The organism is Pantoea sp. E956-1 (genome assembly GCF_982223955.1).
This window is the reverse complement of sequence record NZ_CEUYZP010000008.1, coordinates 57,672-114,583: the sequence shown is the minus strand read 5'-3', so window position 1 is coordinate 114,583 and position 56,912 is coordinate 57,672. Positions and strand designations below refer to the sequence as shown.

General features: G+C 55.3%; 54 protein-coding genes (3 of these 54 running past the window's edge). 23 read left to right on the top strand and 31 right to left on the bottom strand.

Going from position 1 to position 56,912, the window contains the following annotated elements:
• Both secA and mutT read left to right on the top strand, forming a co-directional pair.
• Window positions 1-2,144 carry the 3' portion of a preprotein translocase subunit SecA gene (secA, locus tag AC0T7J_RS18315; protein WP_473795683.1) on the top strand. Its footprint begins 565 nt before the window's first position, so 2,144 of the gene's 2,709 nt are visible here — the last part of the coding sequence; its start codon lies off the left edge, out of view; it ends in the stop codon at window positions 2,142-2,144.
• A gap of 154 nt (window positions 2,145-2,298) precedes the next feature.
• Entirely contained in the window at window positions 2,299-2,694 is a 396-nt protein-coding gene (gene mutT, locus AC0T7J_RS18310) for an 8-oxo-dGTP diphosphatase MutT (protein ID WP_473795682.1), read from the top strand.
• Window positions 2,695-2,729: 35 nt separating this feature from the next.
• On the opposite strand, the gene yacG is transcribed toward mutT, so the two are convergent.
• From yacG to coaE, 3 genes are read right to left on the bottom strand one after another with little or no spacing between them, the layout of a single operon-like run.
• Window positions 2,730-2,927 carry a DNA gyrase inhibitor YacG gene (yacG, locus tag AC0T7J_RS18305; RefSeq protein WP_010253903.1) on the bottom strand — a complete coding sequence of 66 codons (198 nt, stop codon included), beginning with the start codon at window positions 2,925-2,927 and terminating at the stop codon, window positions 2,730-2,732.
• Between the two features lie 9 nt (window positions 2,928-2,936).
• Window positions 2,937-3,680, bottom strand: a complete 744-nt coding sequence (zapD, locus tag AC0T7J_RS18300) for a cell division protein ZapD (protein WP_010671830.1) — start codon at window positions 3,678-3,680, stop codon at window positions 2,937-2,939.
• A gap of 4 nt (window positions 3,681-3,684) precedes the next feature.
• Window positions 3,685-4,293, bottom strand: a complete 609-nt coding sequence (coaE, locus tag AC0T7J_RS18295) for a dephospho-CoA kinase (protein ID WP_473795681.1) — start codon at window positions 4,291-4,293, stop codon at window positions 3,685-3,687.
• Between the two features lie 234 nt (window positions 4,294-4,527).
• Between coaE and AC0T7J_RS18290 the strand changes: the two genes are divergently transcribed.
• The gene (locus AC0T7J_RS18290) at window positions 4,528-5,568 is read left to right on the top strand and encodes a GMP reductase (RefSeq protein ID WP_039386510.1); all 1,041 of its coding nucleotides are present in this window, start codon (window positions 4,528-4,530) and stop codon (window positions 5,566-5,568) included.
• A 25-nt stretch (window positions 5,569-5,593) separates the two neighbouring features.
• Here AC0T7J_RS18290 and hofC read toward each other — a convergent pair whose 3' ends face one another.
• The 4 genes from hofC to nadC all read right to left on the bottom strand — a co-directional run bounded on the left by hofC (window position 5,594) and on the right by nadC (window position 9,684).
• A complete protein-coding gene (gene hofC / locus AC0T7J_RS18285; RefSeq protein WP_473795680.1) occupies window positions 5,594-6,793 on the bottom strand; it encodes a protein transport protein HofC in 1,200 nt (399 codons plus the stop codon).
• Window positions 6,786-8,171: a type II secretion system protein GspE gene (gene gspE / locus AC0T7J_RS18280; RefSeq protein WP_473795679.1), complete on the bottom strand. Its 1,386-nt coding sequence runs from the start codon at window positions 8,169-8,171 to the stop codon at window positions 6,786-6,788. Before gspE ends, hofC begins: the two co-directional genes overlap by 8 nt.
• On the bottom strand, window positions 8,158-8,613 hold the full coding sequence (ppdD, locus tag AC0T7J_RS18275) for a prepilin peptidase-dependent pilin (RefSeq protein WP_010253922.1): 456 nt from the start codon (window positions 8,611-8,613) through the stop codon (window positions 8,158-8,160). Before ppdD ends, gspE begins: the two co-directional genes overlap by 14 nt.
• A 174-nt stretch (window positions 8,614-8,787) precedes the next feature.
• Complete coding sequence (nadC, locus tag AC0T7J_RS18270; RefSeq protein WP_473795678.1) at window positions 8,788-9,684, bottom strand: carboxylating nicotinate-nucleotide diphosphorylase; 897 nt, start codon at window positions 9,682-9,684, stop codon at window positions 8,788-8,790.
• 196 nt (window positions 9,685-9,880) lie between these two features.
• Between nadC and ampD the strand changes: the two genes are divergently transcribed.
• Together ampD and ampE are read left to right on the top strand one after the other, a co-directional pair.
• The gene (gene ampD / locus AC0T7J_RS18265; protein WP_473795677.1) at window positions 9,881-10,432 is read left to right on the top strand and encodes a 1,6-anhydro-N-acetylmuramyl-L-alanine amidase AmpD; all 552 of its coding nucleotides are present in this window, start codon (window positions 9,881-9,883) and stop codon (window positions 10,430-10,432) included.
• A gap of 16 nt (window positions 10,433-10,448) precedes the next feature.
• The gene (gene ampE / locus AC0T7J_RS18260; protein WP_473795676.1) at window positions 10,449-11,303 is read left to right on the top strand and encodes a beta-lactamase regulator AmpE; all 855 of its coding nucleotides are present in this window, start codon (window positions 10,449-10,451) and stop codon (window positions 11,301-11,303) included.
• Here the strand turns inward: ampE and AC0T7J_RS18255 are convergent.
• The 3 genes from AC0T7J_RS18255 to aroP all read right to left on the bottom strand — a co-directional run bounded on the left by AC0T7J_RS18255 (window position 11,285) and on the right by aroP (window position 15,207).
• Entirely contained in the window at window positions 11,285-12,244 is a 960-nt protein-coding gene (locus tag AC0T7J_RS18255; RefSeq protein WP_473795675.1) for a glycoside hydrolase family 43 protein, read from the bottom strand. The two genes, ampE and AC0T7J_RS18255, sit on opposite strands and share 19 nt — an antisense overlap.
• A complete protein-coding gene (locus AC0T7J_RS18250; protein WP_473795674.1) occupies window positions 12,241-13,653 on the bottom strand; it encodes a glycoside-pentoside-hexuronide (GPH):cation symporter in 1,413 nt (470 codons plus the stop codon). Before AC0T7J_RS18250 ends, AC0T7J_RS18255 begins: the two co-directional genes overlap by 4 nt.
• Before the next feature lie 198 nt (window positions 13,654-13,851).
• Window positions 13,852-15,207 carry an aromatic amino acid transporter AroP gene (gene aroP / locus AC0T7J_RS18245; RefSeq protein ID WP_473795673.1) on the bottom strand — a complete coding sequence of 452 codons (1,356 nt, stop codon included), beginning with the start codon at window positions 15,205-15,207 and terminating at the stop codon, window positions 13,852-13,854.
• 515 nt (window positions 15,208-15,722) lie between these two features.
• Between aroP and pdhR the strand changes: the two genes are divergently transcribed.
• The 6 genes from pdhR (at window position 15,723) to AC0T7J_RS18215 (ending at window position 23,579) form a co-directional block, all read left to right on the top strand.
• Window positions 15,723-16,487: a pyruvate dehydrogenase complex transcriptional repressor PdhR gene (pdhR, locus tag AC0T7J_RS18240; RefSeq protein WP_033731582.1), complete on the top strand. Its 765-nt coding sequence runs from the start codon at window positions 15,723-15,725 to the stop codon at window positions 16,485-16,487.
• Between the two features lie 103 nt (window positions 16,488-16,590).
• Window positions 16,591-19,257: a pyruvate dehydrogenase (acetyl-transferring), homodimeric type gene (gene aceE, locus AC0T7J_RS18235; protein WP_010253944.1), complete on the top strand. Its 2,667-nt coding sequence runs from the start codon at window positions 16,591-16,593 to the stop codon at window positions 19,255-19,257.
• A 14-nt stretch (window positions 19,258-19,271) separates the two neighbouring features.
• The gene (gene aceF / locus AC0T7J_RS18230; protein ID WP_473795672.1) at window positions 19,272-21,173 is read left to right on the top strand and encodes a pyruvate dehydrogenase complex dihydrolipoyllysine-residue acetyltransferase; all 1,902 of its coding nucleotides are present in this window, start codon (window positions 19,272-19,274) and stop codon (window positions 21,171-21,173) included.
• Between the two features lie 160 nt (window positions 21,174-21,333).
• Window positions 21,334-22,758: a dihydrolipoyl dehydrogenase gene (gene lpdA, locus AC0T7J_RS18225; RefSeq protein ID WP_010253950.1), complete on the top strand. Its 1,425-nt coding sequence runs from the start codon at window positions 21,334-21,336 to the stop codon at window positions 22,756-22,758.
• A gap of 216 nt (window positions 22,759-22,974) precedes the next feature.
• Window positions 22,975-23,127, top strand: coding sequence for a type II toxin-antitoxin system HicA family toxin (locus AC0T7J_RS18220; RefSeq protein ID WP_473795761.1), 153 nt, complete (start codon window positions 22,975-22,977; stop codon window positions 23,125-23,127).
• A gap of 26 nt (window positions 23,128-23,153) precedes the next feature.
• Window positions 23,154-23,579: a type II toxin-antitoxin system HicB family antitoxin gene (locus AC0T7J_RS18215; RefSeq protein WP_473795671.1), complete on the top strand. Its 426-nt coding sequence runs from the start codon at window positions 23,154-23,156 to the stop codon at window positions 23,577-23,579.
• Window positions 23,580-24,105: 526 nt separating this feature from the next.
• Here AC0T7J_RS18215 and AC0T7J_RS18210 read toward each other — a convergent pair.
• The gene (locus tag AC0T7J_RS18210; protein ID WP_473795670.1) at window positions 24,106-25,005 is read right to left on the bottom strand and encodes a LysR family transcriptional regulator; all 900 of its coding nucleotides are present in this window, start codon (window positions 25,003-25,005) and stop codon (window positions 24,106-24,108) included.
• 105 nt (window positions 25,006-25,110) lie between these two features.
• Between AC0T7J_RS18210 and AC0T7J_RS18205 the strand changes: the two genes are divergently transcribed.
• From AC0T7J_RS18205 to yacL, 4 genes are all read left to right on the top strand, one after another.
• The gene (locus AC0T7J_RS18205; RefSeq protein ID WP_039391324.1) at window positions 25,111-25,620 is read left to right on the top strand and encodes a phenolic acid decarboxylase; all 510 of its coding nucleotides are present in this window, start codon (window positions 25,111-25,113) and stop codon (window positions 25,618-25,620) included.
• Window positions 25,621-25,706: 86 nt separating this feature from the next.
• Window positions 25,707-26,564, top strand: a complete 858-nt coding sequence (locus AC0T7J_RS18200; protein WP_064703404.1) for an MBL fold metallo-hydrolase — start codon at window positions 25,707-25,709, stop codon at window positions 26,562-26,564.
• Window positions 26,565-26,989: 425 nt separating this feature from the next.
• A complete protein-coding gene (gene acnB, locus AC0T7J_RS18195; protein ID WP_115064838.1) occupies window positions 26,990-29,587 on the top strand; it encodes a bifunctional aconitate hydratase 2/2-methylisocitrate dehydratase in 2,598 nt (865 codons plus the stop codon).
• A 191-nt stretch (window positions 29,588-29,778) separates the two neighbouring features.
• Complete coding sequence (gene yacL / locus AC0T7J_RS18190) at window positions 29,779-30,156, top strand: protein YacL (RefSeq protein ID WP_083070547.1); 378 nt, start codon at window positions 29,779-29,781, stop codon at window positions 30,154-30,156.
• Window positions 30,157-30,217: 61 nt separating this feature from the next.
• Here the strand turns inward: yacL and AC0T7J_RS18185 are convergent, their stop codons facing one another.
• From AC0T7J_RS18185 to AC0T7J_RS18165, 5 genes are all read right to left on the bottom strand, one after another.
• Window positions 30,218-30,889, bottom strand: coding sequence for an SDR family NAD(P)-dependent oxidoreductase (locus tag AC0T7J_RS18185; protein ID WP_473795759.1), 672 nt, complete (start codon window positions 30,887-30,889; stop codon window positions 30,218-30,220).
• 8 nt (window positions 30,890-30,897) lie between these two features.
• Window positions 30,898-32,094 (bottom strand): sialidase family protein, encoded by a 1,197-nt coding sequence (locus AC0T7J_RS18180; protein WP_473795669.1) that lies wholly within the window; start codon window positions 32,092-32,094, stop codon window positions 30,898-30,900.
• 1 nt (window position 32,095) lies between these two features.
• Entirely contained in the window at window positions 32,096-33,511 is a 1,416-nt protein-coding gene (locus tag AC0T7J_RS18175; protein ID WP_473795668.1) for a sodium:solute symporter family protein, read from the bottom strand.
• A gap of 79 nt (window positions 33,512-33,590) precedes the next feature.
• Window positions 33,591-34,475: a dihydrodipicolinate synthase family protein gene (locus tag AC0T7J_RS18170; protein WP_473795667.1), complete on the bottom strand. Its 885-nt coding sequence runs from the start codon at window positions 34,473-34,475 to the stop codon at window positions 33,591-33,593.
• A gap of 11 nt (window positions 34,476-34,486) precedes the next feature.
• Window positions 34,487-35,635, bottom strand: a complete 1,149-nt coding sequence (locus AC0T7J_RS18165; RefSeq protein ID WP_473795666.1) for an iron-containing alcohol dehydrogenase — start codon at window positions 35,633-35,635, stop codon at window positions 34,487-34,489.
• 187 nt (window positions 35,636-35,822) lie between these two features.
• On the opposite strand from AC0T7J_RS18165, the gene dtnK reads away from it, so the two are divergent.
• From dtnK to AC0T7J_RS18150, 3 genes are read left to right on the top strand one after another with little or no spacing between them, the layout of a single operon-like run.
• Window positions 35,823-37,082 carry a D-threonate kinase gene (gene dtnK, locus AC0T7J_RS18160; RefSeq protein ID WP_473795665.1) on the top strand — a complete coding sequence of 420 codons (1,260 nt, stop codon included), beginning with the start codon at window positions 35,823-35,825 and terminating at the stop codon, window positions 37,080-37,082.
• Window positions 37,075-38,055, top strand: coding sequence for a D-threonate 4-phosphate dehydrogenase (locus tag AC0T7J_RS18155; protein ID WP_473795664.1), 981 nt, complete (start codon window positions 37,075-37,077; stop codon window positions 38,053-38,055). The genes dtnK and AC0T7J_RS18155 overlap by 8 nt, the downstream gene beginning before the upstream one ends.
• Before the next feature lie 6 nt (window positions 38,056-38,061).
• On the top strand, window positions 38,062-38,826 hold the full coding sequence (locus tag AC0T7J_RS18150) for a DeoR/GlpR family DNA-binding transcription regulator (protein ID WP_473795663.1): 765 nt from the start codon (window positions 38,062-38,064) through the stop codon (window positions 38,824-38,826).
• An 89-nt stretch (window positions 38,827-38,915) separates the two neighbouring features.
• Here the strand turns inward: AC0T7J_RS18150 and AC0T7J_RS18145 are convergent, their stop codons facing one another.
• The 4 genes from AC0T7J_RS18145 to AC0T7J_RS18130 all read right to left on the bottom strand — a co-directional run bounded on the left by AC0T7J_RS18145 (window position 38,916) and on the right by AC0T7J_RS18130 (window position 42,536).
• Window positions 38,916-40,208: a glycoside hydrolase family 28 protein gene (locus AC0T7J_RS18145; protein WP_473795662.1), complete on the bottom strand. Its 1,293-nt coding sequence runs from the start codon at window positions 40,206-40,208 to the stop codon at window positions 38,916-38,918.
• A gap of 176 nt (window positions 40,209-40,384) precedes the next feature.
• Entirely contained in the window at window positions 40,385-41,194 is an 810-nt protein-coding gene (gene speD / locus AC0T7J_RS18140; RefSeq protein WP_473795661.1) for an adenosylmethionine decarboxylase, read from the bottom strand.
• A gap of 28 nt (window positions 41,195-41,222) precedes the next feature.
• Window positions 41,223-42,086, bottom strand: a complete 864-nt coding sequence (speE, locus tag AC0T7J_RS18135) for a polyamine aminopropyltransferase (RefSeq protein WP_346444093.1) — start codon at window positions 42,084-42,086, stop codon at window positions 41,223-41,225.
• A gap of 102 nt (window positions 42,087-42,188) precedes the next feature.
• On the bottom strand, window positions 42,189-42,536 hold the full coding sequence (locus AC0T7J_RS18130; protein ID WP_003854673.1) for a YacC family pilotin-like protein: 348 nt from the start codon (window positions 42,534-42,536) through the stop codon (window positions 42,189-42,191).
• A 182-nt stretch (window positions 42,537-42,718) separates the two neighbouring features.
• Between AC0T7J_RS18130 and cueO the strand changes: the two genes are divergently transcribed.
• Window positions 42,719-44,305: a multicopper oxidase CueO gene (gene cueO, locus AC0T7J_RS18125; protein ID WP_473795660.1), complete on the top strand. Its 1,587-nt coding sequence runs from the start codon at window positions 42,719-42,721 to the stop codon at window positions 44,303-44,305.
• Here cueO and AC0T7J_RS18120 read toward each other — a convergent pair whose 3' ends face one another.
• Window positions 44,306-45,589, bottom strand: a complete 1,284-nt coding sequence (locus tag AC0T7J_RS18120; protein ID WP_022625436.1) for a cystathionine gamma-synthase family protein — start codon at window positions 45,587-45,589, stop codon at window positions 44,306-44,308. It lies immediately after the preceding gene.
• A 235-nt stretch (window positions 45,590-45,824) separates the two neighbouring features.
• Between AC0T7J_RS18120 and hpt the strand changes: the two genes are divergently transcribed.
• Complete coding sequence (gene hpt, locus AC0T7J_RS18115; protein WP_086905220.1) at window positions 45,825-46,361, top strand: hypoxanthine phosphoribosyltransferase; 537 nt, start codon at window positions 45,825-45,827, stop codon at window positions 46,359-46,361.
• 80 nt (window positions 46,362-46,441) lie between these two features.
• On the opposite strand, the gene can is transcribed toward hpt, so the two are convergent.
• Entirely contained in the window at window positions 46,442-47,098 is a 657-nt protein-coding gene (gene can, locus AC0T7J_RS18110) for a carbonate dehydratase (protein WP_208002414.1), read from the bottom strand.
• 108 nt (window positions 47,099-47,206) lie between these two features.
• On the opposite strand from can, the gene AC0T7J_RS18105 reads away from it, so the two are divergent.
• The 3 genes from AC0T7J_RS18105 (at window position 47,207) to AC0T7J_RS18095 (ending at window position 50,339) form a co-directional block, all read left to right on the top strand.
• Window positions 47,207-48,136: an ABC transporter ATP-binding protein gene (locus AC0T7J_RS18105; protein WP_010254017.1), complete on the top strand. Its 930-nt coding sequence runs from the start codon at window positions 47,207-47,209 to the stop codon at window positions 48,134-48,136.
• Window positions 48,133-48,903 (top strand): ABC transporter permease, encoded by a 771-nt coding sequence (locus AC0T7J_RS18100; RefSeq protein ID WP_473795659.1) that lies wholly within the window; start codon window positions 48,133-48,135, stop codon window positions 48,901-48,903. The genes AC0T7J_RS18105 and AC0T7J_RS18100 overlap by 4 nt, the downstream gene beginning before the upstream one ends.
• 422 nt (window positions 48,904-49,325) lie before the next feature.
• Entirely contained in the window at window positions 49,326-50,339 is a 1,014-nt protein-coding gene (locus tag AC0T7J_RS18095) for an acyltransferase family protein (RefSeq protein ID WP_473795658.1), read from the top strand.
• A 64-nt stretch (window positions 50,340-50,403) separates the two neighbouring features.
• Here AC0T7J_RS18095 and panD read toward each other — a convergent pair whose 3' ends face one another.
• Entirely contained in the window at window positions 50,404-50,784 is a 381-nt protein-coding gene (panD, locus tag AC0T7J_RS18090; protein ID WP_010254022.1) for an aspartate 1-decarboxylase, read from the bottom strand.
• 46 nt (window positions 50,785-50,830) lie between these two features.
• Window positions 50,831-51,685, bottom strand: coding sequence for a pantoate--beta-alanine ligase (gene panC / locus AC0T7J_RS18085; RefSeq protein ID WP_473795657.1), 855 nt, complete (start codon window positions 51,683-51,685; stop codon window positions 50,831-50,833).
• Between the two features lie 15 nt (window positions 51,686-51,700).
• Window positions 51,701-52,495, bottom strand: a complete 795-nt coding sequence (gene panB, locus AC0T7J_RS18080; RefSeq protein WP_473795656.1) for a 3-methyl-2-oxobutanoate hydroxymethyltransferase — start codon at window positions 52,493-52,495, stop codon at window positions 51,701-51,703.
• 83 nt (window positions 52,496-52,578) lie between these two features.
• Window positions 52,579-53,064, bottom strand: coding sequence for a 2-amino-4-hydroxy-6-hydroxymethyldihydropteridine diphosphokinase (gene folK, locus AC0T7J_RS18075; RefSeq protein ID WP_473795655.1), 486 nt, complete (start codon window positions 53,062-53,064; stop codon window positions 52,579-52,581).
• The gene (pcnB, locus tag AC0T7J_RS18070) at window positions 53,061-54,479 is read right to left on the bottom strand and encodes a polynucleotide adenylyltransferase PcnB (protein ID WP_473795757.1); all 1,419 of its coding nucleotides are present in this window, start codon (window positions 54,477-54,479) and stop codon (window positions 53,061-53,063) included. Before pcnB ends, folK begins: the two co-directional genes overlap by 4 nt.
• An 86-nt stretch (window positions 54,480-54,565) precedes the next feature.
• On the bottom strand, window positions 54,566-55,444 hold the full coding sequence (gene gluQRS / locus AC0T7J_RS18065) for a tRNA glutamyl-Q(34) synthetase GluQRS (RefSeq protein ID WP_473795654.1): 879 nt from the start codon (window positions 55,442-55,444) through the stop codon (window positions 54,566-54,568).
• Between the two features lie 73 nt (window positions 55,445-55,517).
• Window positions 55,518-55,973, bottom strand: a complete 456-nt coding sequence (dksA, locus tag AC0T7J_RS18060) for an RNA polymerase-binding protein DksA (protein WP_473795653.1) — start codon at window positions 55,971-55,973, stop codon at window positions 55,518-55,520.
• A 247-nt stretch (window positions 55,974-56,220) separates the two neighbouring features.
• On the bottom strand, window positions 56,221-56,912 hold the 3' portion of the coding sequence (sfsA, locus tag AC0T7J_RS18055) for a DNA/RNA nuclease SfsA (RefSeq protein WP_473795652.1). Its footprint extends 13 nt past the window's final position; the window shows 692 of its 705 coding nt (coding positions 14-705); its start codon lies beyond the right edge, outside the window; the stop codon is at window positions 56,221-56,223.
• Window positions 56,903-56,912, bottom strand: the final stretch of a protein-coding gene (thpR, locus tag AC0T7J_RS18050) for an RNA 2',3'-cyclic phosphodiesterase (RefSeq protein ID WP_473795651.1). The gene runs 548 nt beyond the window's last position; only the last 10 of its 558 coding nucleotides appear in the window; its start codon lies beyond the right edge, outside the window; its stop codon occupies window positions 56,903-56,905. The genes sfsA and thpR overlap by 23 nt, the downstream gene beginning before the upstream one ends.

Genomic DNA, 56,912 nt, shown 5'->3' with positions numbered 1-56,912 from the left:
ACAACATGGCTTTCAGCCCGGAAGAGCGTGTACAGCGTAAACTGCACTATGCGCTGGTGGATGAGGTCGACTCCATCCTGATCGATGAAGCGCGTACGCCGCTGATCATCTCTGGTCCGGCAGAAGACAGTTCTGAGCTTTACACCAAAGTGAACAAGATCATCCCTCATCTGGTTCGCCAGGATAAAGAAGATACCGAAACCCATCAGGGTGAAGGCGACTTCTGGGTCGATGAAAAAGCGCGTCAGGCTCACATGTCTGAGCGCGGTCTGGTCAAAGTGGAAGAGCTGCTGGTCAGCCAGGGCATCATGGAAGCGGGCGAGTCACTCTACTCTCCGACCAACATCATGCTGATGCACCATGTCACTGCTGCACTGCGTGCGCACGCACTCTTCACCCGCGATGTGGATTACATCGTGAAAGATGGCGAAGTGGTGATTGTTGATGAGCACACCGGCCGTACCATGCAGGGTCGTCGCTGGTCTGATGGTCTGCATCAGGCGATTGAAGCGAAAGAAGGCGTTGAGATCCAGAACGAGAACCAGACGCTGGCCTCTATCACCTTCCAGAACTACTTCCGTATTTACGAGAAGCTGGCCGGTATGACCGGTACCGCTGATACCGAAGCATTTGAATTCAGCTCCATTTATAAGCTCGACACCATTGTCGTGCCGACCAACCGTCCGATGGTGCGTAAAGATCTGGCTGACCTGGTCTACATGACCGAGAAAGAGAAGATCGATGCCATTATCGAAGATATCCGTGAGCGTACCGCCAATGGTCAGCCGGTGCTGGTGGGGACCATCTCGATTGAGAAATCAGAAGTGGTCTCTAACGAACTGACTCGCGCCGGTATCAAACATAACGTCCTGAACGCTAAATTCCACGCCCGCGAAGCGGATATCGTGGCGCAGGCCGGTCAGCCAGGTGCGGTCACTATCGCCACCAACATGGCCGGACGTGGGACGGATATTATGCTGGGCGGCAGCTGGCACGCTGAAGTGGCCGAACTGGAAGAGCCAACTGAAGCGCAAATCGAAGAGATTAAAGCGGCATGGCAGATTCGTCATGATGCGGTACTGGCGTCAGGTGGCTTGCACATCGTCGGGACTGAGCGTCACGAATCGCGTCGTATTGACAACCAGCTGCGTGGTCGTGCAGGTCGTCAGGGTGACGCCGGTTCTTCTCGCTTCTACCTCTCAATGGAAGATGCGCTGATGCGTATTTTTGCCTCAGACCGCGTCTCGAATATGATGCGTAAACTGGGCATGAAGCCAGGCGAAGCGATTGAGCATCCGTGGGTCACCAAAGCGATTGCCAATGCCCAGCGCAAAGTTGAAAGCCGTAACTTCGATATTCGTAAGCAGCTGCTGGAATATGATGATGTGGCTAATGACCAGCGTCGCGCCATCTACAGTCAGCGTAATGAGCTGCTGGATGTGTCTGACGTTAGCGAAACTATCAACAGCATTCGCCACGACGTCTACAAAGTCACCATCGATACTTACATTCCACCGCAGTCGCTGGAGGAGATGTGGGATGTGCCAGGCCTGGAAGAGCGTCTGCGTACTGACTTCGATCTGAACCTGCCGATTGCAGAGTGGCTGGATAAAGAGCCTGACCTGCATGAAGAAGTGCTGCGTGAGCGCATCATGACCCATGCCATGGAAAGTTACGCTGAGAAAGAAGAGATCGTTGGCGCAGAGATGATGCGCAACTTCGAAAAAGGCGTAATGCTTCAGACGCTGGATTCGCTGTGGAAAGAGCATCTGGCCGCGATGGACTATCTGCGTCAGGGCATCCATCTGCGCGGCTATGCGCAGAAAGATCCGAAGCAGGAGTACAAGCGTGAATCCTTCGCCATGTTCGCCGCTATGCTTGAATCACTGAAATATGAAGTGATCAGTACGCTGAGCAAAGTCCAGGTGCGCATGCCAGAAGAAGTTGAAGCGATGGAGCAACAACGTCGCGAAGAAGCTGAACGTCTGGCACAGCAACAGCAGCTGAGCCATGTTGAAGAGGATCTGCTGGCAGCAGCAGAGCCTGTGGCGGAGCAGAGTGGCGAACGCAAAGTCGGCCGTAACGATCCCTGCCCATGCGGTTCCGGTAAAAAGTACAAGCAGTGTCATGGCCGTATCGCCTGAGACTGAATGCTAATAAAAAAGGAGCCGCTGGCTCCTTTTTTTATGGCCTCTGCCACCCAGGCAACAGCGACTCCGTTGAGCTAAAGCGGTTAACATCCGCTACGGCATGCTCTAAAATCAGGCTTCATTCACCCATTACTACCGGATAGTCTCCATGAAGCACCTGCAGGTTGCAGTTGGCATCATTCGCAATGCCAGTAAACAAATTTTTCTTGCCCAGCGCGCGGCGACCTCTTACATGGCGAACAAGTGGGAGTTTCCTGGCGGTAAAATTGAAGCGGGCGAAAGCGCCGAACAGGGACTGATAAGGGAACTTCAGGAAGAGACCGGGATTGAGGTCACCCAGGCACGCCCGATTGGTCATGCAGACCATAGCTATGACGATCTGCGCGTGACGCTGCATTTCTTTCTGGTTGAAGGGTGGAAAGGCGAGCCGTGGGGCAAAGAGGGCCAGCCGCAGCGTTGGGTTGATCAGCATGCGCTGGTGGCTGAGGAGTTTCCGCCCGCAAATCATCAGCTGATTGCGCGTCTGATCACCGGCGAACTCTGAGCGGATGGGGCGGCGCGCCCCATCCGGTTCGGCTATCAGCGATCCTCTTCACTCCAGTTGTCACTGTCGTTCATATCGTCGCGGCTGGGAATACGTTTCTCTTCTGCGGCCCACTCACCTAAATCAATGAGCTGGCAGCGCTTACTGCAAAAGGGGCGCCACGGGCTGAGCTCATCCCAGATCACATCTTTGCCGCACTGCGGACAGGCAACGGTCATCACTTCTTGCTGCATTTTTTACCTCTAACAACAGGCCAGTTGAAAATTAAGGCGGGCCGGAACTTCACCGCGCTCACTATCAAGCGGCATAAAACGAATGGCGTAGCGGCTTTTATGTCCGGACACCTGTGGATAGAGCGCATCCTCCAGCGACAACTGCAGTCGCAGCAGATCGGCGCCTTCGGCATTATCCTGATAAAAACCATTAAGGCTGGTCTGCACATGAAACGCGCCGGACTGGCGGATTAGATCCAGTATCATCGCTAGCGCATGATGCAGTGGCTCCAGCGTCTGCATCCAGGCTTCGACCTGCGCATCGCGTGCTTCCTGCGGCAGATGGAGCCAGATGTGGAGGCCCGGCAAATCAAAGCTGCAGCATCCACCAGGGATGCTCAGGCGCTGCCGCACCAGGGCAATCAGACGATCCTCGCGGAGTTGCTGGCCCATACGTGGGGCATTCATCAACTGCGTCGACTGAATTTTGAGTTTATCGCGCAGGGCATTAACCAGCGTCATATCAACACCTGGCACATCAGCCCATGCACGTAACTTTTGCTGCTGACGCTCCAGCTCTTTTAACAATTCAGTACGCATATCGCCCCGCTCAAAAATGTCGAGCAACTCGCTAATCAGGCGAAAAAAGGTCAGCGCATTAACGGTTTTATCCAGTGGGACAATTTCATCTAACTGATTGATCAAAAACTCAACCCGTAACCAGGTTCGCATTTTTTCATTCAGTGGGTGTTCAAACAGAACGGGTGTGCTCATGGTATTAATCCTGTTTCGTTGCCGCCAGCCTGAGATAGCGCTGATGGAGTTCGGCAACCTGCGGCAAGGCGTCGTCGGGCTCGCCACTGTTATCAATAATGTCATCGGCACAGGCGAGGCGCTGCTGGCGCGTCGCCTGTGCGGCAAGAATGCGTTTCGCCTGGGCGACGGAAAGATGATCACGCTGCCGGGTGCGCGCTAACTGCGTTGCCTCATCAACATCCACCACCAGTACCCGATCAGCCTGGTGCTGTAACTGATTTTCCACCAGTAGCGGCACCACCCAGAGCACATAAGGTGTGGTGGCTTCGGCGATCAACTGACGCGTCCGGGCATTAATCAGTGGATGCAGCAGCGCGTTTAACCAGCTTTTCTCTTCCGGCTGCTGAAAAATAATGTCGCGAAGTCGGCTACGATCAAGCTTCCCCTGATCAGTCACTATCGACGTGCCATAGCGCGCCTGAATGGCCTGCAAAGCGGGTGTGCCGGGTTCGACAACTTCACGTGCTATCAGGTCAGCATCAATAATTTCCACACCAGACGCTGCGAATGCCTGGGCAATCGTACTTTTACCACTGCCGATCCCCCCTGTAAGCGCGACGATATAGGGCATGTTTCTCACCTGACTTCTCTGTTCGACAGGGCTTCAGGGTAATGATCTGAATAAAAAACGCAAAAATGCGCGTCAGATCACACCGATAAAGCACAATGAAATTTAACGGATTGTAGCGTAAATAAAGTGAAAATCGCAGTCTTGTCGCGCAGCGAGAGGCGCGTATCATAACGTCACTGGAGCTGTGCTTACTTCGTGAACGACGATTCATTGCCACTTACCAGGACACTGTTTATGCGTATTGAAGAAGATTTAAAACTGGGCTTTAAAGATGTCTTAATCCGCCCCAAACGCTCCACGCTGCAAAGCCGCTCACAGGTTGAGCTGGAACGCAGCTTTACCTTCAGACATTCGGGCCTGAGCTGGAGCGGCGTACCGATTATCGCCGCCAACATGGATACCGTCGGCACATTTTCAATGGCTGAGGCGCTGGCCAGCTTCAATATCCTTACAGCCGTCCATAAGCATTACAGCGTAGATGAGTGGCGCGCGTTTATTCAGCGTGTTCCCGCGACGGTATTGCAACATGTGATGGTTTCAACCGGCACCTCGGAGGCCGATCTCAACAAACTGGTCGCGATTATGGCGCTGTCAGACGATCTGCAGTTTATCTGCATCGATGTGGCCAACGGCTACTCTCAGCATTTTGTTGATTTTCTGCAGCGTGCCCGTGAAACCTTCCCGGCTAAAACTATCTGTGCCGGTAACGTGGTAACGGGCGAAATGGTGGAAGAGCTGATTCTCTCTGGCGCAGATATCGTCAAAGTCGGTATTGGTCCGGGTTCGGTCTGTACAACCCGGGTGAAAACCGGCGTGGGTTATCCGCAGCTTTCCGCTGTAATTGAATGTGCCGATGCGGCGCATGGCTTAAGCGGACAGATTGTCAGTGATGGCGGCTGTTCAGTGCCTGGCGATATTGCGAAAGCGTTTGGCGGCGGTGCCGACTTCGTAATGCTGGGTGGCATGCTGGCGGCACATGATGAGTGTGAAGGGCAGGTGGTCGAAGAGAATGGCGAAAGCTTTATGCTGTTTTACGGCATGAGTTCCGAATCGGCGATGAAGCGTCACGTTGGCGGTGTCGCGCAATATCGCGCAGCAGAAGGTAAAACGGTGAAGCTGCCATTACGTGGCCCGGTAGCGGACACCGCGCGCGATATTCTGGGGGGACTGCGTTCCGCCTGCACTTACGTGGGCGCGGAACGGCTGAAAGAGCTGACCAAGCGCACCACCTTTATCCGGGTTAATGAGCAGGAAAACCGGGTTTTCAACCGATAGTTATCCGGGGCGCAGCCTGCGCCCCTTAATGCATCGCATCACCCAGCCCGAACACCGGCAGATACATCGCAATCACCAGCGTGCCGACAATGCCGCCAATCACCACCATCATCATCGGTTCCAGCGAAGCAGCCAGTGTGTCAGCGCGCTCACGGGTTTCTGCCTCATGCCATTCCGCCAGGCGAGCCAGCATCAAATCCAGCGCGCCCGCCTCTTCGCCGACGCGAACCAGCTGACCGCATAATGGTGTGAACAGCGGATGATGCATCAGCGCCTGATGCAGAGGATTCCCCTGAGCAATGTGCTGCTGCAGTCCGGCCATTGCTTCCCGCCAGAGCAATGATGAGAGCGTGACTTCAACGGCAGCCAGTCCCTGTAGCAAAGTTAACCCGGCGCGCTGTGTCAGATTCAGAATGGTGTAGATCTGCGTCAACTGCGTACCGCGCCACAACCCGGATAGCAGTGGGATGCGCAGGAAAATCGCCTGCTCACGGCGTTGCCAGCCCGCAGAGCGTCGTCGTAACTGGTGCCAGGCCACCAGCATCAGCGATACGCCGATGGCTAACACTGCTCCCCACTCCTGAAGCGCGGCAGATAACTGCATTACCGCTGCCGTAAAGGCGGGCAGAGGGGCATCAAAGGAGTCATAGACGGCAACGAACTCTGGCAGAACGAACAGCAGCATGCCGCAGGTGACCGCAATCGCCACCAGCAGAATGAACAGAGGATAACGCAGCGCCTTCGCCACCTGATGCCATAACTGCTGCTGCCGAATCTGTTGCCGGGCCAGCTCACTGCAACAGGTATCCAGCTGACCGGTCAGTTCGCCCACTTCCATCAGGGCCGGATAGAGCGCCGGAAAAATCTGCGGCCATTCACGTAAAGCCTGAGAAAAAGGGGCACCGCTGAGTACCCGATGATGCAGGGCGAGCATCAGAGCACGCCAGCCTGCATGCGGATGGCCCTCAGCCAGCAAAGCCAGACTCTCTGCCAGCGGCAGTCCCGCTTTGAGCAGGGTGGCCAGCTGACGAATCAGATCGGTTTTGTGCTGCCACTTCCATTCACTCTGACGCCACACTTTTTCTCGCTTCCAGCTCACCGGCAGAAGATCGCGCTGCGCCAGCATCAGCAGCAGGTTATCACTGTCGGTAGCCAGTAGCTGGCCACTGACTAACTGGCCCTGGCTATCGACCGCCTGCCAGCGAAATAAAGACGCATCAGCCATCGTCCAGCCCAATCACCCGTTGCATCTCTTCCAGCGAGGTATCGCCCCGGCTTACCGCCTCCAGGCCGGACACCAGCAGGGTGCGTAATCCCTGCTGTTTCGCCAGGCTGAGCAGATTCTCCAGCGGCATTTCGGCGGCGATCGCATTTTGCAGCCTGGCATTGATCGGCAGCAGTTCAAACAGTGCCAGCCGGCCAAAATAGCCGGAAAAACAGTGGTCGCAGCCGGGTGCCCGCCAGGTTTGCAAGGTACCGGGCCAGAGTTCCGCAGGATAGTGCGCCACCGCCTGAGCGGGCTGACGGCAATAGGGGCAAAGGCGTCGAACCAGACGCTGAGCAACAATCAGTTTCAGCGCCGACCCCAGAAGATAACCGGGAATGCCCATCTGTCGCAGACGGGTCAGAGTCTCGGCGGTGGAGTTGGTGTGCAGAGTCGACAGCACCAGATGTCCGGTCTGTGCCGCTTTAACCGCAATCTCCGCCGTTTCAGCATCGCGGATCTCTCCTACCATGATCACATCCGGATCCTGTCTCAGCAGCGCCCGCAGCACGCGGTTAAAATCGAGGCCGTTTTTAGCATGGATCTGCGTCTGGTTAATGCCGGGCAGTGGGATCTCAATCGGATCTTCAACGCTGCACAGATTTTTTTCCGGCGTATTCAGGGCACTGAGTCCGCTATAGAGCGTAAACGTCTTGCCGCTGCCGGTAGGCCCGGTGACCAGAATCAGCCCTTGCGGCTGCGCCAGCGCGGCGCAGAACAGGCGCAACTGCGCGGCGGGTAAGCCGAGCTTATCCAGCGACAGCGCCGCGCTTTCACTTTGCAACAGCCGGATCACCGCTTTCTCACCACCGTAGATGGGTAAGGTCGCCAGGCGAAAAGAGGCGGGTTTACCGGCGATCTCCAGACTGAACTGACCATCCTGCGGTAACCGGCGTTCGGCGATATCCAGTCCGCCGAGGATCTTCAGTCGCGCCAGCAGCGCAGCAGGCTGGGTGGCGGGCAGGGAAGATAGGGGGTGCAATACGCCGTCGATACGCAGACGCACCCGCAGGCCATTACGGCCGGGTTCGATATGTATATCTGAGGCGCGACGCTCCAGCGCCTGATGCAGGATCAGCTGTGTCGCTTCGATCGCGGATTCTGTGGGCGTCTCTTCGCGTGCCACCAGCGGTGTGTCAGCGTGCTGAAGCTGGTCGAGCCGTGCCTGCGGCCAGCATTCAATCTCAATCTGACACTGGCTGGCAAAATGGAGGGCTTCAGCCAGCCCTGGCGGCACGCTTTCCGCGACGGCAACACGCAACTGGCTGGCATCATGGTGCAAAACCAGGGCACGATAGCGCTGACATAATGCCGCGATCGCCTCATCAGGCTTGCTCATCGCTGGCTCCTTTATCCGCAAAGCGGAACTGCTGCAGGCAATTGTCGCGCAGGCTATTGTTGCTGCTGGTGCAGCTGCGTTGCCAGCTGATGCCGCCCTCGGTGCTGTCCCAGAGCGGCAGCATTTCAACGCTCAGCCCATTCAGGCTCTCCTGGCCGGTCAGCGTAATGACCCCGTTAGTCACGCTCAGTGCCGAGACATAGCGTGATCCTCTGGCGGCAGGAATACCCGCTTCTCCGGCCTGGCACTGCGTCGGGCCGCCGCGCTCCATGGCGCAAAGCTCAACTGCGGTTTTATAGGGCACCATGGTTTGCAGCATGTCAGTAAGGGCAGCACGCTGCAGATAATTTTGATAAGCGGGCAGGCCGATGGCACTTAAGATTGCCACAATACCCACCACAATCATCAGTTCAACCAGCGTAAATCCACGTTGATAATTCATCACATCGTCTCCGTATTAAGAAGGCGACAGGTTAAAAATCGGGGGCAGTAAAAGACAGGCAGAGATGGGCAAACTGGAAAGCGTGATGTGAACAGATTTCAGACTTACAGCGCAGTTGAAACTGCGCTGTAAGCAGGCTCGCAAAATCGCCGTGTTGAGTGACGGCGAGGCAGGCTATTTTTGTTTAAAGCGCATCGAGAGATCCAGCGCCCGCACATGCTTGGTCAGCGCGCCAACCGAAACATAGTCCACGCCGGTCAGGGCGATCTGTGGCAGGGTGGTTTCGGTGACGTTACCGGAGACCTCCAGCAACGCCCGACCCTGATTAAGTTCGACGGCGGCACGCATCGCTTCCAGGCTGAAGTTATCCAGCATCACGATATCGGCTTCGGCTTCCAGCGCCTGGCGTAACTCCTCCAGCGATTCCACCTCAACTTCAACCGGCACATCGGGCTGCAGCCATTGCGCTCTTTCCACTGCCTGCCGAATCGAGCCGCTGGCAATAATATGGTTCTCTTTGATGAGATAAGCGTCAGAGAGGCCCAGCCGATGATTACTGCCACCGCCGCACAACACGGCATATTTTAGCGCAGTCCGCAGTCCGGGCAGGGTTTTACGCGTGTCCAGCAGTTGCGTCTGGCTTCCCGCCAGCAGCGCGACATAGCGGCTGACTTCGGTGGCAACGCCTGAGAGCGTCTGCACAAAATTAAGCGCCGTTCGCTCGGCGGTCAGCAGCAGCCGGGCAGGCCCCTCGATTTCAAACAGCAACTGGTCAGCCTCGATCTGATCACCATCTTCGACATGCCAGTTCAGGGTTGCATGCGAACCGAGCTGAATAAACACCTCTTCAACCCAGCGTTTACCACAGAAAACACCGGCTTCGCGGGTGATGACCTGCGCATCGGCCTGAGTATCGGCAGGTAACAGCTGTGCGGTAATATCGCGGTCAGCATCAATCTCACCACCAAGATCCTCTTTTAACGCCAGCGCAACGGCATCAGGGATGTCACTTTCAATGCGTTTAATCAATGCCTGACGACGGCTGTCAGGATCATAACCACGGGATGACATAGGCGTTTTCTCCAGAAAGGGGAATGACAGAGGCGGTCACAATAGCCTGAACCGCCATTCGATTCCAGCGACTGGTCGTATTTTGTTTAGTATCCTTAACAAGCGGTGCGTGAATGTCATCAGACCGGCACACTAAGAAACAAGAATCCTTTATTATTCATGCTATTCTCAGCCAGGTGAAATAAGGAAAACCGCGATGAAAATCAAACAGGGCTGGCTGACCGGTGTGCGTCACGTGCCGTCAACGCATTACAATGAGCGCCCTGATAATGAGGCACCTTCACTGCTGGTTATCCACAATATCAGCCTGCCACCCGGTGAATTTGGCGGGCCATGGATCGATAAACTGTTCACCGGCACCTTACCGCCCGATGCCCATCCCTATTTTGCGGATATCGCCGCGCTGAAAGTGGCGGCACACTGCCTGATTCGCCGTGACGGGGAGATCGTGCAGTATGTCCCCTTTGATAAACGCGCCTGGCATGCAGGCATTTCGCAGTTCGAAGGACGTGAAAACTGCAACGACTTCTCCATAGGCATCGAGCTGGAAGGGACAGACAGTGAGCCTTATAGCGAGGCGCAATACCGGGCCTTGCAGCAGGTGACGCAATTACTGCTGCAACACTATCCGTTAACGCCTGCACGTATCACGGGGCACAGCGACATCGCACCGGTACGCAAAACCGATCCCGGACCTGCTTTTGACTGGGACTACTACAACCAGCTGTTAACGCAGCAAAAATCCTGATTTTTGCGGAGTCAGTATGACGTTGTTTACCTTGTTGTTGGTTTTAGGCTGGGAGCGCCTGTTTAAACTGGGCGAGCACTGGCAGTTCGAACACCGGCTGGAGCCGATCTTTCGCCAGCGCCGCCATTTCTCAATGATGCGCACCCTGCTGATGACCGTGCTGGCGATGGCGCTGACCGCGCTGGTGGTCTGGAGTCTGAAAGGGCTGCTGTTTGGCGTGCTGCAACTCCTGTTCTGGATCGTTGCCGGACTGCTCTGTATCGGTGCCGGGTCGGTGCGGCAGCACTACCACAGCTACCTGAAAGCGGCCAGTCATGACGACGATGCTGCGCATCAGGCAATGGCGGCTGAACTGACGTTGATCCATGGCGTGCCGGTGGAATGCAGCGAGCGCGAGTTCCTGCGTGAACTGCAGAATGCCCTGATCTGGATAAACTTCCGTTTCTATCTCGCGCCGATGTTCTGGCTGGTGGTGGGCGGCCCATGGGGGCCAGTGCTGCTGGTGGGTTACGCTTTTCTGCGGGCCTGGCAAGGCTGGCTGGCAAAGCACGGAACACCGATGGCGCGTTCACAATCTGGCGTGGATGCCATTCTGCATCTTCTCGACTGGATCCCGGTGCGGCTGGCGGGTGTGGCTTACGCCTTGCTGGGTCATGGCGAAAAAGCGCTGCCCGCCTGGTTTGCTTCGCTGACCGATCGGCATCGTTCTCAGTATCAGGTGCTGACGACCCTGGCGCAGTTCTCACTGTCACGCGATCCGCACACCGATAAAGTCGAAACGCCACGGGTTGCCGTGGCGTTAGCGAAGCGTACCTCACTGGTACTGGTGGTCGCTGTCGCGTTGCTGACGATTTACGGTACGCTGGTGTAATCGGCAGGTGGCACGCCGAAATCAGGCGTGCCATCTTCCCGCCAGCTGAAATATTTCAGTCGGGTATGGCGGTTAGGATCCCATAACGGATCGCCTTCAATTTCAGTGTAGTTACGCGCGTGGTACACCAGCACGTCGCGTCCCGCCTCATCCTGAGTAAAACTGTTGTGACCCGGCCCATACTGATGGTTGTCCCAGCTGGAGACAAATACCGGCCGTGCAGACTTTTGCCATGCGGCGACATCAAGCGGATCGGCATCAGCAGCAATCGACAGTATTCCCAGACAGTAATTCTCATCGGTGGCGCTGGCGGAGTAGGTCACAAACAGCCGCTCCCCGTGACGGATAACCGCCGGTCCTTCATTAACGCTAAAGCCTGCGCACTCCCACTCATATTCTGGCCGGCTCAGCATCACCGGCGTGCCTTTCAGCGTCCAGGGATTAAGCAGCTCAGCCAGATAGAGGTTAGAGTTGCCGGGAATCAATGGATCTTTCTGCGCCCAGAGATACCAGTTTTTACCCTGATGCACGAAGTGGGTGGCATCCAGTGAGAAGCTGTCGAACTGGCTGAAGACCCGGCGGCAGGGCTGCCATTCCCCCTGCAGCGGATCTTCCGCCTCACACACCAGCGCATACATCCGGTGCTGAAACAGTCCCTCTTTGATTTCACGCGTCGGTGCTGCCGCGAAATAGATGACCCACTGTCCGTCAATGTAGTGCAGCTCAGGTGCCCAGATTAACTCGCTAAAGGGGCCGCTCTCGGGCTTGCGCCAGACGACCACCGGCTCGGCGCTGCGCAGGCCAGCCAGCGTCGTGGCGCGGCGGATCTCCAGCCGGTCATACTCTGGCACCGATGCTACAAAGTAATAGTCCTGTTCATGGCGCAGGATAAAGGGGTCGGCGCGCTGCTCGATAAAAGGATTCGGCAAGATTGCGGTCATTTAATATCTCCGGTTGGCGTGACAACACTGTCGCGCAGGCGAACGGTGTGTAACTCATGGAAGTTTTCGCGGCGCAGCGCGAGATCCTGCTGGATGGTAATCATCATTTTGCGGTCGACTTTCATCAGTCGTACCACACCGGCGGTAATCAGATAGCCGACACCCGGAATAATGGTGAACAGCAGCATGATGCCGTTAATTGCCTCAGGGGACTGTTGTTTAGCGCCCGCATTGTAGCCATAGATCGACAGCAGAAAGCCGACCATCGCACCGGCAACCGCCAGTCCCACCTTGAGGAAGAACAGATTGCCGGAGAAGCTGATGCCGGTGATGCGTTTGCCGGTTTTCCATTCGCCGTAGTCATCCACATCGGCCATCAGTGACCAGTGCAGCGGAGAGGGGATCTGGTGCAGGATATTCAGCACAAAGTAGGCGACCACGACCATCACGGTGGCGTGGGGATCGATCCAGTAAAAACCGCTGGAGAAGAGTGCCAGCGCGATATTGGTCCAGAAGAAGACTTTGAGTTTGCACCAGCGATCGGTGAGCAGTTTCGCCAGCGTGCTGCCGACCATCATGCCAATCACACCCAGGCTGATAAACAGCGTGGCGAAGTGCGTTGACTGGCCCATGACCCAGGTCACGTAATACATAGTGGCTGCCATGCGGATGAAGCCGGGACAGACGTTACAGAAGGTCAGCAGCAGAATGCGTACCCACTGGTCATTCTTCCAGACGTCACGCAGATCTTTTTTCAGGTCATCATTGCTCGGCACGGCAGGGCGGATACGTTCACGTACTGTGGCAAAGCAGAACAGAAACATCGCCAGGCCAATGGTTGCCAGTACCGCCATCGCCATCTGGTAGCCGCGCGCTTTGTCTTCGCCACCAAACCACTCTGCCATCGGCAGCAGTGACAAAGAAAGTATCAGCGTAGCGATGCCGACCATGACAAAGCGGTATGACTGGCAGGAGACGCGCTCGCCGGGATCGTTGGTAATCACGCCGCCCAGAGAGCAGTAAGGGATGTTAATCGCCGTGTAGGTCAGCGACATCAGGAAGTAGGTGACGAAGGCCCAGATCACCTTGTTGTGATAAGTCCAGTCTGGCGTGGTGAACATCATTACGCTGAACACGACATAAGGTACGGAAACCCACAGCAGCCAGGGACGAAAACGGCCCCAGCGGCTCTGGGTACGATCGGCGATCGCACCCATAATCGGATCGGTTACCGCATCGAGCACCCTGACCGAGAGCAGCAGGGTTCCCACCAGCGCCGGGGCCAGGCCGAAAACGTCGGTATAGAAGTAGTTCAGGAACAGCATGATGGCACCGCCAATCATGTTGCATCCGGCATCGCCCATGCCATATCCCAGTTTTTCCCGAAACGGGAGGGCTGTACCTTTCATGGTTTTCTCCTGCGCATCCAGTGTGAACAGGAATTATTGTCATCAAATCAGCGAGATGAACGGGAGTAATTCGTTATGAAGATGGACAAAACAGTTGCAGGGGGAGAAGTGTGAACTGGATCGGGGCAGTTGAGACGGGCAGGAGGGCGTGAGTAACGTGCTGCAACCCCGCAGGAGGTCGCAGCACGTGGTAAAGCATCAGGCTTTCTGTGTCTGGTTCTTGATAAAGTAACCCACGCCCAGAATCACCAGCCAGACCGGAATCAGCCAGACAGAGATCGCCATGCCCGGCGTGGTTGCCATCAGTACCAGAATCGCCGCCAGGAAAATCAGGCAAATCCAGTTACCTGCCGGATAGAGCAGCGCTTTAAAGCGGGTGGTTACGCCCTGCTGATCTTTCTTACGACGGAACTTGAGGTGCGCCAGGCTGATCATCGCCCAGTTGATTACCAGCGCAGAGACGACCAGCGACATCAGCAGGCCAAAGGCTTCACCCGGCATCAGATAGTTGATCAGCACGCACAGCGCGGTGGCGACGGCCGAGACCAGAATCGTTAGCACCGGCACACCGCGACGATCGACTTTCAGCAGCGCTTTCGGCGCATTGCCCTGCTGTGCCAGACCAAACAGCATGCGGCTGTTGCAGTAAACGCAGCTGTTATAGACCGACAGGGCCGCCGTCAGGATCACCACGTTAAGCGCATTCGCCACCATGGCATCGCCCAGTTCGTGGAAGATAAAGACAAACGGGCTGACTTCTGACGTGACACGGGTCCACGGCATCAGTGACAGCAGCACCGCCAGCGAACCAATGTAGAAAATCAGGATACGCCACAGCACCTGGTTGGTCGCTTTTGGAATGCTCACTTCCGGGTTATCTGCTTCAGCCGCGGTGATACCCACCAGCTCCAGACCCCCAAACGAGAACATGATAATCGCCATGACGGTGACCAGACCGCCGATGCCATGCGGGAAAAATCCGCCCTGTTCCCACAGGTTGCGTACGGTAGCCTGCGGACCGGCGTGACCGCTGAACAGCAACCAGCCGCCGAACAGGATCATGCCAATCACCGCAACCACTTTAATGATGGCGAACCAGAACTCCATCTCACCAAACACTTTCACATTGGTCAGGTTGATGGCGTTAATCATCACGAAGAAGATGGCAGCCGAAGCCCAGGTCGGAAAGTCTGGCCACCAGAACTGGACATATTTGCCGACAGCGGTGAGTTCCGCCATCGCAACCAGTACGTAGAGCACCCAGTAATTCCAGCCCGAAGCGAAGCCTGCAAAGTTACCCCAGTATTTATACGCGAAGTGGCTGAAGCTGCCAGCGACCGGCTCTTCCACGACCATTTCGCCCAACTGGCGCATGATTAAAAAGGCAATAAAACCGGCAATCGCATAGCCCAGAATAACGGCCGGTCCGGCGGATTCAATGACCGATGCACTGCCCAGAAACAGGCCGGTTCCCACTGCACCACCCAGCGCGATGAGCTGAATATGGCGGTTCTTGAGACCACGTTTCAGCGCTTCGCCTTGCTGTTGTTCCATACAAACCTCGTGATGTTTTTATTCTTCGTTCGCAGCGCAGGACGCTGTAATGAAGTAGTTACAATAACGTATTGATTATTTTACGGTATCTGGCGTTCTGAATAGTGCCATCTGCTACCCTGGCGACAAGAATAGTGATAAGCGAATCGCTTTGCACCTGCTTTCGCCTTTCGTGCTGAGAGTTGACTGAAAAAACGCCGTCCTGGTCACGTCTGCCCACAGCAACTTCTGCCATGAAATTCTGTTAATGACGAATAGGTTTCACTTATGCCTGCCGCTGCGCTCAGGCGCTAAGCGGGTGTAAGGTTTGGTAAAAGTGAAGTTATTTAACATTTGAGCCAACGCGAATTTTTCATTTTTTTAACCGTAAGTTAGCGTCAGCACAGGCTTTGGAGGCAGGTTAATGTCGCAGACACCATATAGACACAAGGTGAATACTTTGTTACTTTACCGGCACCTCTTTGCAATTGGTATTACCAATTTACTCCGGACGATTGGCTTAATAAGAAGGGATGATGGCTTACAGTAAGATTCGCCAACCTAAGCTCTCCGACGCTATCGAGCAACAGCTCGAATCCCTGATTATGGAAGGGACCCTGCGTCCGGGAGAGAAGCTGCTCCCTGAGCGCGAACTCGCCAAACAATTCGATGTCTCACGTCCGTCTCTCCGCGAAGCGATCCAGCGCTTAGAAGCCAAAGGATTATTGCTGCGCCGACAGGGTGGCGGAACGTTCGTACAGGAGCATCTCTGGCAAAGCATGAGCGATCCACTCGTTGAGCTTCTCGCCGACCATCCGGAATCACAATTTGATCTGCTGGAAACGCGCCATGCGTTAGAAGGTATCGCCGCCTATTACGCGGCACTGCGCGGCACAGAGGAAGACCTGCTGCGCATTCGCGACTGCCATGTGAATATCCAGCAGGCGCAGGACAGCGGCGATTTAGACGCCGAAGCGGACGCAGTGATGCAGTATCAGATCGCTGTCACAGAAGCGGCCCATAATGTTGTGCTTTTACATTTGCTACGCTCAATGGGCCCTATGCTGGAACAAAACGTTCGTCAGAATTTCGAATTGCTCTACTCGCGCCGGGAAATGCTGGCAAAAGTGAGCGGTCACCGCGCCAGAATCTTTGAGGCGATTGTGGCTCGTGAGCCAGAAAAAGCGCGCGAGGCTTCACACCGTCACCTGGCGTTCATAGAGGAAATCTTGCTGGACAGAAGTCGGGAGCAGAGCCGTCGAGAACGCTCCCTGCGTCGTTTACAGCAACGTAAGGAATAACGTGCGACAAAGATCGTACGGACATGTGCGACGAGCCTGCCTGCATCTGCTTTAACAGGCTCCCGATTATTCAACGTATTAGACACAGATAAGGAACACACCCATGTCAGAACGTTTACACAATGACGTGGATCCGATTGAAACTCGTGACTGGCTACAGGCGATCGAATCGGTCATCCGTGAAGAAGGTGTTGAACGTGCACAGTATCTGATTGATCAGGTACTGGGTGCAGCCCGCAAAGGCGGCGTAAACGTGGCTGCAGGATCTTCTGCAATCAGCAATTACATCAACTCTATTGCCGTTGAAGATGAACCCGATTATCCGGGCAATACCTCTCTTGAACGTCGTATCCGTTCCGCAATTCGCTGGAACGCCATTATGTCGGTGCTGCGCGCATCGAAGAAAGATCTGGAACTCGGTGGCCACATGTCCTCCTTCCAGTCTTCTGCAACCATTTATGAAGTGTGCTTCAACCACTTCTTCCGCGCGCGCAGTGAGAAGGATGGCGGCGATCTGGTCTATTTCCAGGGCCACATCTCTCCCGGCATCTATGCCCGTGCGTTCCTTGAAGGTCGCCTGACCGAAGACCAGATGAATAACTTCCGTCAGGAAGTTGACGGTAAAGGCCTCTCTTCTTATCCGCACCCGAAATTAATGCCGGAATTCTGGCAGTTCCCGACCGTATCAATGGGTCTGGGGCCGCTGTCGGCTATCTATCAGGCGAAGTTCCTGAAGTATCTGGAACACCGTGGTCTGAAAGACACCTCTGCTCAGACCGTTTACGCCTTCCTGGGTGACGGTGAGATGGATGAACCAGAATCCAAAGGCGCGATCACTATCGCGACCCGTGAAAAACTGGATAACCTGGTCTTCATCATCAACTGTAACCTGCAGCGCCTTGATGGCCCGGTTACCGGTAATGGTAAGATCATCAACGAGCTGGAAGGCATCTTTGCCGGTGCTGGCTGGGAAGTGATCAAGGTCATCTGGGGCGGTCGCTGGGATGAGCTGCTGCGCAAAGATACCAGCGGCAAGCTGATTCAGCTGATGAACGAAACCGTTGACGGCGACTACCAGACCTTTAAATCCCGTGATGGTGCCTATGTGCGTGAGCACTTCTTTGGTAAATATCCGGAAACCGCCGCGCTGGTTAAAGATCTGTCCGATGATGAAATCTGGGCATTGAACCGTGGCGGTCACGATCCGAAGAAAATCTACGCGGCACTGAAAAAAGCGCAGGACACCAAAGGCAAGCCAGTACTGATCCTGGCGCATACCATTAAAGGTTATGGTATGGGCGACACTGCGGAAGGCAAAAACATTGCCCACCAGGTGAAGAAGATGAACATGGATGGCGTGCGCTATATCCGTGATCGCTTCAACGTGCCAGTCGCAGATGACAAAATTGAATCACTGCCGTACGTGACCTTTGAAAAGGGCTCTGAAGAGCACACGTATCTGCACGGTCAGCGTGAGAAGTTAGGCGGCTACCTGCCAACGCGTCAGCCGAAGTTCACTGAAAAGCTGGAAATGCCCGCACTCGAAGAGTTCAGTGCGCTGCTGGATGAGCAGAACAAAGAGATCTCAACCACCATCGCCTTTGTGCGTGCCCTGAACGTGATGCTGAAGAACAAGTCGATCAAAGATCGCCTGGTTCCGATCCTCGCCGATGAAGCGCGTACCTTTGGTATGGAAGGTCTGTTCCGTCAGATTGGTATCTACAGCCCGAACGGTCAGCAGTACACCCCGCAGGACCGCGAGCAGGTTGCTTACTACAAAGAAGATGAGAAAGGCCAGATTCTGCAGGAAGGGATCAACGAGCTGGGCGCAGGTTCATCCTGGCTGGCTGCGGCGACCTCTTACAGCACCAACAACCTGCCGATGATCCCGTTCTACATCTATTACTCGATGTTCGGCTTCCAGCGTATCGGCGATCTGATGTGGCTGGCGGGCGACCAACAGGCGCGCGGCTTCCTGGTCGGCGGCACCTCCGGTCGTACTACCCTGAACGGCGAAGGTTTGCAGCATGAAGATGGTCACAGCCACATTCAGTCGCTGACTATCCCGAACTGTATCTCCTACGATCCTTCTTACGCGTATGAAGTCGCTGTCATCATGCATGACGGTCTGGTGCGTATGTATGGCGAAGCGCAGGAGAACGTTTACTACTACATCACCACGCTGAACGAAAACTACCATATGCCAGCAATGCCCGCTGGTGCAGAAGAGGGTATCCGTAAGGGTATCTACAAACTGGAAACGGTAGACGGCAGCAAAGGTAAAGTGCAGCTGCTGGGCTCAGGTTCTATCCTGCGTCATGTGCGTGAAGCTGCGCAGATCCTGGCGAAAGATTACGGTATCGGCTCTGATGTCTACAGCGTCACCTCGTTCACTGAACTGGCACGTGATGGCCAGGATTGTGAGCGCTGGAACATGCTGCATCCGACAGAAGAAGCGCGTGTACCGTACATCGCTCAGGTGATGAACGACGCACCTGCTGTCGCCTCAACCGACTACATGAAACTGTTCGCTGAGCAGGTTCGTAGCTATGTCCCGGCCAGCGATTATCGCGTACTGGGTACCGATGGCTTTGGTCGCTCTGACAGCCGTGAGAACCTGCGTCATCACTTTGAAGTTGATGCATCTTATGTGGTGGTTGCCGCGCTGGGTGAGCTGGCTAAACGCGGCGAGATCGAGAAGAAAGTGGTGGCCGACGCGATCACCCGATTCAATATCGATGCCGATAAAGTTAACCCGCGTCTGGCTTAAGAGGTAATAGAGTAATGGCTATCGAAATTAAGGTACCGGATATCGGGTCTGACGAAGTTGAAGTCACCGAGATTCTGGTGAAAGTTGGCGACAAGGTGGAAGCCGAACAGTCGCTGATCACCGTGGAAGGCGACAAAGCCTCAATGGAAGTGCCGTCGCCGCAGGCTGGCGTAGTGAAAGAGATCAAAATCTCTACCGGTGACAAAGTTGAGACCGGCTCACTGATCATGGTATTTGATGCTGAAGGCGCTGCGGAAGCAGCACCTGCCGCCGCCGAAGAGAAAAAAGCGGACGCGGCGCCAGCGCCAGCCGCTGCTGCGGCCACTGCCAGCAAAGAAGTGGCTGTGCCGGATATCGGCGGTGACGAAGTTGAAGTCACTGAGATTCTGGTTAAGGTTGGCGACAAAGTCGAAGCCGAGCAGTCACTGATTGTGGTTGAAGGCGATAAAGCGTCGATGGAAGTCCCGGCTCCGTTCGCGGGTGTGGTCAAAGAGATCACTATTTCCACCGGCGACAAAGTCAGCACCGGTTCAGCCATCATGGTCTTTGAAGCAGAAGGCGCAGCACCGGTCTCTGACGCGAAGCCAGAAGTGAAAGAAGAAGCGGCAACGGCACCTGCCGCTGCGGCGGGTTCAAAAGAAGTTGCTGTGCCGGATATCGGCGGTGATGAAGTTGAAGTTACCGAGATCCTGGTCAAAGTCGGCGACAAAGTTGAAGCTGAGCAGTCACTGATTGTGGTTGAAGGCGACAAAGCCTCTATGGAAGTGCCTGCGCCGTTTGCAGGTACCGTCAAAGAGCTGAAAGTGGCGACGGGCGATAAAGTCAGCACCGGCTCACTGATCATGGTGTTCGAAGTCGAAGGTGCTGCTCCGGCTGCCCCTGCGGCCGCCAAACAGGAAGCCGCACCGGCTCCTGCTGCCAAAACTGAAGCTAAAGCCGCGGCACCCGCTCCAGCTAAAGCGGAAAGCAAAGGTGAGTTCGCAGAGAACGACGCTTACGTTCACGCTACCCCGGTGATCCGTCGCCTGGCGCGCGAGTTCGGTGTTAACCTGGCGAAAGTCAAAGGCACCGGCCGTAAAGGTCGCATTCTGAAAGAAGACGTGCAGACTTACGTGAAAGAGGCCGTGAAACGCGCTGAAGCAGCACCAGCTGCAGCCAGCGGCGGCGGTCTGCCAGGCATGTTGCCATGGCCGAAAGTTGATTTCAGTAAGTTTGGCGAAATCGAAGAAGTTGAACTGGGTCGTATCCAGAAAATTTCTGGCGCGAACCTGAGCCGTAACTGGGTGATGATCCCGCACGTTACGCATTTCGACAAAACCGATATCACCGATCTGGAAGCCTTCCGTAAGCAGCAGAATGCTGAAGCAGAGAAGCGTAAGCTGGATGTGAAGTACACCCCGGTGGTGTTCATCATGAAAGCGGTCGCGGCGGCGCTTGAGCAGATGCCACGCTTCAACAGTTCGCTGTCTGAAGATGCGCAGAAGCTGACGCTGAAAAAATATATCAATATCGGTGTGGCGGTTGATACGCCAAATGGCCTGGTGGTTCCGGTCTTTAAAGACGTGAACAAGAAAGGCATCACCGAGCTGTCTCGTGAACTGATGGCGATTTCGAAGAAAGCGCGTGACGGTAAGCTGACAGCGGGCGACATGCAGGGCGGATGTTTCACCATATCCAGCCTGGGCGGCCTGGGCACCACACACTTCGCGCCGATCGTGAACGCGCCGGAAGTGGCTATTCTTGGTGTCTCTAAATCGGCGATGGAGCCGGTATGGAACGGTAAAGAGTTTACTCCGCGTCTGATGATGCCGATTTCTCTCTCCTTCGACCACCGCGTAATCGACGGTGCTGATGGTGCGCGATTCATCACCATCATCGGCAATATGTTGTCTGACATTCGTCGTTTAGTTATGTAAATGTAAAGAAGGCCGGCGGAAGCCGGCCTTCCTGTCACGATTCGTCGCGCCGCGGTTGGCAGTTTGTTAACAATTCTGTAAACTCTTGCGGTGAAAGTCCCGGTGGAACAAGGGCATTATAAGAAAGTCTGACCCGCCGGATATCAATTAAGAGGTCATGATGAGTACAGAGATTAAAACCCAGGTCGTAGTACTTGGGGCAGGTCCTGCAGGTTACTCTGCAGCCTTCCGTTGTGCGGATTTAGGTCTGGAAACCGTACTGGTAGAGCGTTACAGCACCCTGGGTGGTGTTTGTCTGAACGTCGGTTGTATCCCATCTAAAGCGCTGCTGCACGTTGCTAAAGTGATTGAAGAGGCGAAAGCCCTTGAAGAGCACGGCATTGTGTTTGGCCAGCCATCTACTGATATCAACAAAATTCGCAGCTGGAAAGAGAAGGTTATCAACCAGTTGACTGGCGGCCTGTCAGGAATGGCAAAAGGTCGTAAAGTCACCGTGGTTAACGGCCTCGGCAAATTCACCGGTGCTAACACCCTGGTGGTTGAAGGAGAAGGCGGCGCGACCACCATCAACTTCGATAACGCCATTATCGCTGCGGGTTCACGTCCAATCGAACTGCCATTCATTCCACATGAAGATCCACGCGTCTGGGACTCTACCGATGCGCTGGAACTGAAAGAAGTGCCGAAGCGCTTGCTGGTAATGGGCGGCGGCATCATCGGTCTGGAAATGGCGACGGTTTATCATGCGCTGGGTTCAGAGATCGATGTGGTTGAGATGTTCGACCAGGTTATCCCGGCTGCAGATAAAGACGTGGTGAAAGTCTTTACCAAAAAAATCAGCAAGAAATTTAACCTGATGCTGGAAACCAAAGTGACCGCCGTTGAAGCAAAAGACGATGGCATTTACGTTTCAATGGAAGGTAAAAAAGCACCAGGCGAAGCGCAGCGTTATGACGCGGTGCTGGTGGCGATCGGTCGTGTGCCGAACGGTAAAGGTCTGGATGCCGGTAAAGCGGGCGTGGAAGTGGACGATCGCGGCTTCATTCGCGTCGACAAACAGATGCGCACTAACGTGCCACACATCTATGCTATCGGCGACATCGTCGGTCAGCCAATGCTGGCGCACAAAGGCGTGCACGAAGGCCATGTGGCGGCAGAAGTGATTTCCGGTCTGAAGCACTACTTCGATCCGAAAGTGATCCCTTCAATTGCCTATACTGAGCCAGAAGTTGCCTGGGTCGGTCTGACCGAGAAAGAAGCGAAAGAGAAGGGCATCAGCTACGAGACTTCCACCTTCCCGTGGGCAGCCTCAGGCCGTGCTATCGCTTCTGATTGTGCAGACGGTATGACCAAACTGATTTTCGACAAAGAGACGCACCGGATTATTGGTGGCGCGATTGTCGGTACTAACGGCGGCGAGCTGTTAGGCGAAATCGGTCTGGCGATTGAGATGGGTTGTGATGCGGAAGATATTGCGCTGACCATCCACGCTCACCCGACCCTGCATGAGTCAGTCGGTCTGGCGGCAGAAATCTTCGAAGGCAGCATCACCGATCTGCCTAACGCGAAAGCGAAGAAGAAATAAGTTTCTGCTACTAAAGAAAAAAGCTCCCGTGTTGGGGGCTTTTTTTTCGCCTGGATTCTGGTGCTGTATGGCAAGAATCGATTTGGGTTAACATTAAAGGTAACCCCAATAACCCTGGAAACGTTGCCTGTGAGGGTTATTAGAGTTATCGTACTTTCATCGGGACGCGACAGGACACAGGGATTGATAGCAGCACGTTAATTTCCGAAATGAAGGCTGAAGGCTGATGGCTGGGTTCTGACAAGGATAAACGGTAGCCATCACCATTTCACACATCCGACAAAACCGGGGCTGGTTACAGTACCCCATCCTAAAAAAGACTTACCGATCGGTACGGTAAAGAGCATCAGGAAACAAGCGAGAATTTAATCTCGCTTGCCCGTAGAGGTATGAATATGTTTTATCCAATCGCGATTGAAGCGGGTGATCATCAAAACGCATACGGCGTAATCGTTCCCGATTTACCGGGGTGTTTCTCTGCCGGGGATACTCTTGATGAAGCCATTAAAAACGCCAAAGAGGCTATCACAGGGCATATCGAATTATGTGTAGAGCTCGGTCATGAGATCCCTGCCGTGTCCACCATTGAGGCTCTGGCAGCAAATCCTGACTATCAGGGTTATATCTGGGCATTGGTTGATGTAGATGTCATTCGCTTGCTGGGCGGCTCTGAAAAAATCAATGTCACTTTACCCAGGTCGCTAATTGATCGGATTGATCGTTGTGTGGCTTCACACCCGGAATACAAAAGTCGCTCAGGCTTTCTGGCTCAGGTAGCGCTTGAGCGTATTACCGCTCCGATTAACAGGCCTCAAAAGTAAGTCTGCGCGATAGCTAAATTAATTGGTGGCAGAAGAATCAAAAGGCACAGTTTATGAGTTTTTCACCCCTTAAGCCGCTGCCAGGATCTTTCTTCAGTATGGTCAGGTTGAGGTCTTTGATGGTGCTTTATCCTGATTGATAAAACTGGCGTAAGAATAAATATTTCGGTGAATATGGATGGACTGCGGCTGATTCTCTTCCTGACTCTTATAAATCAGTGAGTTACTGATCTTTAAAAACCTGAATTTTGTGGTGATTTTTATGAGGGTAAAATAATCATATTTTACAGCCATATACGTTTAGAGTGTTCCCCACGTTAGCGGGGATAAACCGATCGTCTGGCAGCGCGTAAAGATTCCAGCAATGTGTTCCCCGCGCCAGCGGGGATAAACCGCCGTGGTGTTGGCGTTCTGCTGTGACATGTTGGTGTTCCCCACGCGAGCAGGAAACACTCCGGTAGTTCCCCCGCCGATATTATTTTCCAATGCCCGGTCTATCCTTCACAAACCACGACTAACCCTTCATCTAACTACGCATCTCCCATGCAGCCACCCGTTCAATAAACATCTGCGCCAGGGCAGCAATGGCGCTGTTGCCAGGCAGTCTCTCTTCGTTCATATGCATCACCAGCGAACTACTGCGTCGGCGGCCCTGTAGCAGCGGCAGGGGACGGAGCTCACCGCTCTCTAACAGCGCGGCGATATTCTGTTCCGGCAGCCAGCCATAACCTAACTGATGCTGGACCGCTTCAATGGCTGCCGACAGCGTCGTAAAGGACCAGTTCTCCGCCTGATCGCCATTGACCTCCGACTGCTGCTGTTGCTGACGATCCAGAATGGTAATGCAGGGCCAGCGTGCCAGCGTAGCAGCATTAAGCGGGGCGGATTCGCGGTGCAGCGGGTGGTCGCGATGGGCGACGGCAACGAAATCGACACTCATCAGGCTTTCGCCTGCTAACGGCGTGTCGCCATATTGCGCCACCAGCCAGAGATCGGCCTGATGTTCCGCCAGCCTGTCAGGCGTTTCGCTTCGGACGATTTCGCTAAACCAGATGCGGACATGCGGATAGCGTTGCTGAAAGGTCTGAAGCACATCAAACAGCAAGGGTTTGGGCAGCGTCGCATCGACCATCAGATCGATGCGCGACCGTTCGCCGCGTTGCAGTGCACTGGCCTGCGCCTCAAGCGCGCCGAATCCCTCCAGCAGCGGACGCACCTGCGCGAGCAACTGATGTCCCTCTGCACTCAGGACAGCGCGGCGGCCCTCCTGCTGTAACAGGGTCAAACCCAGTCGCTGCTGTAACAGGCTCAGCTGATAACTCAGTGAGGACTGGCTGCGATTGTTCTTCTCCGCTGCCAGCGCAAAACTCCCTTCATTCACTACTGCATCAAGCAGATACCACTGTTCGAGTGTTGTCTTGTACATGATGACTCATCTAAAAATTAAATGATTTAGTGCTAAAAATAGCGTTATTAATCGGTTTTGTAACGCGCAATAATCTTCTCAAGGAAAACAAATGAGGAATTAACGATGAGCACTTTCGATAAACATGACCTGTCTGGCATCGTCGGCAAACATCTGGTTTATACCTATGACAACGGCTGGAATTACGAGCTCTACATTAAAAATGCCAGCACCATCGACTATCGCATTCACAGCGGTATGGTCGGTAATCGCTGGGTTAAAAATCAGCATGTCTATGTCGTTCGTCTGGCGCAGGATGTCTATAAAGTTTCCTGGACTGAACCAACCGGCACCGATGTCAGCCTGGCCGTTAATCTGGCTGATAAAATTTTCCACGGCACCATCTTCTTCCCGCGCTGGGTAATGAACAACCCGGAAAAAACCGTCTGCTTCCAGAATGATCATCTGGAAGAGATGGCAAAATTCCGCGAAGCGGGCCCGGCTTATCCAACCGAAGTGATTGATGAGTTCGCGACGCTGACCGTCATCCGCGATGTGGGTGAAAATAACGAAAGCGTGATCGACTGTCCGCCAGACCAGCTGCCCGCGAATTTTCCGGACAATCTGAAAAATTAAGCATGCACAGAAGAGGTCATGACGACCTCTTCTGAATAGCAGTTTCTGTCTTGTAGCTTCTGACGTGTAACTTGCGAGGACGAAAAATGGATTTATCGACGAAGGTTTTTATCAGTAGTGACCAGCACGACGGTTTCGGTGTCAGTTCCACCCTCATCATGGGCGAGAAAGAGGCGATGTTAGTTGATGCCCAGTTTACGCTGGCGAATGCACATCGGTTAGTCGCTGAAATTATCGAAACCGGTCTCGACCTGAAACGCATTTTTATTACGCATCTGCACCCCGATCATTTTCTGGGTCTTGAAGTGATTAAATCCGTCTTTCCGGATGCCGAAATTTTCTCTTATAAGCAGGTCGCCGAAGACGTTAATGATGCCTTCGACTTCAAAATTGATTACTGGGGTAAGCAGGTATTAAAAGAGAATGGTGCCCGCACCACCTTTCCGATTACTGAACTGGAAGAGGATACAATCTGGCTGGAAGGGCAGCAGATTAAAATTCTGAGCGATCTCAGCGGCGATTGTATCCGGGTCACACCGCTCTGGATCCCCTCGACCAAAACGCTGATTGCCTCAGATGTGGTCTTCGCTGACGCACACGTCTGGATTGCCGATATGCGTACGCCGGAGCGTATGGCGAAATGGATGGAAAGTCTGGATACGCTCGAAGCGCTGGAGCCGAAAGTGCTGATTCCCGGGCACTCGCGAACCACGCCAAGCCTTAGCCCGTCGGCAATTGGCTTTACCCGCACCTATATCAAAGATTTCATTAAGACGCTGCATAAGGTCAACAACAGCGAAGAGCTGGTGCAGGAGATGGAGCGAATTTATCCCAACCTGCCAGTGAAAATCTGTCTCGACTACAGCGCCCGGATTCTGAAAGATCACTACGTCTGGCCGGGTGACTGGCCGGAATCCCTGCGGGAAATGAAAACGACGCTGTAATCCTCTTAAGCGCAAAACAGACCAGGCTGATTTCCGGCCTGGTGTTGTTATCCTCCTGAGCTCACCTCCGCTATAAACCCGATGCGCGCCGGCTTCTATTCCTGCGAGTTATCTATTTCACTGAATCACTTCGCTAAAGTCACGGCAAAGCTGACGTAAACCTGCAGCCATTTGTGCGGAATGCGGTACGCTGCAGAGAGACCCATTCAGCCGACTCAGCTGGCGGATGCGGGGAGTTAAGCGGGCAGAATGGCCGTAGTGGATTATGTTGTATTTTTGTAAACAGATTAACAAACAGACGAAATACTGCTATTCTGCCCTCCGCGAAACCGGGCACCTCAACCTGGACGAGAAAGGGAAGATTGTTCTCCATAAGTGAGCAAGGTGGTCGGAAAGCCCTACATAATGAGAGCGAGGATAACGTCGTGCTAGAAGAATACCGTAAGCACGTTGCCGAGCGTGCAGCCCAGGGAATTGTACCTAAGCCTTTAGAGGCTTCCCAAATGGCCGCGCTGGTTGAACTGCTAAAAAATCCACCTGCGGGTGAAGAAGAATTTTTGATCGATTTATTGGTCAACCGCGTCCCACCTGGCGTCGATGAAGCGGCGTATGTCAAAGCTGGTTTCCTGGCGGCTGTCGCTAAAGGCGAAGCAACCTCTCCTCTGATATCTTCTGAAAAAGCGGTTGAACTACTTGGCACCATGCAGGGCGGTTACAATATTCATCCGCTGATTGAGGCGCTGGACGATAGCAAACTGGCTCCTATTGCCGCGAAAGCCCTTTCACACACGCTGCTGATGTTCGACAACTTCTATGATGTCGAAGAGAAAGCGAAAGCGGGTAATGAATACGCGAAGCAGGTGATGCAATCCTGGGCAGATGCGGAATGGTATCTGTCACGGCCTGAACTGGCAGAGAAGATCACGGTTACCGTGTTTAAAGTCACTGGCGAAACCAACACCGACGATCTCTCTCCGGCCCAGGATGCCTGGTCACGTCCAGACATTCCTCTGCACGCCCTGGCGATGCTGAAAAATGCCCGTGAAGGCATTGAGCCTGATGAAGCGGGTAATATCGGCCCGATCAAACAGATCGAAGCTCTGAAGACCAAAGGCTTCCCGCTGGCGTATGTCGGTGATGTTGTCGGAACCGGTTCTTCACGTAAATCCGCCACCAACTCGGTGCTGTGGTTTATGGGCGACGACATCCCGAACGTGCCAAATAAAAAAGGCGGCGGCGTGGTGCTGGGCAGTAAAATTGCACCCATCTTCTTTAACACCATGGAAGATGCGGGCGCACTGCCCATTGAAGTGGACGTAAACAACCTGAACATGGGCGATGTGATCGACATCTATCCATTCAAAGGCGAAGTCCGCAACCATGAAACCAATGAGCTGCTGGCCAGTTTCGAGCTTAAAACCGAAGTAGTGATTGACGAAGTGCGCGCCGGTGGCCGTATTCCGCTGATCATTGGTCGCGGTCTGACTACCAAAGCGCGCGAGTCGCTGGGTCTGCCGCACAGCACCGTATTCCGTCAGGCGAAAGATGTCGCGGAGAGCACCCGTGGTTTCTCACTGGCGCAGAAAATGGTTGGCCGCGCCTGTGGCGTGACCGGCGTTCGTCCGGGTGCCTATTGCGAACCTAAGATGACCTCGGTTGGCTCGCAGGATACCACCGGCCCGATGACCCGTGACGAGCTGAAAGATCTGGCTTGCCTGGGCTTCTCGACCGATCTGGTGATGCAGTCGTTCTGTCACACCGCCGCGTATCCGAAGCCGGTGGATGTGAGCACGCACCATACGCTGCCAGACTTCATCATGAACCGCGGTGGTGTGTCACTGCGTCCGGGTGACGGCATTATCCACAGCTGGCTGAACCGTATGCTGCTGCCGGATACCGTTGGTACCGGTGGTGACTCGCACACCCGTTTCCCTATCGGCATCTCTTTCCCGGCGGGTTCAGGCCTGGTGGCGTTTGCCGCCGCGACCGGCGTTATGCCGCTCGACATGCCGGAATCGGTTCTGGTGCGCTTCAAAGGTAAGATGGAGCCGGGCATTACCCTGCGCGATCTGGTTCACGCCATTCCGCTGTATGCCATCAAACAGGGTCTGCTGACCGTTGAGAAGAAAGGTAAGAAAAACATCTTCTCTGGTCGTATCTTGGAGATTGAAGGTCTGCCGGATCTGAAAGTCGAGCAGGCGTTTGAGCTGTCCGATGCGTCAGCAGAACGTTCCGCTGCGGGCTGTACCATCAAGCTGGATAAAGCGCCGATTATCGAATATCTCAGCTCCAACATCGTGCTGCTGAAGTGGATGATCGCAGAAGGCTACGGCGATCGTCGTACGCTGGAGCGTCGCATTGAAGGTATGGAGAAATGGCTGGCCGATCCTCAGTTGCTTGAGCCGGATGCCGATGCTGAATATGCCGCGGTGATCGAAATCGATCTGGCTGAAATCAAAGAGCCAATCCTCTGTGCGCCAAACGATCCGGACGATGCACGTCTGCTCTCTGACGTGCAGGGTGAGAAGATCGACGAAGTGTTTATCGGCTCATGCATGACCAACATTGGTCACTTCCGTGCAGCCGGTAAACTGCTGGATAGCCACAAAGGCCAGCTACCGACCCGTCTGTGGGTGGCACCGCCAACCAAGATGGATGCGGCACAACTGACCGAAGAAGGCTACTACAGCGTATTCGGTAAGAGCGGGGCGCGTATTGAGATCCCAGGCTGTTCACTCTGCATGGGTAACCAGGCACGTGTTGCAGATGGTTCGACGGTGGTCTCTACCTCGACCCGTAACTTCCCGAACCGTCTGGGTAACGGCGCTAACGTCTATCTGGCGTCAGCGGAGCTGGCTGCGGTCGCGTCTCTGCTTGGCAAACTGCCAACGCCGGATGAGTATCAGCAATTCATGGCGCAGGTCGATAAAACGGCCAGCGACACGTATCGCTATCTCAACTTCGACCAGCTGACGCAGTACACCGATAAAGCTGATGGTGTGATTTTCCAGACCGCGGTCTGATTCTTCACCTTGCAGGCATGAATAAGGGGCGATGATTCGCCCCTTTTTTTTCGTCTCAGCATGGGGGAGAGAGACGATCAAAAGCTGGCTTTCGGCAGACAGCCTGTAATAATGCGCGACGTGTCACACTTTGCCGCGAGAGCAGCACGGACACTTATCAGGTGAGGCGACGACGTTGAGAGGAACGGGCGATGGAATATGAATTTTTACGCGATGTGACCGGACAGATTAAGGTTCGCATGTCGATGGATCATGAAGCGGTCGGCCACTGGTTCAACGAAGAGGTCAAAAACGATCCGGGATTGCTGGATGAAGTTGAAGCCGCTATCGAAGACGTCAAAGGCAGCGTACGTCAGTGGCAGCGGATCGGCAGCGAGTACACCATTCTGCTGGATGAAGAGGAGGTAATGATCCGCGCCAACCTGCTGGCTCTGGAAGATGACGGCATGGAAGAGGGGATGAACTACTACGACGAAGAGAGCCTCTCATTCTGCGGCATTGAAGATTTTCAGCTGGTGATCGCCGCCTATCGCCAGTTTATTAACCAGTACGGCAAACCCGTACGGTAAGACAGTAAGGCAATCCCTTACGGTTATAAGGCCGGACGAAGTAAGCAGCCCGGCCTGTTCACTAACTCAGCGATGCACCGCCGCACATGACCAGTTGCTGACCGGTGATCGCCGCCGCCGCAGGGGAGAGCAGGAAATCCACCAGTCCGGCCACTTCCTGCGGCTGAATATAGCGGCCAATGGGGGGTAAACGGGGCGGTGAACTGGCCCGGCCTGGCTGTTGCAGCATCGGCGTTTCGGTGGCGCCTGGCGCCACAATATTGGCGGTAATGCCGCGCGGAGCGAGTTCCGCCGCCCAGCTGCGCACCATACCGATCATCGCCGATTTTGTGGCGACATACTGACTGCGGCCCGCCGCACCACCTGATGTCCGGCTGCCCAGCAGCACAATTCTGCCGCCCGCACGCATCCGGGGTGCAAAATGATTTGCCAGCTGCTCAGCAGCGGCAACGTGCAGTTGCCACAAGCGTGCGCTGGCGTTCAGATCCAGCTCCCCAAGCGGTGCGGCCTGCATCATACCGGCTGCATGGATGACCGCCTGCGGTACCGGCAGCGCGTCCAGTAAAGCCTGCAGTGCCGCGCTGTCGCTGATATCGATCTGATGGCTCTGCCAGCCTGCATCTGTCCGGTTTATCGCCGAGCGACTCAGGCCGATAACCTGCCAGCCCTCATCGAGTAAACGGTCAGCAATCGCCTGACCGATGCCGGAGCTGGCCCCGGTCACCAGCGCCATCCGTTCAATCACGCATCACCTCCCTGCACCCATGACTCCTCAACCCGTACATATTTAATCGCCTGACGATACCAGGTGTAGGCGATATGCAGTTCGCCATCCAGGCCCTGTTTAATGCTGGGATAGGAGAATTCCCGGTTTAATTTCTGCTGGGAGTTATTGGTCATGCAGTAGCCATCGCCCTCGTCCAGATTGCGCTGCAGCGGCCAGCTTTTACCGCCATCCGTTGACACAGCCAGCGTCATCGGCGCACGTGGCGCACCCCAGAAAGCGGTGCGGCCGCTGTGCACCACCGGCTCAGCGGCCACGGCAACATCACTTTCCGCTTCATCATCTTCAATTTCGTCATACAGCGACAACCGGCGTTCGCTGGCACCTTCGGCGCTCATGGCATTGAACACCAGCGCCAGATGACCATTGCGCAGCGTTGTGACCTGAATTGAGGAGTTATTGTTGGGCAGCGACAGCGGCTGTGGCGCGCTCCAGCTTTCACCCTGATCAAACGAGCGGCTCTGGTAAATGTGGTCGGCCCAGCGGCTGCGGTAGAGCGCCAGCAGCGAGCCATCATCCAGCAGGGTGACGTTCATATGAACGCAGCCGGTGCTGTCAGGCACGCTGACGTCGCGCCAGCTCTGGCCTTTATCTTCTGAGATTTTTACCGCGCTCACGTCATAGCTGCCGACCCACTTTTCGCCGGGCTGCGTCAGGCAGTAAAACACCGGCAGCAACCAGTTACCGTTGGGCAGCACCACAATCGGCTGGCGAATAAAGGTGCCAGGCTTATCCAGCAGCGTTTTGATCTCCCCCCAGCTCTGGCCCAGATCGTGAGACTGGCGATAGCGAACAATCGCGGTGTCCTGATTGCCCGATTTCTGTGCCGTCCACAGCAGCCACAGCACCTGGTCGGGATCAAGAAACAGTACCGGATTCTGTTCTGAACGGCCCGGATCGTCAGAGAGTTTTTGGGCTTCACTCCAGCGATCGCTGCCTTTTTGCAGCCGTGAACACCAGACAGAGATATCGGCAATCCCTTCCTGCGTGCCGCCAAACCAGACGCAAAGCAGATCGCCATCGGGCAGCGGCAGCAGGTTAGCTGCGTGGTTTTGCGGGCAGGAGGAGGGCAGCATCGCAACCTGCTGCGCGCTATCCTGCGGGTGAGGCGCAAGCAGGCCGGTGCGTTCTGCGGTGACGGTTTCCTGAGTCATTTTAGGCTCCACTGTTTTGTGCATTGTGTTGCGATTGAGACTGAGACTGGCGTGACGGGATACAGCGGTCAATCACCATAATAATTGCCGGGGTGATCAGCGCCACGTACATATTGTCGATACCAAACGGGTTACCCATCAGGAACCAGACGGAGGTGACAACGCAGGCGCCAATCAGACCGGCATTGGCGCCGCGTGTGCTCTTAAACCACGGCAGGTAGAAGGCCATGATCGCCACCACGGTAATGGACAGGCGAATCGCACGGGTAAAGAACGAGAGCTTCAGCACTTCCGGGAAGAACAGAACAAACAGCAGCGGGAAGAAGCCGATGCCAATCGAGATCCAGCGCGTCATTTTAAATTCGCGCTCTGGCGTAGGATTACGATAAGGCACGTAAAAGTCTTTCACCACCAGCGAGGCGATGGCCAGCGCCACGGTACCCACGCTGACGAAAATCGAGGCCACCAGCGAGGTGGTGACAATGCCCGCCAGCCACGGTGACATATCCTGCAGAAACACCGGCAGCGCATAGAGGCTCTTGATATCCGGGTGAGCAAACTTCGCTGCCACGCCAATCAGCGCCATCGCCAGACCGATCGGCAGACAGAAGAAGAAGGCGACCCAGGTGGCGCGCTTCGCTGACTTCACATCTTTGGTGGAGGAGATCGCCTGGATCACAAACTGGGTACAGAAGATCGAACCTACAGTCCCGATCAGCCAGGCCACAATCGTACTGGCACCGACGTGACCATCCCATGTCCAGTAGAACGCCGGCATTTTCTCCATCATCGGGGCGACGCCCCCGGTCATCTTCAGCGCTACATAAAGGATAATCAGGATCCCCATATACTTGATGGCGCTGTGCAGCAACGTGACCCAGGCCACGCCTTTCATGCCGCCAAATGCAAAGTAGAAGGTGCTGACCACCGCAGTGATAAAGGCCGCCTGGGTCAGGTCAATCTTCAGCACGGTGGAGATCGCCGCCGCGCCGCTGATGTAGTTACCGACGTTCACCAGCAGCAGCGCATAGATCATGATCAGCGAGATAATATTTTTGGTTGAACTGCCATATTTCTCGGCGATAGCGCCGGAGATAGTGATCTTTCCGGTGTTGTAGATGCGCTTGACCAGAATCAGGCCAAACAGCGGGAAACCAATAGCCGCACCAATCACCGACCATGAGGCGGCGAAGCCATCTTCAAACGCCGCCTGCGCGGTGCCGATGGTGGATTTTGCCCCGATATATTCAGACATCAGCATAATGCCGATGATAAAAGCAGGCATGGCGCGCGAGCCTTCCATAAAGTCGCCGCTGGTTTTACTGCGCAGCCGCCAGGTGAGCCAGGTGGTGAACAGGATATAGGCGACCACCATGCCGACGATCAGTAAGGTGCTCTCAGTTGAAAATGCTTTCATCATGACCTCGATTGTTATGGCAGATGGCGACCATCAGGTTCGTTCTCATCTGACCGGTAGGGTGCAAAGGTGATGGACGTTATTGCAGGTAGTGGTTCACGATTTGACGGATCTGCTGCTGCTCTTCGGCGCTGAACTGCACCGCATAGCGGCTTTCACCCACCTCAAAGCCCTGCAGGCTGACCGCTTTTTTCACGGCGGCCGGTGAGAAACCGATGCTGTAAAGCGCGGTGCGCAGGCCGGTGACGTTCTCCTGTGCCTGATGCGAACCGGCAATATCGCCCGCATGGAAGCGCGTCCAGATGGCGTTAATCGCCTCCGGCGCCACGTTTGCCAGCCCGGAAATTGAGGCAGAGCAGCCATCCACGAAACCCTGGTGGATTAGCGAATCCGGGCCGTTCAGCACATCAAAGTCCTCACAGTCGGCGGTAGCCTGCAGAAAGCCGCTCAGGCTTTCATAGCTGCCTGCTGAATCTTTAATGCCGATGATGTTCGGGTGCGCGGCCAGCGTACGAACGGTCTCTGGCTGCAAAGTATTGCCGGTACGCGCCGGGATGTTGTAGAGGAACAGCGGCACCGTAAGCGCGTCAGCCACGCGCTGATAGTGGTCGATCAGCTCCTGCTGTTTAAGCGGAACAAACCACGGCGTGATCGCGGAGACAGCATCTACGCCAAGGCGGGCAATCTGTTTACCGAGCCGGATAGTTTCACGGGTCGAAATCTCCCCGATGTGCGCCACCACTGGCGCCCGGCCGTTAACTTCATCGACGCAGGTGGTGGTAACCGCGATCTTCTCCTGCTCATTCAGCACAAAGAATTCGCCGTTGGTCCCGCCGCAGAAGATGCCGTTACCGGCGTTGATCTGGCGTCTGACCTGTTCGCGCTGCCTCTCCGGATCAAAGGCACCTTCCCGGTCAAAAGTAGTGACGATGGCGGTCAGTACGCCGTTTATTTTCTTATTCATGACAATCCTCATTACGCCTGGCAGGAAGGGAAAAGCGTCAGGTAGACGGCGCGCACATCGTCGGCGGTGACCGCCATCGGCACGTTGTTCATCAGACGCTGGACGTCGAGCGCGGCTTCCACTAACCAGGGCAGGTGATCCGGGCTGATGCCCAGGGCTTCCAGGCTGGCAGGCAGCTGCAGCCGCGCTACCAGCGCGGTGAAGTAGTCGACCAGCGCGTGTGATTTCGCTTCATCGCTTAAACGGATGTTGGCGTCGGGCAGCAGATCATAGGCCTGAGCGAATTTGCTCACTGCCGCCGGACGGACAAAGCGCATGCAGGGAGCCAGCAGGATGGCGTTCGCAACGCCGTGTGGCAGATGATATCTGCCGCCGAGCGGGTAAGAGAGGGCATGCACCAGATGTGTCCCGGCATGGGCAATCGATGCACCGCCATAATAAGAGGCCCAGAGCATCTCCAGTCGTGCCTGCAAGTTTTCTGGCTCGCGCAGGGTGGTTTCGAGATTAGCGAACAGTTTCTTCATCCCAATCAGCGCATAGTTGTCGCTGACCGGGTTGGCGACATTGGCGGTAAAGCACTCAATCAGATGGCAGAGGGCGTCAATACCGGTTGAAGAGGCGATGTGGGCCGGCATGCTGGTGGTCAGTTCCGGCACCAGCGCCACCACATCGGGCAGCATCACCGGTGAAATAATGCCGACTTTGGTCTCTTTCTCCGGGATCGCCAGGATCGCATTGGGTGTCGCTTCAGATCCCGTGCCTGCGGTGGTGGGGATCAGTATTGAACGGGTACGGCGCTGCGGTTTGTCGCCTGCCAGCAGGGCGTCCAGCGAAGGCGCGGCGTCGATGCACAGCACTGAGAGCAGCTTCGCCACATCCAGCACGCTGCCGCCGCCGATACCAATCACCATATCGACCGGACGCCGGGAGAGCGTCGCGATAATCGCTGCCACATCATGCTGGCTTGGTTCAGGCGGGACGCTGTTGACCACGCTGATACCCGGAATCTGATCCCGAAGTTGACCCATCAGCGCCTGCACTGCCGGAATAGCCTCAATATTCCGGTCAGTGACCACGACTGCTGTCGATATCCCCTTCAGCAGATAACGCATGTCGTTTAACGCCTGATAACCGCTAATCACCGTGCTGTTAATGTTCATTTCATACCCTTATTTCTGTCCTGTCTGAGCAGATGATTAATCTTGCTCAGCGCAATGCGAAGTCAGTCACTCTCTGTGGCTAATTTTATAAGGCATATCGATTTCGATTAATTTGAACTTGCTCACATATAATCAATCATGATTGAATATAATCGAATGCAGCAGTAATCGCCTGACAGGAGTGAGGATGGGCTCATCATTATGGAAAACCCCGGTGCTGGTCATCGCCGATGACTTTACCGGTGCTAACGATGCGGGTAGCGGACTGGCACAGGCTGGTGCCCGTGTACATGTGCTGTTTGGCACTGAGGCACAGTTGCCAGACGACGCTGCGGATGTGCTGGTCATCAGCACCGACAGCCGGGCAATCAGCGCCAGCCAGGCTGCAGAGCGCGTCACTCAGGTGGTACAGCACTTTGCTCCACTGCTTCAGCAGGGCTGGCTGTTTAAAAAGATCGACTCCACGCTGCGCGGCAACGTCGGTGCTGAAACCGCGGCTGCGCTGCACGCCAGCGGCAAAAGGCTGGCGCTGGTTGCGCCAGCCGTGCCACGACTGGGCCGCACCACACGCGAGGGTAAAGTGTGGGTCAATCAGCATGTACTGACAGACACCGAATTTGCCAGCGACCCGAAAACCCCGATCCTCAGCGCCCGCGCACTCGATCAGATGCAGATCGACGGCACGGAGATCGATCTCCCGACGCTGCGCAGCGAGCGACTTGATGCGGTGTTAGCGGCGGCGCACGGCGTCGTGGTGGTGGATGCTGAAAATGAGGCCGATCTGGCGCGGCTGATAACCGCTGCGGCGCGGCTGGCAGAGAAGCCGCTGCTGGTGGGGGCCGCCGGATTAAGCGATGCGCTGGGCGCAGTGCTCTCTGTTCGCCCGTCGCGGCCCGTGCTGGCAGTAGTAGGATCGATGAGCAGCAGCGCGCAGCAGCAGATCGCCACGCTGCTTAACCAGCGGGCAGTTGAGATAGTGGATGTCGATATCCGTCAGCTGTTTCAGCAGCCCGCCTGGCCCGACCGGGATCGCTGGATCGTTCAGGCTGAAAGCGCACTGCGTGCCGGTCGCCATACGGTGCTCCGCACCTGCCAGCATGAATCCCAGCGTCACGAGATCGAGTATCTCAGCCAGCAGCACAGCGTGACGCGCCAGCAGCTGGGTGAGGCGATCAGTCAGTTGCTGGGCGAAATGACTCACAGCCTGTGCCGGATACAGCTGCCGCATGCGCTCTATCTGTCGGGAGGCGACGTGGCGATTGCTGTCGCCCGGGCACTGGGGGCCAGCGGCTTTAAAATTCAGGGTCTGGTGGCGGGCTGTGTGCCGCACGGGGTTCTGCTTAACAGTGAATTTACTCTGCCGGTGATGACCAAAGCGGGTGGCTTTGGTGATGAAAATACCCTGGTAGCAGCCATTGGTTTTATTGAGGAGAAGTCGAGTGAGTAAAATTATTGCGATCACCATGGGCGATCCGGCGGGCATCAGCCCGGAAATCATCATTAAGTCACTTTCTGAAGGTGAGCTGAATGGTATCCCTGCGGTGGTGATTGGCTGTGCCAGTACGCTGCGCCGCATTATGGCAATGAACATTACGCCACAGGCCGAGCTGCGGGTGCTGGACCGGGTGCAGGATGCGCGGTTTGCGCCCGGCATCATCAACGTAATCGATGAGCCCCTGGCCGATCCCGACGCGCTGAAACCTGGCGTGGTGCAGAAAGAGGCGGGAGATCTGGCGTGGCGTTGCGTGAAGCGTGCTACAGAGCTGGCACTGGCGGGCGACGTGCATGCCATCGCCACCGCGCCGCTGAACAAAGAGGCGCTGCATGCGGCGGGCCATCTCTATCCTGGTCACACTGAACTGCTGGCGCATCTTACCGGGACCAAAGATTACGCCATGGTCCTCTACACCGATAAGCTGAAAGTGATTCATGTCACGACCCACATTGCGCTGCGTAAGTTCCTCGATACGCTGAACCAGACGCGCATCAAAACCGTGATTGGTATGGCGGACACTTTCCTGCGTCGTGTCGGTTACAGCGCCCCGCGTATCGCCGTGGCGGGTGTTAATCCACACGCTGGTGAGAACGGCCTGTTTGGTGATGAGGAGATCACCACCGTGGCACCCGCTATTGAGGCGATGAAAGCGCAGGGGATTGATGTTTCCGGGCCTTGTCCGCCGGACACAGTGTTCCTGCAGTGCCAGGATGGACGCTATGACATGGTGGTGGCGATGTACCACGATCAGGGGCACATCCCGCTTAAACTGCTGGGCTTTTATGATGGCGTCAACATCACCGCAGGCCTGCCGTTTATCCGCACCTCTGCTGACCATGGCACCGCATTTGATATCGCCTGGACAGGTAAAGCGAAGTCTGACAGCATGGCGATCTCTATTAAACTCGCGATGCAGCTCGCATAGGGATATATGAAGGGACAGAGCCGTCTTGACCAGATTATGGATTACCTGAAAAGCCATAATCTGGTGACTGTTGAGCAACTGGTCAGTGCGATTTCCGCCTCACCCGCCACGATTCGCCGTGATTTGATCAAGCTGGATAAAGAGGGCGTGATCAGCCGCAGTCATGGCGGCGTTACCCTGAATCGTTTTATTCCTGCCCAGCCGACCACGCTGGAGAAGATGCAGCGTAACCTGGCCGAGAAGCAGGCGATTGCAGAATGTGCCGCCAGCTTTGTCCGGGCGGGCGATGCGGTGGTGCTGGATGCGGGCACTACCATGCTGGAGCTGGCGCGGCAGCTCACGCATCTGCCGCTGCGGGTCATCACTGCCGATCTGCACATTGCACTGTTTTTGTCTGAGTTTAAGCAGATCGAAGTGACGATTATTGGCGGACGTATCGACGACTCCAGTCAGTCCTGTGTGGGCGACCATGGACGGCGGCTGCTGCGCAGCATCAATCCCGATATCGCCTTTGTCAGCTGTAACTCCTGGAGCCTTGAGCGCGGCATTACCACGCCGACTGAGGAGAAAGCGGGGCTGAAACACGATCTTCTGGCCAATGCGGCTCGTCGGGTCTTGCTGGCGGACAGCAGTAAATATGGCTCCTGGTCGCTATTCTGCGCTTCTCCGGTGGACGACCTGACCGATGTGGTGACCGACAGCCGGTTAGATGAGGCTGTCTGCCGCACGCTGCGCGAGCGCGGGATTATGCTGGCGCTGACCTCCGCCTGAACAGTACGCGCCGTGTTGCTCTGACCTGATCAGCAGGACGCGAACAGCACCGCGCGTTTATCTTTAACGCTCGCCGTTAACGCGTGCCGTTATCGTGCGTAGGTATCATTCTCTTCGCGCGTAATCGCGGGTGCGTCCACCGAAACCCGTTCAAACCTCAGATTATTTACGCCCGCTATTTTGCCAAACTCCTGCGCCTGCAGCGTAATATCGCTGAAACTCAGCTGCTCAATTGGGTTTTCCGGCGTGCCTTCAATAAAAAAGGCGCGGGAAAAGGCCGCGGGCTGAGTCAGTCTGCTGCTGATATGGCTGATGCGGATATTCTCTACTCTCGTCAGCCCGGCATCGCCCGCGACGCCAGCCGCCAGCTTACGCCAGTGCGGCGGCTGTTCTGTGTCGGCAGGCTGCTCGCTGTAGCTGTATTGCGGGAACCAGTTCAGCTGCAGCATAAACGGATAGCCGACATCTTCCATCATCAGATGGCGAACAATGATGTTTTTAATCCAGCCGCCGCGATTGCGGGCTGACTTGATGCGGAAGCCGACGCCGGTGCCGGAGAAACGGTTATGTTCGATGATGACATTTTCGATACCGCCAGAGGTTTCGCTGCCCAGGGTGATGCCCGAACCTTTCAGCAACGTGCAATCGCGAATAATAATATCGCGCGCGGTTCTGGCCAGCTGTTGCGCTTCTGCGCCGCGCCCCGATTTCACGCAGATATTGTCGTCATTGCAGGAGACTGTACAGCCCTCAACGCGAACTAACTGACTGGAGTCGATATCAATGCCGTCAGTGCTGGGGCCGGTGGCGTTTATCACTCTGAGGCGCTGCAGACTGACCTGTTGCGAATAGCAGACGTGCAGGTTCCAGAAACCGGAATCCTGTGAGGTAAAGTCCTGTAGCGTCACGCATTCGCTCTGATAAACCACCAGATTACGCGGACGCTTGCAGTCGTAATCCACCACCCAGCGCAGGCCGCGGCGGGTATAGTCTGCCAGCATCCCGCTGTTTTCATCGTCGCCCCAGAACTTATGCCACCAGACCGCGCCCTGGCCGTCGAGGGTGCCGCTGCCGCAGACGGTGACGTTGCGACACTGATTGATGTTAAGCATTGCTGCGGGCCAGGCCATATCAATCCCCGCCACGCGGGTATCAAGGTCAGGATAATCCTCCAGTCGCTGGCTGCCGAGCAACACGGCATTCTTTGCCAGCTCCAGCGTCATCTCACTTTTCAAAAACAGCGCGCCAGTCAGAAAGCAGCCTGCCGGGATCAGCACCGTGTCGCCCTCGGCTGCGCTGTCGATCGCGCGCTGTATCGCCTGAGTGGAAAGTGAGGTGGCGTCCGGGACGGCATCGAAATCAATGATGTTAATTCTTGCCATTTTTTTTGCCTGTTGTGGATGAAGAAATACGCGTTCAGCACTGAAAGTAGCACGCCGGAACAGGGACATTATTGCTGGCGATCAGGGAATTCCGGCGGTTGCCGTGATGAAAAAGCAGGGGGAACAAAGGGGAAGAGACGCGCAGGTTATGGGCTATAACGCTGCGCGCCTGATAATCAGAGGGTCTTCAGGCCCACTGAGGGGATATTTCTGCCGTAGTAGATCTCGCGCATCTCTTTCCAGAGCAGATCGGTAATGCGCTTGTGCTCATGCGGAGTGAGATCTTCCGGGCGGGTATTAAACAGGTAGTGCTTAAGGTCGAACTCTTTCAGCAACATCTTGGTATGGAAGATGTTTTCCTGATAGACATTCACATCCACCATGTCATACATCGCTTTCATATCTTCAGACATGAAGTTCTGAATCGAATTGATCTCGTGATCGATGAAGTGCTTCATCCCTTTCACGTCACGGGTAAAACCGCGCACCCGGTAATCGACGGTGACAATATCGGACTCCAGCTGATGGATCAGATAGTTCAGCGCTTTCAGCGGCGAAATGACGCCACAGGTTGAGACTTCAATGTCTGCACGGAAGGTGCACAGGCCGCCTGCCGGATGGCTCTCCGGATAGGTGTGCACGCAGATATGACTTTTATCGAGATGGGCCACCACCGAGTTGGGCAGCGGACCGGGGTGCTCTGAGTTATCGATATCTTTCGGATCGATCGGCTCTTCGCTGACCAGAATCGTGACGCTGGCCCCCTGCGGTTCATAATCCTGGCGCGCAATATTGAGCACGTTAGCCCCGATAATGGAGCAGGTCTCAGTCAGGATTTCCGTCAGACGGTTAGCGTTATATTGTTCGTCAATGTAGGCGATGTAACCATCGCGTTCAGCTTCAGTATTCGCATAGCAAATATCGTAAATACAAAAACTCAGGCTTTTCGTCAGGTTGTTGAAGCCATGTAGTTTTAGCTTTTGCAATTTCGTTCACCCCCTTAGAAATGCACTATCAGCACGCGGCAGATAACGCATTCAACAGATATTGCGGCAGGGCAAAGCTGCCGGTATGGATTGCTGGCGTGTAATAACGGCAGGTCAGGCCAGCGGCCTCGAAACGCGCCGTTAAGGTCGCGGTGTCGAGCTGGCGCAGCGCCGGATTATCACTCGCCCAGGCAAAGGTCATAATGCCGCCGTAGTAGGTCGGAATCGCCGCCTGATAGAAACTGACGTCCGCAAAGTAATGCCCCAGCTTGCGATGGCTGTTAACGGCCTCATCCTGCTGCAGGAAGCAGACGCCATTCTGCGCCACAAAGATGCCATTTTCATTAAGGGCCGCTTTGCACCCGGCATAAAATTCCGAGGTAAACAGACTCTCGCCCGGACCAATCGGATCGGTGCAGTCGGAGATGATGACATCAAACTTTTCCTGCGTCTGATTAACGAAGTTCACCCCGTCATCAATTACCAGCGTAAAGCGCGGATCGTCATAGGCGCCCGCGCTGTGGTTCGGCAGATACTGGCGGCAAAAGGTCACCACGCCCGCATCGATCTCCACCATGGTAATCTTTTCGATCCCGGGATGACGTGACACTTCACGCAGCATGGCGCCGTCACCGCCGCCAATGATCAGAACGCTCTTCGCCGCGCCGTGCGCCAGCAGCGGAACGTGGGTCATCATTTCATGGTAGATAAATTCGTCGCGTTCGGTGGTCTGAACGACGCCGTCCAGCGCCATTACGCGGCCCATCGCGGCATTTTCGAAAATGATTAAATCCTGATGCGCAGTCTTCTCACGGTACAACTCTTTATCGACCGTGAAATACTGGCCAAAACCGGCATGAAGGGTTTCATACCACGTTTCATTGTGGGCCATGGTGCTCTCCTCTGATGACATCGCCATGAAGATGGGCGGCATATGATAGCTAACACTGACCGTGGTTGCACGGTCAATGTCCGGCTGCAGAGGGAAGAATCGTTACCTGACGTAGGCCAGCAGGCTCAGCGAATCGCGGGCCAGTGACTTGCACTTTTTGTCGTTGGTGATGGCGATGCCGCTGAGATCGCGATAGCTATCTTCACCCAGCGCTTTCATGTTGTAATTGCTGTAGTTGCTTAAATCCCAGCGGTTCTGCTGAGCAAAAAAGACCAGCGCTTTGCGAATCTGCGCGTCCGGTAAATCCTGATAGCCACAATCATTTTTCAGATAAACGAAAACCGCCGTGAGATCGGCCAGATCTTCCGCTTCGGATTCGCTCAGGGCAAAACTGGTGGAGGAGAAGCCAAGGAGTCCCGTCAGCAGCAGGATCCTGATACTTTGCTTCATAGTCGTTCTCTTCAATGGATATTGCTTATGACGTTAGCACAGTTGCTCTCAGGTTTTCGATTAATTTGCCGCTGTGGGCCGCTGCACCGCCTTTTTTTCGTCAGATTCGCACGGGTAAGACTTGACCTTCCTATAAGGTCAGGGTTTAGGCTGTGCGCTCTGATGCCACAAGGATGATCACCATGCAACGTCGCCATTTCCTGAAACTCACTACCGCACTGAGTGCAGCCGGAGCCTTACCGCTCTGGAGCCGTTCGCTGATGGCAGCCACCCGTCCGCTGCTGCCGATTCCGTCTCTGCTGGAACCCGATGCAAGGGGCAGCTACAGCCTCACCGCGATGCAGGGTACCACCCAGTGGAACGGCAAAGCGGTGCCGACCTGGGGCTATAACGGCAGCCTGCTGGGGCCGGTGCTGAAGATGCAGAGTGGTAAACCGGTGACGGTGAACATCCATAACCGGCTCAGCGAAGCGACCACCCTGCACTGGCACGGGCTGGAAATCCCCGGCGCAGTGGATGGCGGCCCGCAGGCGGTGATTGCGCCTGGCGGCTCGCGTCAGGTCTCTTTTACGCCCGATCAACCCGCCGCGACCTGCTGGTATCACCCGCATCTGCATGGCAAAACCGGGCATCAGGTAGCTCAGGGGCTGGCGGGGCTGATCCTGCTGGAAGATAAAGAGAGCGGAACGCTGCGTTTGCCCTCGCAGTGGGGTGTGGATGATGTGCCGCTGATTTTTCAGGATAAGCAGCTGACCAAAGATGGCAGTCACATTGATTATCAGCTCGACGTGATGCGCGCCGCGGTGGGCTGGTTTGGCGACATGATGCTGACCAACGGCGTGCACTATCCGCAGCATGCGGTGCCGCGCGGCTGGCTGCGTCTGCGTCTGCTCAACGGCTGTAATGCCCGTTCGCTGCATGTCGCCGCCAGTGATAAACGTCCTCTCTACGTGATCGCCAGCGATGGTGGCCTGCTGGCCGAGCCGGTAAAGCTCGACTCGCTGCCGATCCTGCCGGGCGAGCGTTTTGAGGTGATGATCGATACCTCTGACGGTAAGAGCTTCGATCTGGTGACGCTGCCGACAGAGCAGATGGGCATGACGCTGCCGCCGTTTGACCAGCCGCTGCCCCTGGTGCAGATCCTGCCGCTGCGGGTGATGGCCAGCGCCACGCTGCCGGACCAGCTGGCGACGCTGCCAGCGCTGTCCTCAACCGACGGCCTGACGACACGCTGGCTGCAGCTGATGATGGATCCGCAGCTGGACCAGCTGGGCATGCAGGCGCTGATGCAGCGCTACGGCGAGAAAGCGATGGGCAAGGGCGGTCATCACACGATGCCGCAGACGCCGGAGAAAACGACGGCAGAGCTGATGCCACCGATGGATCACAGCATGCATGGCAATACGCCGCCCGCCGGTTACGATTTCCGCAACGGCAATAAGATCAATGGCCAGGCCTTTGATATGACGAAGCCGTCGTTTGCGGTGAAGCTGGGTGATTATGAGAAGTGGACGATTTCAGGTGAAGGCGACGCGATGTTGCACCCGTTCCACATTCACGGTACGCAGTTCCGTATTCTTTCAGAGAACGGCAAACCGCCAGCCCCGCATCGGCAGGGCTGGAAAGATATGGTGAATGTCGACGGCTGGCGCAGTGAAGTGCTGGTACGCTTCAACTATGTCGCCGCCGCAGAACACGCTTACATGGCGCACTGCCATCTGCTGGAGCATGAAGACACCGGCATGATGCTGGGCTTTACCGTAAGCTGATCACGCCTGATCCAGCGCCAGCTTCACATCTTCAATCAGATCACCGGCGTTCTCGATGCCAATCGACAGCCGCACCGTGGCGTCAGTGATACCAATACGCTGACGCACTGCCTGCGGTACGCCGGAGTGGGTGGTGCTGCCAGGATGGCTGGCCAGCGACTCCGTCCCGCCCAGGCTTACCGCCTGCTTAAACAGCGACAGCGCATTAAGAAAACGGAACGCAGCGGGCTGATCGCCGACGATATCAAATGAGAAGGTCGAACCGGCCCCGCTGCACTGCTCGCGATAAGTTTTCCCTTCGGCACTTTCTGCATCCAGATAGGGCAGCCAGTGCAGCTTCGCTACTTTCGGGTGATCGCGCAGAAACGCCGCGACCGCTTCCGCATTCTGCCAGGCTTTTTCCATGCGTAGCGACAAGGTTTCCAGCGAGCGGCTGAGCATCCAGCTTGAGTGCGGATCCAGCTGCGTGCCGATTGCGCTACGCAGGGCGCGTACTTTCGCCATCAGCGCTTTACTGCCCATCGCTGCGCCTGCAATCAGGTCAGAGTGACCGCCAACATACTTGGTCAGCGAGTACAGTGAGAGATCAGCGCCCAGCGTCAGCGGCTGCTGGAACAGCGGGCCGAGCAGCGTGTTGTCACAGGCGATAATCGGTCGTGAACCCTGCTGCTGGTCGATCTCATCAGCGATACGCGCCATCAGACGGATATTAACCAGGCTGTTGGTAGGATTCGCGGGCGTTTCAATCAGGATCACCGCTACCCGGCCTTGGGCCATCGCCTGCTGAGCGGCTTCACGCACTTTGACTTCATCATTGCCGTCGCTGAAACCCACCGCTTTGATATCCAGATTGTGCAGCGTCTTACTGAGCAGGGTTTCGGTGCCGCCATACAGCGGCTGGGAATGCAGGATCACCTCGCCCGGACGGGCAAACGTCAGCAGGGCAGTGGAGATGGCGGCCATGCCGGAAGAGAAGAGCGAACAGCTCTCCGCCTGCTCATAGACCGCCAGCCGATCTTCCACAATTTCGCTGTTAGGGTGGTTAAAGCGCGAATAGACCAGCCCACCCGATTTGCCTTCCGGCGGCTCACGCCGGCCAGAGACATAATCAAAGAAATCCCGTCCCTCTTCGGCGCTGTCAAAGACAAAGGTCGAGGTCAGAAAGACCGGCGGCTTCACCGCACCCTCAGAGAGGCGGGGATCATAGCCATAGTTCAGCATCTGCGTTTCAGGGTGCAGCGGCCTGTCGCCGATATGCGTTTTTTTGCTTGAAGATGAAGTCATTGTGATCTCCGGCCGGCGGCGCGAGTAGGGTAACGATCTGTTGGATAAAGGCTACCATGCAGCGAATCATGCTGGTAAATGCCAGAATGTTCTAAGGTAATGCGCAATTCAGTTACCCACAGGCGGCGGGTAATAATTTTCGCGACGTAATCGTTTGCTTATGGCGGTGCACAGCCGTCGCGGCTGCGTCTGTGATAGACTCCGGGGCTTTTCTGACGTAACCGGGCTGAACGCAATGAAACACACTGTTGAAGTGATGATCCCTGAACAGGCAATCGCCACGCGCATCGCTGAACTGGGCAAAGAGATTAACGACCATTACCGCGACAGCGGCAGCGATATGGTGCTGGTGGGGCTGCTGCGCGGCTCTTTTATGTTCATGGCTGATCTCTGTCGCGCCATCGATGTGCCGCATGAAGTCGACTTTATGACGGCTTCCAGCTACGGCAGCGGTATGTCCAGCACGCGTGATGTGAAAATCCTGAAAGATCTGGATGAAGATATCCGTGGCAAGGATGTGCTGATCGTCGAAGATATCATCGACTCTGGCAACACCCTGAGCAAAGTGCGTGAGATTCTGCAGCTGCGTCAGCCAAAATCCCTGGCGATCTGTACCCTGCTGGATAAGCCAGAGCGCCGTGAAGTCGACGTGAATGTCGAATATGTTGGCTTTGCGATTCCGGATGAGTTCGTGGTGGGCTTTGGTATCGACTATGCTCAGCACTATCGCCATCTGCCTTATATCGGCAAAGTGGTGCCGCTGGAATCCTGATCCCGCTCTACCGCACATTCTTCCAAGGCCTGCACCTGTTGCCTGGTGTAGGCTATGCCGCGCTTTACGCTGCGATCGGCTCAGGCCTCGCCGTTCTTCCGCAGATTAGCAATGCCGTGACGGTAGCGCTGTTCAAGGATCTCCCGGCTGTCTGCTGTCACATCAAGGTTACGCAGACAGCCGTCCTGAATGCCGTATACCCAGCCGTGCAGGGAGACATCCTTACCGCGTTTCCAGGCCGATTGCAGTACGGTCGAGTGCCCCAGGTTGTAGACTTGTTCAATAACGTTGATTTCACACAGTTTGTCCAGGCGCTTATCCGGCGGGAGTTCCCCCAGCAACACGCTATGCTTGTACCAGAGGTCGCGGATGTGCAGCAGCCAGTTGTCGATTAATCCCAGTTCAGGGTTATCCATCGCCGCCTGCACGCCGCCGCAGCCGTAATGGCCGCAGACGATAACGTGTTCCACTTCCAGCACTTCGATAGCGTACTGCACCACGGACAGACAGTTCAGGTCGGTGTGGATCACCAGATTGGCCACGTTGCGGTGAACAAAGAGTTCGCCGGGTTCGAGTCCGGTCAGACGTTCGGCAGGAACCCGGCTGTCAGAACAGCCAATCCACAGGAAGCGCGGTTTTTGTGCCTGGGCGAGCCGCTCAAAAAAGCTGGGATCTTCTTCAACCAGTAATTTTGACCATTCGCGGTTGTTTCTGATCAGGGTATTGATGTCTGTCATGGTGTTGAGCGACCGGTTACTGCGCAGAGTGCGCGCGCGTACTATATGACAGGGCCTGATAAATTTAAACGGCATTGCAATGCCATCAAAACAGGGTATGGATGCAGAATGACTTATGCACTGGAACTTTCCCGGCTGACCAAGACCTATCCCGGCGGCGTTCAGGCGCTGAAGGGCATCGATCTTAACGTTGAAGCGGGTGATTTTTATGCACTGCTGGGGCCAAACGGTGCCGGTAAATCGACCACCATCGGCATTATCAGTTCGCTGGTGAACAAATCCGAGGGCAGCGTGCGGGTGTTTGGCTACGATCTTGAAAAAGATGTGGTCAATGCCAAACGCCAGCTTGGCCTGGTGCCGCAGGAGTTTAACTTCAACCCGTTTGAGACGGTGATGCAAATCGTCGTTAATCAGGCGGGTTACTACGGTGTTGAGCGTCGTGAAGCCAATGAGCGGGCGGAGAAGTACCTGAAGCAGCTCGATCTGTGGGGAAAACGCGCTGAGCGTGCGCGCATGCTTTCCGGTGGGATGAAGCGCCGCCTGATGATTGCTCGCGCGCTGATGCATGAGCCTAAGCTGCTGATTCTGGATGAGCCGACGGCCGGGGTCGATATCGAACTGCGACGCTCAATGTGGGTGTTCCTGAAAGATCTCAATGCCAAAGGCACCACCATTATTCTCACTACCCACTATCTGGAAGAGGCGGAGATGCTGTGCCGCAACATCGGCATCATCCAGAGCGGTGAGCTGGTGGAGAACACCTCAATGAAAGGGCTGCTCTCCAAGCTCAAATCAGAAACCTTTATTCTGGATCTGGCGCCGCGTAGTCCGCTGCCCACGCTGGAAGGGTTCCAGTACCGCCTGACCGATACCTCAACGCTCGAAGTGGAAGTGCTGCGTGAGCAGGGGCTCAACAGTGTCTTCAGTCAGCTTAGCGCGCAGGGTGTGCAGGTGCTGAGTATGCGTAATAAAGCCAACCGTCTTGAAGAGCTGTTTGTGGGTCTGACGACGCAGGGAAAAACAGGAGCAAAAGCATGACACATCTCTACTGGGTGGCGCTGAAGAGCATCTGGGCCAAAGAGGTTAACCGTTTCGCCCGCATCTGGATCCAGACACTGGTGCCGCCGGTGATCACCATGACGCTCTATTTCATCATCTTTGGCAACCTGATTGGGTCGCGCATCGGTGAGATGCATGGTTTCAGCTATATGCAGTTCATCGTGCCGGGATTGATTATGATGGCGGTTATCACTAACGCCTATGCCAACGTGGCGTCGTCGTTCTTCAGCGCCAAGTTCCAGCGCAACATTGAAGAGCTGCTGGTCGCGCCGGTGCCGACTCACATCATTATTGCCGGTTATGTTGGCGGCGGCGTAGCGCGCGGTGTCTGCGTGGGTATTCTGGTGACGGCCATCTCGCTGTTCTTTGTGCCGTTCCACGTGCATTCCTGGACGATGGTGGCGGTCACGCTGCTGTTGACCGCAATTCTGTTTTCACTGGCAGGTCTGCTCAACGCTGTCTTTGCGCGCACCTTTGATGATATCAGCCTGATCCCGACCTTTGTCCTGACGCCACTGACTTATCTGGGCGGCGTATTCTATTCGCTGAGCCTGTTACCGCCGATCTGGCAGGCGGTCTCTAAACTGAATCCAATCGTTTATATGATTAGTGGATTCCGTTATGGCTTCCTGGGCATTAATGATGTGCCGCTGGTGTTTACGCTCTCGGTACTGGTGGCCTTTATTCTGGTGTTCTACTGGCTTGTCTATTCGCTGATTCAGCGCGGGCGCGGATTACGCACCTGATGATAAACTGAACGAAAAGGGCCACGCAGCGTTAAGGGCGTGGCTTTTTTTTGTGAATAAAAAATAACCATCATTAAAGTAGTCACTGGTCTTAAAGTTCACATTAATGCCTGCCCCACCGTTTTTGTTTTGTTACCGCAGCGGCGAATAACCTCACTTTCATCCTTCCTGATAAAAAATAATCCTAAGCTTTATCTGATAATAATGTGGCTGTTGCTTCTATCTTAATGATTCTAAACTGTTAAATTTTTTTTAAGAATAGCCTTAAAGTCTGGCTGTTGTTTATTTGATTATGAATTATCAGAATAGCGCCGGAATAAGGTTATTCCTCTGCTCAGGGACGAATGAGTAGGCTAAGAGTCTTCTTAATAAGAAAAATGGCATCCGAATCAGGGCCAGTTTTTAATCAAAGGCAGGAAAAGATGAATCGTATAACGTGGATCGATAATCTGCGGGGATTGAGTATTCTCGCAATCATTTTTTTGCACAGCACTATTGCCGTACATAATAATGCCGGACATTTTACCGCCTTCAGTGGCCTGTTAAATGAGATGCTGGCACCGGTAAGGCTGGGACTGATGTTCTTTGTTTCGGGTTTATTTGTCGATGCCGGTTTAAGAAAAGGCCTGGGTCCTTTTTTTAATAACAAGGTGCGCAGTATTCTCTATCCATTTGTGGTCTGGGTTGCAGTCTACGGCGGGTTGAAAATCCTGTTTAGCTCGATGGCAAATACGCCGCAATCACCGATGAATATTATTCTCTCCCACCTGACCGGTGGCGGTGATATGACCTGGTTCCTGCATTCGTTGTTTCTCTTCTTTATTGTGATTATCTTTGCCCGTCACTTGCCGTTCCTGCTGGTGTTTGCCATCTGTATGACGCTGAGCTGGGCGCTGCCGGCGATTGAGGCGGATGGCGTGTTTGCCAGCTTCGACAATACGCACATCAATAAATCGCTTTATCTGTTTGTATTCTTCTATCTCGGCGATTACGTCGTGAGGAAGCAGGTGGATATCGCGGAGAAAGTGCAGCATGGCCCGACGCTGTTTATCTCAGTAATTAGTTTTGTGCTGCTCTCCTGTCTGAATATCTTTGTACTGGATCGTCATTCCCAGGCGTTATTGTCACCGCTGGCACTATTATCCGTTCCGTTCTTTGTCTGGATTGCGCTGAAACTGAAGTCTGAACTGGTCTACTACATTGGCGTCAATTCTATCGTCTTCTACCTGTCGCATTATCTGGCGATTCAGTTCTTCAGTAAGATTGTGAAGTTTGAAAGCCCGTCTGCCTGGGTCAATGACCTGAAGTTTATTTCGGCGTTTCTGGTGGCGCTGGCGTTGCCGTGGACATTATGCCTGATGAGAAAACACGGCTGGTTTAATTTCCTCTTTACGATGAAAAAGTCATCGAAGCCGATGACAACCAAACCGGTTTAATTGCGGATGAAGAAATAAAAAGGGCCACCCGTTTAAGGGTGGCCCTTTTTTAAACAGGCTTTAATCAGGCGATCTGCACTGGCAGCGCTTTCGCCAGACGCTTCATTTGATTATCACCTTCGAAATAAGCGACCTTAGGCTGCCACTGACGCGCTTCGGCATCGTCTACCTGCACATAAGAGCAGATAATTAAAATATCGCCTTCGCAGGCGCATCGGGCTGCTGCACCGTTGACCGAGATAATTTTCGAGCCACGCTCAGCCGCGATAGCGTAGGTGGAAAAGCGCTGACCATTGGTGACGTTATAAATATCGATCGCTTCATATTGCAAAATGCCAGACGCATCCAGGAAGTCCTGATCGATAGCGCAGGAACCTTCATAATTGAGGTCCGCCTGCGTCACCTTCACGCGGTGCAATTTGCCTTGCAGAACTGTGCGAATCATAGCCAGAAACCTTATCAGAGAAATAAAATAACCTGCCGCGAGAGACTTACTGCGTCAGGTCAACGGTTTGATTATCAATCAGGCGGGCCTTGCCCAGCCACGCGGCCATCAGCACCACCGCGCGCTGGCTGTCCACCGTCAGTGGTTGCAGCGTTTCCGCATCACAGATCGCCAGGCCATCAGGACGCAATCCCTGCGCCAGCAGGGTCTCACCGGCTGCCTCAATGATCTCGTCAATATGACGCTCGCCATTCTCCAGCTGCGTTGCCATCTGATGCATCACCTGGCTCAGGGCCGGTGCCAGCTTACGCTCATCTGCCGTCAGGTAGCCGTTGCGCGAACTCAGCGCCAAACCATCTTTAGCGCGCACCGTAGGCACACCAACAATCTCAATGTCGAAGCCCATATCGGCCACCATCTTACGAATGATAGCCAGCTGCTGAAAATCCTTTTCACCAAAACAGGCAATATCGGGCTGTACCAGATTAAACAGTTTGCTGACGATAGTAGCCACTCCGCGAAAATGGCCAGGACGCGTGGCCCCTTCCAGCAGGGAAGAGAGCACCGGCACCTCAACAAAGGTCTGATTCTGCGCGCCCTGCGGATAAACTTCAGCAGGTGAGGGGGCGAAGACCACGTCAACCTGGTGGCGATTCAGTTTTTCACAATCTTCCTGCAGCGTGCGCGGGTAGCGCGCTAAATCATCGGCGCGATCGAACTGCATCGGATTGACAAAGATCGAAACAATCACAATGTCGCCGCGCGCCCGTGCTTCATCCACCAGCGTCAGATGGCCTTCATGCAGGTTGCCCATGGTCGGCACCAGCGCAATGCGTTTACCTTGCTGGCGCCAGCGACGGACTTCCTGGCGCAGCATCAGCAGCGTTTCAATGATCAACACGGTGACTCTCCTGGATTACTGGAAACTGTGCTCTGTCGCCGGGTAGGTTCCGGCCTCGACTTCGGCGATATAGTGGCGAATCGCCGCGCGAACATCGCCGGTCTCCGCCAGGAAATTTTTGGCAAATTTAGGGATGTGGCCGCCGGTCACGCCCAGCGCGTCATGCATCACCAGAATCTGACCATCGGTCACGTTACCGGCACCGATGCCGATCACCGGGATGGTGAGCGCGTCGGTAATCCGCTGCGCCACCGACACCGGCACACACTCCAGCACCATCAGCTGTGCGCCTGCGGCTTCCAGCGTCAGCGCATCGGCCAGCAGCTGCTCTGCACCGGCTTCATCCCGGCCCTGCACTTTATAGCCGCCAAAGATATTGACCGACTGCGGTGTCAGGCCCAGATGACCACACACCGGAACGGCCCGCTCGGTCAGCATCTGCACGGTCTCAGCCAGCCAGCTGCCGCCTTCCAGCTTCACCATGTTAGCACCGGCACGCATCAGCTGCGCGGCGTTGTCAAAGGTCTGCGGTGGCGTGGCATAACTCATAAACGGCAGGTCGGCGAGCAGCAGGGCCTGTGGTGCACCACGGCGCACGGCAGCAGTGTGATAAGCGATGTCGCTGACCGTGACCGGCAGCGTGGAATCATGCCCCTGCACCGTCATCCCTAAAGAATCACCAACCAGCAGCACCTGAATGCCTTCATCGGCAAACAAGCGGGCAAAACTGAAATCGTAGGCGGTCAGGGTCGCGAATTTTTTACCGCTGGCTTTCGCCTGACGCAGATGTGAAATCGTGGTGGGTTTCATGGCGCTCTCAACTCAGGAATTCTGATGGGCGCAGTTTACTGGATAGCGTGAAAGAGCGGAATCAGAGATGTGCGTTTGTCTGTTCAGCCGTGCCACAGCACGATGCTGCTGCTGTCGAGAGTCGTCAGGATTGTGCTGAGTGCGCGACCGTCGGGCAGGCGGGCGTCGGGCGCAATCGCCAGCAGAGGCACCAGCATAAACGCGCGATTCAGCAGATCATAGTGCGGCACAATCAACCGCTCCGTGTTGATTTGCGCCTCGCCAAACAGCATCAGATCGATATCCAGCGTGCGCGGACCCCAGCGTTCTGCCTTGCGCACCCGGCCATGCTCCCGCTCAATTCGCTGGGTATGGTCAAGCAGCGCTTCTGCACTGAGATCGGTCTCCAGCGCCACGGCGGCATTGAGAAAATCGGGCTGATCGGGCGGGCCATAAGGCGGCGTGCGGTAGAACGGCGAGGTTGCGATGCGTTGCGTCTGCGGCAACGCATCCAGTGCGGTCAGCGCTGCATCAACCTGATGCAGCGGATCGGCCAGGTTACTGCCTAACGCGAGGTAAACCCGTGTCATGAGACGTTCTGGTTGTCACGACGCGGCGCGGAAGGACGGCGGCGCGGACGACGCGATTTATTACGCGGCACCGGATCGTCACCCAGGTTATTAAGCATGTTTTTCTGATGCGGCGGCGCAGCCACCTGGAATTCACCCCACCACTGGCTCAGGCGCAGCAGTTCCGGGTTATTTTCCACTTCTGCACGCAGTGCCAGCAGATCGTAAGCGGCACGGAATTTCGGATGCTCCATCAGTTTCCAGGCGCGTTTACCGTGACGGCGGGACATGCGTAACTGCAGCAGCCAGATATCGCGGATGAGCGACGTAATACGTTTCGGAATTGCCAGCGCACGGCACGCTTCGTCCAGCGTATCGTTCATCGCCATCGCAAAAGCTTCGAAGTAGGTCAGGCCACTTTCCTGCGCAATGCGTTCTGCCGTTTCAAGCTGCGGATACCAGAACATCGCGGCAAACAGGAACGCCGGGTTAACGCGCATGTCATTGTGAATGCGGTTATCGGTGTTTTTCAGCACCTGCGCCAGCATTCTCTCCATGTGGCTATCGCTGTTTTCCGTGAAGTTGCGCGCCAGCGTCGGGAACAGCGGCTGGAACAGCTGATATTCACACAGCTTGTGATACGTGCTGTAGCCGTAGCCAGCCTGCAACATCTTCAGCGACTCTTCAAACAGGCGAGCAGGCGGAATATCACGCAACAGTGAGGCCAGGCGTGGAATCGGCTCGGCGGTTTCCGGCGCAATGCTCATATTGAGTTTGGCGGCAAAACGCGCGACGCGCAGCATGCGGACCGGATCTTCGCGGTAGCGGGTTTCCGGATCGCCAATCAGGCGAATGATGCCCTGTTCGAGATCGCTGATGCCGCCGACATAGTCACGCACGCTGAAATCAGCCACGCTGTAGTAGAGGCTGTTAATGGTGAGATCGCGTCGCTGGGCATCATCTTCGATAGAGCCGAAGATGTTGTCGCGCAGCAGCATGCCGCTCTGGGCGCGCTGCGAACTGTTGCGATCCTCTTCCGGCTCTTCCGCCTGATGATGTCCACGGAAGGTGGCGACTTCGATCACTTCCGGGCCAAACATCACGTGTGCCAGACGGAAACGACGGCCAACCAGGCGACAGTTGCGGAACAGCTTACGCATCTGCTCAGGCGTGGCATTGGTGGTCACGTCGAAATCTTTGGGTTTTTGCCCCAGTAGCAAATCGCGCACGCCACCGCCTACCAGATAGGCTTCATAACCGGCTTTGTTCAGGCGATAGAGCACTTTGAGGGCATTTTCGCTGATGTCTTTACGTGAGATGGTATGGCTTTCACGAGGGATGATGGTCATCAGACGCTCTGGTTCAACCTCTGCTGGGGCTTCCTCTTCATCACGCTTCAGGACTTTCCGGCAAAAATTAGCTACTCGGGTAAAAATGGGACACCTCGACAGTGGCAATTAGGGTGTAGGTAAAATCAGCGGCTAATCATAGCCTGTTGAGAACCGTTTGAGAATGCTGTTGTCTATGCATCCGGTTTCAGGGCGTTCTCTTGCGGCATCAAAGCGATATTCCACTGCGACACCGCATCAGACAGCAGTTTGTCCTGCGTTAAGTCCTGCCAGCCGCCTGAAACCGGCTGTCCGAGGAAGCGTAACGCCGCCACCAGCAGGGGTCTGGCATCGCCATCCGGCAGCGCAGGTGCATGATTCTGCTTCGACAACTTATGACCATCGTGGTTAAGCGCCAGCGGCAGATGCAGCCAGTCAGGCACCCGCCAGCCAAATTGCTGGTAGAGCGCAATCTGTCGCACCGTCGGCTCAATCAAATCTGCGCCGCGAACCACTTCGGTAATGCCCTGAAAATGATCATCGACGACGACCGCCAGGTTATAGGCAAACAGGCCATCACGGCGGTGAATAATAAAATCTTCCTGTGCCAGACGTCTGTCCGCCTCCACACGGCCACGCAGACGATCGTCAAACGCAAAGACCGGCGCATGCTGGCGTAAACGCAGCGCGGCATTCTCCGGTCCGCGTTGCCGTTCACGGCAGTAACCATCATAGAAACCGCCAATCTGCTGAATGCGACGCCGGGGGCAGGTGCAGTAATAACTCTGACGATGCAGCTGCAGCCAGGCCAGCGCGTCACGGTAGGCCTCATGACGTTGTGACTGCCATAGCACCTCGCCATCCCACTCTAAACCGTAGTGCTCCAGCTGCTGCAGGATACGGCTGGCGGCACCCGGCACTTCCCGTGGCGGATCGATATCTTCAATCCTCACCCGCCAGATGCCGTTTTGCGCACGCGCGCTCAGGTAACTGCCCAGGGCAGCAATCAGCGATCCGAAGTGGAGTTCACCAGAGGGAGAAGGGGCGAAGCGACCGATACAGGAGGATGACATAGGTTTCAGAAGTGACCACGCAGCGGACAAAACAGCAGGTGTTCCACTGCGTGGTAACAGGCTGGACGCGGCATCAGCCGGCCATTTGTTTCTCGCGAATTTCTGCTAGCGTCTTACAGTCGATGCAGAGATCGGCAGTAGGACGGGCTTCGAGACGGCGGATACCAATCTCAACGCCACAGGAATCGCAATAGCCGAAGTCGTCATCTTCAACTTTCTTCAGCGTCTTCTCGATCTTTTTGATCAGTTTACGTTCGCGATCGCGGTTACGCAGCTCCAGGCTGAACTCCTCTTCCTGCGCGGCACGGTCAACCGGGTCCGGGAAGTTAGCGGCTTCATCCTGCATATGAGAAACGGTACGATCGACTTCGTCCCGTAATTGATTACGCCAGGCTTCCAGAATCTTGCGAAAATGGGTCAGCTGCGCATCATTCATATACACTTCGCCAGGCTTCACCTGATAAGGTTCGACGCCAGCAATAGAGAGAATACTCAGGGACGATGTTTTACGGTTTTGACCTTCTTGCATGTTGCTTCTCCTGGATAACACGCACTATACCCTTCGAATTTCGTCTCGCAGGGGCCTTGCTGCCAGCCTGCATTTGACGTCTGCGGGGTACATCGATCCCCCATTGGGGAAAAAAACAGGCCGCTATAAATAACAGAAGCCGTCAGGGTTGGCAATTCTTCATGAACACACCTTGACAAGCCTGTGAGGAACCGCGTAATTGGCCCTTAGCTCAGAACATTCTTAACACATAAAATTGCAAAAGATATTACAAGGTTACGTTGATCGGCGATTTAAGAAACATTCCCTCCGCCGATAAGTCTGCCTGATACGCTAAAACCTCTACGCCCTCCTGCTGCGCCTGAGCCAGTTGTTCTGCATACGCCACATCAATGTGACGTGCCGGAGAAACGTCCTCAATCCCCGAGTGCAAAACGGCAAACAACAAAACGGCCCGATGACCCGCTGCCGTAACTGTCGCCAGTTCACGCAGGTGTTTCTGTCCTCGAATCGTCACCGCATCCGGAAAATAACCTTTTCCTTCATGTAGAAGGGTTACGGATTTCACCTCAATATAGCAGTTGCGTCGCTCATCTGCCTTGAGCAGGAAATCAATTCTGCTTTTTTCACTGCCATATCTCACTTCCGCCTGACGATGTGTATAACCGGCCAGCGCTGGCAGCCGATCCTGCTCAAGCGCCTCAGCCACCAGCTGGTTGGCGCGCAGGGTATTCACGCAGATCCAGTGGCCCTGTTGCGTTTCGGTCAGCTCCCAGCTGTGGGGGTATTTGCGCGTCAGGCTGTCGGAGGTCGAATACCAGACCCGATCGCCCGGCGTGGCGCAGCCGGTCATGGCGCCGGTATTGGCGCAGTGAATCGTCAGAACGTCGCCCTCTGGCGTCACCACATCGGCCAGGAAACGTTTGTAACGGGCAATCAGCCGGGCGGGTTTAAGGGGCG

What these genes read in the sequence shown, in the direction of transcription:
- mutT (WP_473795682.1), top strand. Translation starts at nt 2,299, where the DNA reads ATGAAGCACCTGCAGGTTGCAGTTGGCATCATTCGCAATGCCAGTAAA.
- yacG (WP_010253903.1), bottom strand. Translation starts at nt 2,927, where the DNA reads ATGCAGCAAGAAGTGATGACCGTTGCCTGTCCGCAGTGCGGCAAAGAT.
- zapD (WP_010671830.1), bottom strand. Translation starts at nt 3,680, where the DNA reads ATGAGCACACCCGTTCTGTTTGAACACCCACTGAATGAAAAAATGCGA.
- coaE (WP_473795681.1), bottom strand. Translation starts at nt 4,293, where the DNA reads ATGCCCTATATCGTCGCGCTTACAGGGGGGATCGGCAGTGGTAAAAGT.
- AC0T7J_RS18290 (WP_039386510.1), top strand. Translation starts at nt 4,528, where the DNA reads ATGCGTATTGAAGAAGATTTAAAACTGGGCTTTAAAGATGTCTTAATC.
- hofC (WP_473795680.1), bottom strand. Translation starts at nt 6,793, where the DNA reads ATGGCTGATGCGTCTTTATTTCGCTGGCAGGCGGTCGATAGCCAGGGC.
- gspE (WP_473795679.1), bottom strand. Translation starts at nt 8,171, where the DNA reads ATGAGCAAGCCTGATGAGGCGATCGCGGCATTATGTCAGCGCTATCGT.
- ppdD (WP_010253922.1), bottom strand. Translation starts at nt 8,613, where the DNA reads ATGAATTATCAACGTGGATTTACGCTGGTTGAACTGATGATTGTGGTG.
- nadC (WP_473795678.1), bottom strand. Translation starts at nt 9,684, where the DNA reads ATGTCATCCCGTGGTTATGATCCTGACAGCCGTCGTCAGGCATTGATT.
- ampD (WP_473795677.1), top strand. Translation starts at nt 9,881, where the DNA reads ATGAAAATCAAACAGGGCTGGCTGACCGGTGTGCGTCACGTGCCGTCA.
- ampE (WP_473795676.1), top strand. Translation starts at nt 10,449, where the DNA reads ATGACGTTGTTTACCTTGTTGTTGGTTTTAGGCTGGGAGCGCCTGTTT.
- AC0T7J_RS18255 (WP_473795675.1), bottom strand. Translation starts at nt 12,244, where the DNA reads ATGACCGCAATCTTGCCGAATCCTTTTATCGAGCAGCGCGCCGACCCC.
- AC0T7J_RS18250 (WP_473795674.1), bottom strand. Translation starts at nt 13,653, where the DNA reads ATGAAAGGTACAGCCCTCCCGTTTCGGGAAAAACTGGGATATGGCATG.
- aroP (WP_473795673.1), bottom strand. Translation starts at nt 15,207, where the DNA reads ATGGAACAACAGCAAGGCGAAGCGCTGAAACGTGGTCTCAAGAACCGC.
- pdhR (WP_033731582.1), top strand. Translation starts at nt 15,723, where the DNA reads ATGGCTTACAGTAAGATTCGCCAACCTAAGCTCTCCGACGCTATCGAG.
- aceE (WP_010253944.1), top strand. Translation starts at nt 16,591, where the DNA reads ATGTCAGAACGTTTACACAATGACGTGGATCCGATTGAAACTCGTGAC.
- aceF (WP_473795672.1), top strand. Translation starts at nt 19,272, where the DNA reads ATGGCTATCGAAATTAAGGTACCGGATATCGGGTCTGACGAAGTTGAA.
- lpdA (WP_010253950.1), top strand. Translation starts at nt 21,334, where the DNA reads ATGAGTACAGAGATTAAAACCCAGGTCGTAGTACTTGGGGCAGGTCCT.
- AC0T7J_RS18215 (WP_473795671.1), top strand. Translation starts at nt 23,154, where the DNA reads ATGTTTTATCCAATCGCGATTGAAGCGGGTGATCATCAAAACGCATAC.
- AC0T7J_RS18210 (WP_473795670.1), bottom strand. Translation starts at nt 25,005, where the DNA reads ATGTACAAGACAACACTCGAACAGTGGTATCTGCTTGATGCAGTAGTG.
- AC0T7J_RS18205 (WP_039391324.1), top strand. Translation starts at nt 25,111, where the DNA reads ATGAGCACTTTCGATAAACATGACCTGTCTGGCATCGTCGGCAAACAT.
- AC0T7J_RS18200 (WP_064703404.1), top strand. Translation starts at nt 25,707, where the DNA reads ATGGATTTATCGACGAAGGTTTTTATCAGTAGTGACCAGCACGACGGT.
- yacL (WP_083070547.1), top strand. Translation starts at nt 29,779, where the DNA reads ATGGAATATGAATTTTTACGCGATGTGACCGGACAGATTAAGGTTCGC.
- AC0T7J_RS18185 (WP_473795759.1), bottom strand. Translation starts at nt 30,889, where the DNA reads ATGGCGCTGGTGACCGGGGCCAGCTCCGGCATCGGTCAGGCGATTGCT.
- AC0T7J_RS18180 (WP_473795669.1), bottom strand. Translation starts at nt 32,094, where the DNA reads ATGACTCAGGAAACCGTCACCGCAGAACGCACCGGCCTGCTTGCGCCT.
- AC0T7J_RS18175 (WP_473795668.1), bottom strand. Translation starts at nt 33,511, where the DNA reads ATGAAAGCATTTTCAACTGAGAGCACCTTACTGATCGTCGGCATGGTG.
- AC0T7J_RS18170 (WP_473795667.1), bottom strand. Translation starts at nt 34,475, where the DNA reads ATGAATAAGAAAATAAACGGCGTACTGACCGCCATCGTCACTACTTTT.
- AC0T7J_RS18165 (WP_473795666.1), bottom strand. Translation starts at nt 35,635, where the DNA reads ATGAACATTAACAGCACGGTGATTAGCGGTTATCAGGCGTTAAACGAC.
- dtnK (WP_473795665.1), top strand. Translation starts at nt 35,823, where the DNA reads ATGGGCTCATCATTATGGAAAACCCCGGTGCTGGTCATCGCCGATGAC.
- AC0T7J_RS18150 (WP_473795663.1), top strand. Translation starts at nt 38,062, where the DNA reads ATGAAGGGACAGAGCCGTCTTGACCAGATTATGGATTACCTGAAAAGC.
- AC0T7J_RS18145 (WP_473795662.1), bottom strand. Translation starts at nt 40,208, where the DNA reads ATGGCAAGAATTAACATCATTGATTTCGATGCCGTCCCGGACGCCACC.
- speE (WP_346444093.1), bottom strand. Translation starts at nt 42,086, where the DNA reads ATGGCCCACAATGAAACGTGGTATGAAACCCTTCATGCCGGTTTTGGC.
- AC0T7J_RS18130 (WP_003854673.1), bottom strand. Translation starts at nt 42,536, where the DNA reads ATGAAGCAAAGTATCAGGATCCTGCTGCTGACGGGACTCCTTGGCTTC.
- cueO (WP_473795660.1), top strand. Translation starts at nt 42,719, where the DNA reads ATGCAACGTCGCCATTTCCTGAAACTCACTACCGCACTGAGTGCAGCC.
- AC0T7J_RS18120 (WP_022625436.1), bottom strand. Translation starts at nt 45,589, where the DNA reads ATGACTTCATCTTCAAGCAAAAAAACGCATATCGGCGACAGGCCGCTG.
- hpt (WP_086905220.1), top strand. Translation starts at nt 45,825, where the DNA reads ATGAAACACACTGTTGAAGTGATGATCCCTGAACAGGCAATCGCCACG.
- can (WP_208002414.1), bottom strand. Translation starts at nt 47,098, where the DNA reads ATGACAGACATCAATACCCTGATCAGAAACAACCGCGAATGGTCAAAA.
- AC0T7J_RS18105 (WP_010254017.1), top strand. Translation starts at nt 47,207, where the DNA reads ATGACTTATGCACTGGAACTTTCCCGGCTGACCAAGACCTATCCCGGC.
- AC0T7J_RS18100 (WP_473795659.1), top strand. Translation starts at nt 48,133, where the DNA reads ATGACACATCTCTACTGGGTGGCGCTGAAGAGCATCTGGGCCAAAGAG.
- AC0T7J_RS18095 (WP_473795658.1), top strand. Translation starts at nt 49,326, where the DNA reads ATGAATCGTATAACGTGGATCGATAATCTGCGGGGATTGAGTATTCTC.
- panD (WP_010254022.1), bottom strand. Translation starts at nt 50,784, where the DNA reads ATGATTCGCACAGTTCTGCAAGGCAAATTGCACCGCGTGAAGGTGACG.
- panB (WP_473795656.1), bottom strand. Translation starts at nt 52,495, where the DNA reads ATGAAACCCACCACGATTTCACATCTGCGTCAGGCGAAAGCCAGCGGT.
- folK (WP_473795655.1), bottom strand. Translation starts at nt 53,064, where the DNA reads ATGACACGGGTTTACCTCGCGTTAGGCAGTAACCTGGCCGATCCGCTG.
- gluQRS (WP_473795654.1), bottom strand. Translation starts at nt 55,444, where the DNA reads ATGTCATCCTCCTGTATCGGTCGCTTCGCCCCTTCTCCCTCTGGTGAA.
- dksA (WP_473795653.1), bottom strand. Translation starts at nt 55,973, where the DNA reads ATGCAAGAAGGTCAAAACCGTAAAACATCGTCCCTGAGTATTCTCTCT.